The sequence below is a fragment of the Curtobacterium sp. 24E2 genome (assembly GCF_016925595.1).
Taxonomy (GTDB): domain Bacteria; phylum Actinomycetota; class Actinomycetes; order Actinomycetales; family Microbacteriaceae; genus Curtobacterium.
On the sequence record NZ_CP068987.1, the window covers coordinates 3,076,794 to 3,134,464 of the forward strand.

Annotated in this window: 49 protein-coding genes and 6 pseudogenes (2 of these 55 cut by a window edge); 21 read left to right on the forward strand and 34 right to left on the reverse strand. The window is 71.7% G+C overall.

The features are described from left to right. Both JN350_RS15020 and JN350_RS15025 read right to left on the reverse strand, forming a co-directional pair. Nucleotides 1-414: the beginning of a hypothetical protein gene (locus tag JN350_RS15020; RefSeq protein WP_205462689.1), read on the reverse strand. Its footprint begins 2,100 nt before the window's first position; 414 of the gene's 2,514 nt are visible here — the first part of the coding sequence; its start codon is at nucleotides 412-414; its stop codon lies off the left edge, out of view. After that, a complete protein-coding gene (locus tag JN350_RS15025; protein WP_205462690.1) occupies nucleotides 414-980 on the reverse strand; it encodes a hypothetical protein in 567 nt (188 codons plus the stop codon). The genes JN350_RS15020 and JN350_RS15025 overlap by 1 nt, the downstream gene beginning before the upstream one ends. A gap of 206 nt (nucleotides 981-1,186) precedes the next feature. Here JN350_RS15025 and JN350_RS15030 point away from each other — a divergent pair, with 206 nt between their 5' ends. From JN350_RS15030 to JN350_RS19725, 6 genes and pseudogenes are all read left to right on the forward strand, one after another. Beyond that, complete coding sequence (locus tag JN350_RS15030; RefSeq protein WP_205462691.1) at nucleotides 1,187-2,086, forward strand: ABC transporter permease; 900 nt, start codon at nucleotides 1,187-1,189, stop codon at nucleotides 2,084-2,086. A 3-nt stretch (nucleotides 2,087-2,089) separates the two neighbouring features. Then, on the forward strand, nucleotides 2,090-3,319 hold the full coding sequence (locus tag JN350_RS15035) for an ABC transporter ATP-binding protein (RefSeq protein WP_123338962.1): 1,230 nt from the start codon (nucleotides 2,090-2,092) through the stop codon (nucleotides 3,317-3,319). Continuing rightward, nucleotides 3,238-4,353 (forward strand): glycosyltransferase, encoded by a 1,116-nt coding sequence (locus JN350_RS15040; protein WP_205462692.1) that lies wholly within the window; start codon nucleotides 3,238-3,240, stop codon nucleotides 4,351-4,353. Before JN350_RS15035 ends, JN350_RS15040 begins: the two co-directional genes overlap by 82 nt. A 172-nt stretch (nucleotides 4,354-4,525) precedes the next feature. Beyond that, nucleotides 4,526-5,611 carry a glycosyltransferase family 4 protein gene (locus JN350_RS15045; protein WP_240347351.1) on the forward strand — a complete coding sequence of 362 codons (1,086 nt, stop codon included), beginning with the start codon at nucleotides 4,526-4,528 and terminating at the stop codon, nucleotides 5,609-5,611. Continuing rightward, nucleotides 5,608-5,832, forward strand: a complete 225-nt coding sequence (locus tag JN350_RS19720) for a glycosyltransferase (RefSeq protein ID WP_240347352.1) — start codon at nucleotides 5,608-5,610, stop codon at nucleotides 5,830-5,832. The genes JN350_RS15045 and JN350_RS19720 overlap by 4 nt, the downstream gene beginning before the upstream one ends. A 41-nt stretch (nucleotides 5,833-5,873) precedes the next feature. Continuing rightward, nucleotides 5,874-6,254: pseudogene (locus tag JN350_RS19725) on the forward strand (glycosyltransferase family protein); the annotation flags it as partial. 11 nt (nucleotides 6,255-6,265) lie between these two features. On the opposite strand, the gene JN350_RS19730 reads toward JN350_RS19725, so the two are convergent. The 3 genes from JN350_RS19730 to JN350_RS15060 form a co-directional block, all read right to left on the reverse strand. Beyond that, nucleotides 6,266-8,296: a glycosyltransferase family protein gene (locus JN350_RS19730; RefSeq protein WP_240347353.1), complete on the reverse strand. Its 2,031-nt coding sequence runs from the start codon at nucleotides 8,294-8,296 to the stop codon at nucleotides 6,266-6,268. Nucleotides 8,297-8,424: 128 nt separating this feature from the next. After that, on the reverse strand, nucleotides 8,425-9,288 hold the full coding sequence (rfbA, locus tag JN350_RS15055) for a glucose-1-phosphate thymidylyltransferase RfbA (protein WP_123338958.1): 864 nt from the start codon (nucleotides 9,286-9,288) through the stop codon (nucleotides 8,425-8,427). 22 nt (nucleotides 9,289-9,310) lie between these two features. Next, nucleotides 9,311-9,919, reverse strand: a complete 609-nt coding sequence (locus JN350_RS15060) for a dTDP-4-dehydrorhamnose 3,5-epimerase family protein (RefSeq protein ID WP_205462693.1) — start codon at nucleotides 9,917-9,919, stop codon at nucleotides 9,311-9,313. A gap of 129 nt (nucleotides 9,920-10,048) precedes the next feature. Here JN350_RS15060 and JN350_RS15065 point away from each other — a divergent pair, with 129 nt between their 5' ends. The 6 genes from JN350_RS15065 to JN350_RS15090 are packed head-to-tail and all read left to right on the forward strand — an operon-like array spanning nucleotide 10,049 to nucleotide 17,964. Then, complete coding sequence (locus JN350_RS15065; RefSeq protein ID WP_123672241.1) at nucleotides 10,049-10,990, forward strand: glycosyltransferase family 2 protein; 942 nt, start codon at nucleotides 10,049-10,051, stop codon at nucleotides 10,988-10,990. Beyond that, nucleotides 10,980-13,904 (forward strand): glycosyltransferase family protein, encoded by a 2,925-nt coding sequence (locus tag JN350_RS15070; protein ID WP_205462694.1) that lies wholly within the window; start codon nucleotides 10,980-10,982, stop codon nucleotides 13,902-13,904. The genes JN350_RS15065 and JN350_RS15070 overlap by 11 nt, the downstream gene beginning before the upstream one ends. 49 nt (nucleotides 13,905-13,953) lie before the next feature. Beyond that, on the forward strand, nucleotides 13,954-14,940 hold the full coding sequence (gene rfbB, locus JN350_RS15075; protein WP_123338954.1) for a dTDP-glucose 4,6-dehydratase: 987 nt from the start codon (nucleotides 13,954-13,956) through the stop codon (nucleotides 14,938-14,940). A 44-nt stretch (nucleotides 14,941-14,984) separates the two neighbouring features. Then, a complete protein-coding gene (gene rfbD / locus JN350_RS15080; protein ID WP_205462695.1) occupies nucleotides 14,985-15,836 on the forward strand; it encodes a dTDP-4-dehydrorhamnose reductase in 852 nt (283 codons plus the stop codon). Then, the gene (locus JN350_RS15085) at nucleotides 15,833-16,783 is read left to right on the forward strand and encodes an NAD-dependent epimerase/dehydratase family protein (protein WP_205462696.1); all 951 of its coding nucleotides are present in this window, start codon (nucleotides 15,833-15,835) and stop codon (nucleotides 16,781-16,783) included. The genes rfbD and JN350_RS15085 overlap by 4 nt, the downstream gene beginning before the upstream one ends. 23 nt (nucleotides 16,784-16,806) lie before the next feature. Then, nucleotides 16,807-17,964 carry an acyltransferase family protein gene (locus JN350_RS15090; protein ID WP_205462697.1) on the forward strand — a complete coding sequence of 386 codons (1,158 nt, stop codon included), beginning with the start codon at nucleotides 16,807-16,809 and terminating at the stop codon, nucleotides 17,962-17,964. 4 nt (nucleotides 17,965-17,968) lie between these two features. Here JN350_RS15090 and JN350_RS15095 read toward each other — a convergent pair whose 3' ends face one another. Then, nucleotides 17,969-18,724 carry a glycosyltransferase family 4 protein gene (locus tag JN350_RS15095; RefSeq protein ID WP_205462698.1) on the reverse strand — a complete coding sequence of 252 codons (756 nt, stop codon included), beginning with the start codon at nucleotides 18,722-18,724 and terminating at the stop codon, nucleotides 17,969-17,971. Next, on the reverse strand, nucleotides 18,721-19,146 hold the full coding sequence (locus tag JN350_RS15100; protein WP_205462699.1) for a hypothetical protein: 426 nt from the start codon (nucleotides 19,144-19,146) through the stop codon (nucleotides 18,721-18,723). The genes JN350_RS15095 and JN350_RS15100 overlap by 4 nt, the downstream gene beginning before the upstream one ends. A gap of 29 nt (nucleotides 19,147-19,175) precedes the next feature. Between JN350_RS15100 and JN350_RS15105 the strand changes: the two genes are divergently transcribed. Both JN350_RS15105 and JN350_RS15110 read left to right on the forward strand, forming a co-directional pair. Next, the gene (locus JN350_RS15105) at nucleotides 19,176-20,114 is read left to right on the forward strand and encodes a lysylphosphatidylglycerol synthase transmembrane domain-containing protein (RefSeq protein ID WP_205462700.1); all 939 of its coding nucleotides are present in this window, start codon (nucleotides 19,176-19,178) and stop codon (nucleotides 20,112-20,114) included. A gap of 173 nt (nucleotides 20,115-20,287) precedes the next feature. Then, the gene (locus tag JN350_RS15110) at nucleotides 20,288-21,430 is read left to right on the forward strand and encodes a glycosyltransferase family 4 protein (protein ID WP_205462701.1); all 1,143 of its coding nucleotides are present in this window, start codon (nucleotides 20,288-20,290) and stop codon (nucleotides 21,428-21,430) included. 24 nt (nucleotides 21,431-21,454) lie between these two features. Here JN350_RS15110 and JN350_RS15115 read toward each other — a convergent pair whose 3' ends face one another. The 5 genes from JN350_RS15115 to JN350_RS15135 form a co-directional block, all read right to left on the reverse strand. After that, nucleotides 21,455-22,216 carry a glycoside hydrolase family 16 protein gene (locus JN350_RS15115; RefSeq protein ID WP_205462702.1) on the reverse strand — a complete coding sequence of 254 codons (762 nt, stop codon included), beginning with the start codon at nucleotides 22,214-22,216 and terminating at the stop codon, nucleotides 21,455-21,457. 236 nt (nucleotides 22,217-22,452) lie between these two features. Then, on the reverse strand, nucleotides 22,453-22,920 hold the full coding sequence (gene purE, locus JN350_RS15120; RefSeq protein WP_240347746.1) for a 5-(carboxyamino)imidazole ribonucleotide mutase: 468 nt from the start codon (nucleotides 22,918-22,920) through the stop codon (nucleotides 22,453-22,455). 1,242 nt (nucleotides 22,921-24,162) lie between these two features. Next, complete coding sequence (locus JN350_RS15125; RefSeq protein ID WP_205462703.1) at nucleotides 24,163-24,903, reverse strand: hypothetical protein; 741 nt, start codon at nucleotides 24,901-24,903, stop codon at nucleotides 24,163-24,165. After that, nucleotides 24,864-26,135 (reverse strand): glycoside hydrolase family 6 protein, encoded by a 1,272-nt coding sequence (locus JN350_RS15130; RefSeq protein ID WP_205462704.1) that lies wholly within the window; start codon nucleotides 26,133-26,135, stop codon nucleotides 24,864-24,866. Before JN350_RS15130 ends, JN350_RS15125 begins: the two co-directional genes overlap by 40 nt. Nucleotides 26,136-26,411: 276 nt before the next feature. Continuing rightward, complete coding sequence (locus tag JN350_RS15135; RefSeq protein WP_205462705.1) at nucleotides 26,412-27,548, reverse strand: 5-(carboxyamino)imidazole ribonucleotide synthase; 1,137 nt, start codon at nucleotides 27,546-27,548, stop codon at nucleotides 26,412-26,414. A gap of 116 nt (nucleotides 27,549-27,664) precedes the next feature. Here JN350_RS15135 and JN350_RS15140 point away from each other — a divergent pair, with 116 nt between their 5' ends. The 3 genes and pseudogenes from JN350_RS15140 to JN350_RS19735 all read left to right on the forward strand — a co-directional run bounded on the left by JN350_RS15140 (nucleotide 27,665) and on the right by JN350_RS19735 (nucleotide 29,736). Continuing rightward, on the forward strand, nucleotides 27,665-28,180 hold the full coding sequence (locus JN350_RS15140) for a GtrA family protein (protein ID WP_205462706.1): 516 nt from the start codon (nucleotides 27,665-27,667) through the stop codon (nucleotides 28,178-28,180). Between the two features lie 10 nt (nucleotides 28,181-28,190). Beyond that, a pseudogene (locus JN350_RS21115) lies at nucleotides 28,191-29,021 on the forward strand (DUF2142 domain-containing protein); the annotation flags it as partial. Between the two features lie 199 nt (nucleotides 29,022-29,220). Beyond that, nucleotides 29,221-29,736 carry a hypothetical protein gene (locus JN350_RS19735; protein WP_240347354.1) on the forward strand — a complete coding sequence of 172 codons (516 nt, stop codon included), beginning with the start codon at nucleotides 29,221-29,223 and terminating at the stop codon, nucleotides 29,734-29,736. Here the strand turns inward: JN350_RS19735 and JN350_RS19740 are convergent. From JN350_RS19740 to JN350_RS15160, 4 genes are all read right to left on the reverse strand, one after another. Next, the gene (locus tag JN350_RS19740; protein ID WP_240347355.1) at nucleotides 29,711-31,600 is read right to left on the reverse strand and encodes a hypothetical protein; all 1,890 of its coding nucleotides are present in this window, start codon (nucleotides 31,598-31,600) and stop codon (nucleotides 29,711-29,713) included. The two genes, JN350_RS19735 and JN350_RS19740, sit on opposite strands and share 26 nt — an antisense overlap. 74 nt (nucleotides 31,601-31,674) lie before the next feature. Continuing rightward, nucleotides 31,675-32,982 (reverse strand): UDP-glucose dehydrogenase family protein, encoded by a 1,308-nt coding sequence (locus tag JN350_RS15150; RefSeq protein ID WP_205462708.1) that lies wholly within the window; start codon nucleotides 32,980-32,982, stop codon nucleotides 31,675-31,677. 65 nt (nucleotides 32,983-33,047) lie between these two features. After that, complete coding sequence (locus JN350_RS15155) at nucleotides 33,048-33,596, reverse strand: PH domain-containing protein (protein WP_205462709.1); 549 nt, start codon at nucleotides 33,594-33,596, stop codon at nucleotides 33,048-33,050. Nucleotides 33,597-33,600: 4 nt separating this feature from the next. Further along, complete coding sequence (locus JN350_RS15160) at nucleotides 33,601-34,401, reverse strand: biotin--[acetyl-CoA-carboxylase] ligase (RefSeq protein ID WP_205462710.1); 801 nt, start codon at nucleotides 34,399-34,401, stop codon at nucleotides 33,601-33,603. Between the two features lie 73 nt (nucleotides 34,402-34,474). On the opposite strand from JN350_RS15160, the pseudogene JN350_RS15165 reads away from it, so the two are divergent. After that, nucleotides 34,475-36,063, forward strand: a pseudogene (locus tag JN350_RS15165) (acyl-CoA carboxylase subunit beta); the annotation flags it as partial. Between the two features lie 4 nt (nucleotides 36,064-36,067). After that, nucleotides 36,068-36,322 carry an acyl-CoA carboxylase subunit epsilon gene (locus JN350_RS15170; protein WP_205464481.1) on the forward strand — a complete coding sequence of 85 codons (255 nt, stop codon included), beginning with the start codon at nucleotides 36,068-36,070 and terminating at the stop codon, nucleotides 36,320-36,322. Between the two features lie 613 nt (nucleotides 36,323-36,935). On the opposite strand, the gene JN350_RS15175 is transcribed toward JN350_RS15170, so the two are convergent. From JN350_RS15175 to JN350_RS15190, 4 genes are all read right to left on the reverse strand, one after another. Then, nucleotides 36,936-37,985, reverse strand: a complete 1,050-nt coding sequence (locus JN350_RS15175) for a hypothetical protein (protein ID WP_205462711.1) — start codon at nucleotides 37,983-37,985, stop codon at nucleotides 36,936-36,938. After that, a complete protein-coding gene (locus tag JN350_RS15180; RefSeq protein ID WP_205462712.1) occupies nucleotides 37,982-39,157 on the reverse strand; it encodes a sensor histidine kinase in 1,176 nt (391 codons plus the stop codon). Before JN350_RS15180 ends, JN350_RS15175 begins: the two co-directional genes overlap by 4 nt. A 262-nt stretch (nucleotides 39,158-39,419) precedes the next feature. Beyond that, nucleotides 39,420-40,136 (reverse strand): response regulator transcription factor, encoded by a 717-nt coding sequence (locus JN350_RS15185; RefSeq protein ID WP_111086608.1) that lies wholly within the window; start codon nucleotides 40,134-40,136, stop codon nucleotides 39,420-39,422. 131 nt (nucleotides 40,137-40,267) lie between these two features. Next, a complete protein-coding gene (locus JN350_RS15190) occupies nucleotides 40,268-41,527 on the reverse strand; it encodes a class I SAM-dependent RNA methyltransferase (RefSeq protein ID WP_205462713.1) in 1,260 nt (419 codons plus the stop codon). Between the two features lie 6 nt (nucleotides 41,528-41,533). Here JN350_RS15190 and JN350_RS15195 point away from each other — a divergent pair, with 6 nt between their 5' ends. Further along, nucleotides 41,534-42,319, forward strand: a complete 786-nt coding sequence (locus tag JN350_RS15195) for a Maf family protein (RefSeq protein WP_205462714.1) — start codon at nucleotides 41,534-41,536, stop codon at nucleotides 42,317-42,319. 79 nt (nucleotides 42,320-42,398) lie between these two features. Next, nucleotides 42,399-44,181: pseudogene (locus JN350_RS15200) on the forward strand (acetyl/propionyl/methylcrotonyl-CoA carboxylase subunit alpha). 220 nt (nucleotides 44,182-44,401) lie between these two features. Here JN350_RS15200 and JN350_RS15205 read toward each other — a convergent pair. The 14 genes and pseudogenes from JN350_RS15205 to JN350_RS15270 form a co-directional block, all read right to left on the reverse strand. Continuing rightward, complete coding sequence (locus tag JN350_RS15205; protein WP_205462715.1) at nucleotides 44,402-44,539, reverse strand: hypothetical protein; 138 nt, start codon at nucleotides 44,537-44,539, stop codon at nucleotides 44,402-44,404. After that, on the reverse strand, nucleotides 44,536-45,237 hold the full coding sequence (locus JN350_RS15210; protein ID WP_205462716.1) for a hypothetical protein: 702 nt from the start codon (nucleotides 45,235-45,237) through the stop codon (nucleotides 44,536-44,538). Before JN350_RS15210 ends, JN350_RS15205 begins: the two co-directional genes overlap by 4 nt. Nucleotides 45,238-45,439: 202 nt before the next feature. Then, nucleotides 45,440-47,115, reverse strand: a pseudogene (locus JN350_RS15215) (phospho-sugar mutase). Next, the gene (locus tag JN350_RS15220) at nucleotides 47,112-47,954 is read right to left on the reverse strand and encodes a purine-nucleoside phosphorylase (RefSeq protein ID WP_111086614.1); all 843 of its coding nucleotides are present in this window, start codon (nucleotides 47,952-47,954) and stop codon (nucleotides 47,112-47,114) included. The pseudogene JN350_RS15215 and the gene JN350_RS15220 overlap by 4 nt, the downstream one beginning before the upstream one ends. Before the next feature lie 77 nt (nucleotides 47,955-48,031). Further along, a complete protein-coding gene (locus JN350_RS15225) occupies nucleotides 48,032-48,310 on the reverse strand; it encodes a PTS sugar transporter subunit IIB (RefSeq protein ID WP_123292189.1) in 279 nt (92 codons plus the stop codon). After that, nucleotides 48,307-48,753 (reverse strand): PTS sugar transporter subunit IIA, encoded by a 447-nt coding sequence (locus JN350_RS15230; protein ID WP_205462717.1) that lies wholly within the window; start codon nucleotides 48,751-48,753, stop codon nucleotides 48,307-48,309. The genes JN350_RS15225 and JN350_RS15230 overlap by 4 nt, the downstream gene beginning before the upstream one ends. A 3-nt stretch (nucleotides 48,754-48,756) precedes the next feature. Continuing rightward, nucleotides 48,757-49,869, reverse strand: a complete 1,113-nt coding sequence (locus JN350_RS15235; RefSeq protein ID WP_205462718.1) for an adenosine deaminase — start codon at nucleotides 49,867-49,869, stop codon at nucleotides 48,757-48,759. A gap of 132 nt (nucleotides 49,870-50,001) precedes the next feature. Continuing rightward, nucleotides 50,002-51,301, reverse strand: a pseudogene (locus tag JN350_RS15240) (thymidine phosphorylase). Nucleotides 51,302-51,306: 5 nt separating this feature from the next. After that, nucleotides 51,307-51,705, reverse strand: a complete 399-nt coding sequence (locus JN350_RS15245) for a cytidine deaminase (protein ID WP_123339066.1) — start codon at nucleotides 51,703-51,705, stop codon at nucleotides 51,307-51,309. Nucleotides 51,706-51,871: 166 nt separating this feature from the next. Beyond that, on the reverse strand, nucleotides 51,872-53,161 hold the full coding sequence (locus JN350_RS15250; RefSeq protein ID WP_205462719.1) for an ABC transporter permease: 1,290 nt from the start codon (nucleotides 53,159-53,161) through the stop codon (nucleotides 51,872-51,874). Further along, nucleotides 53,158-54,510, reverse strand: coding sequence for an ABC transporter permease (locus tag JN350_RS15255; protein WP_205462720.1), 1,353 nt, complete (start codon nucleotides 54,508-54,510; stop codon nucleotides 53,158-53,160). The genes JN350_RS15250 and JN350_RS15255 overlap by 4 nt, the downstream gene beginning before the upstream one ends. Further along, nucleotides 54,507-56,027, reverse strand: coding sequence for an ABC transporter ATP-binding protein (locus JN350_RS15260; RefSeq protein WP_205462721.1), 1,521 nt, complete (start codon nucleotides 56,025-56,027; stop codon nucleotides 54,507-54,509). The genes JN350_RS15255 and JN350_RS15260 overlap by 4 nt, the downstream gene beginning before the upstream one ends. 139 nt (nucleotides 56,028-56,166) lie before the next feature. Further along, complete coding sequence (locus JN350_RS15265; protein WP_205462722.1) at nucleotides 56,167-57,231, reverse strand: BMP family lipoprotein; 1,065 nt, start codon at nucleotides 57,229-57,231, stop codon at nucleotides 56,167-56,169. Between the two features lie 234 nt (nucleotides 57,232-57,465). After that, nucleotides 57,466-57,671 carry the 3' end of a hypothetical protein gene (locus JN350_RS15270; protein ID WP_205462723.1) on the reverse strand. The gene runs 307 nt beyond the window's last position, so only the last 206 of its 513 coding nucleotides appear in the window; the start codon falls outside the window, past its right edge — the gene reads right to left on this strand; its stop codon occupies nucleotides 57,466-57,468.

The window sequence follows — 57,671 nt, forward strand, 5'->3', positions numbered from 1 at the left end:
GCTGATCCCGCACGCGGCGCCGACCTGCGCGATGATCGTGGCGGCCGACTTGCTGCCGCCGGCGATCGCCGAGCAGCGGTTCGGGACGACCCCGATGGCGCTCATGTTCTGGGTGAAGTTCTTCAGGCAGGCGGGGCCGCCGGACGCTTGCTTGCAGTTCGGGGCGACGCTGTTCAGGAACGACTGGACGGCGGAGCCGCTCATCGCGCTGCCGTTGTAGAAGTTGGCGTCGCTGATGATGTTGCCGGGGTCGAAGTTCGCGGCGACGGCGGCGGACGCCGACTCCGTCGTGGTCCGCTCCGACACGATCGTGCCGATGGTCAGGCCGCTCACCGCGATGGCGAGCGCGGCGACCATGCCGAGCACCGAGCGCAGGGGGCGTCGTGGACCGTCGTCGGTCAGGATGGAACGCATCACGGCACCTCCGCCGTCATCGGTTCGGACGTGGTCGACTTCGACCCGACCGAGTACTCCAGGGTGATGGACCAGGTCCCGGTGGACACCTGGCTCGCGGGGAACGACACCTGCGCGCAGTTCACCGAGGACGCACTCGCCTCGGTTCTGCTCGTCAGTGTGCGGGTGGTGCCGCCCTTGGTGGCGACGAACGTGCACGTGCCGGACGTGTCCGTCGTGCCGGAGACCAGGCCACCCGCCTGCAGCGTCTTGCTGGCGGTGTCCCAACCGGAGAACGTCACGAGCGCGGTGGCCGGGAAGTCCGACGGGTCCGTGTCGGGCTCGTTCGTCTGCCCGCTGCCGGGGAACGCCGTCGGTACATCGTCATCGGACGGTTCCGCGGCCGGCTGGCCGGACGTGGTCGACGAGGGGGCCGACGACGGCGCCGAAGCGCTCGGCGAGGGGCTGACGGTCCGCGTCGGACTCGCCGTGGGGCCGGGATCGTCGCCGGCGGAACACCCCGCCGTGAAGAGACTGAGCGCACCGACCACCGCGAGCGCAGCGATCGACCGTGGAACTTGCTGCATGCTTTCGGGCCGTCCTGTGGTTGTTGACAAGGGTCCGGGTTGCGTCAACGGTAACCCCAAAGTGAAGGTTGAGGGTTGTTGTCGCGCACATTGGCCCCCGCACGGGGGCGGACGACGGGTGTCGTCCGGCAGCGGGTGCGCGCCCCGACCTCAGCGGTCCAGTGAGTATGCTGTTCCGGTCCTGCCCCCACCGAACGAAGAGACGTATGGTCGATCAAGCCCGCATGGCGGCGCTCGCCAAGGAGCCCCTCGTCGTGATCGGCGCTCCGACGAGCGCTTTCCGAGGTACCTGGCGAGAACTCCGCGACGTCTTCGGACAGCGCGAGATGCTCGGGATGCTCATCCGCCGCGACCTGAAGGCGCGGTACAAGGACTCGGCACTCGGGTTCGTGTGGACGCTCGTGCGCCCGCTGACCCAGCTGATGATCTACTACTTCGTGATGGGCAAGATCCTCGGCTCGTCACGAGCGATCGACAACTTCGCCATCTACGTCTTCACCGGCCTGACCGCCTACACGCTCTTCAGTGAGATCGTCGCCGGGTCGACCGGGTCGATCGTCGGCAACAGCGGGTTGATCAAGAAGGTCTACGTGCCACGCGAGGTCTTCCCCCTCGCCAGCGTCGGCGCGGCCCTGGTCAACTTCCTCATCCAGTTCGCGATCCTCATCGTCGCGACCATCGTGCTCGGGGTCTTCCCCTGGCACGAGGGGTTGATCTACCTCATCCCGTCGCTGCTGGTGATCCTGGTGTACGGCGCAGCGATCGGCCTCGTGCTGTCGGCGCTCAACGTGTACCTGCGCGACGTGCAGTTCGTCATCGACGTCGGGCTCATGGTCCTCCTCTGGGCGTCGCCGATCGTCTACTCGTACTCGATGGTCGTCGCCGAGCTGAAGGTGCAGTGGCTACTGGCGGTCTACACCAACAACCCGCTCACCCTGTCGGTGCTCGGACTCCAGAACGCGATCTGGATCCACCCGACCCCCGTCGACTACCCACCGCACCTGATGATGCGGCTCGGCATCGCCCTCGTGATCGGGCTGTTCTGCCTCATCGGCGCGCAGCGGGTCTTCTCCCGCCTGCAGGGCAACTTCGCGCAGGAGCTCTAGACCATGGCCATCAGCACCCCCGTCGCCCCGTCGACGTCCGGCGCCACCGCCGAGCGCCCCGACGTCATCGTCATCGACCACGTCCGCAAGCGGTTCGTCGTCCGCAAGGACAACACCATCCGCGAGCGGATCGTCACGCTCGGTCGCGCCGGCCGCAAGCACCGTCAGGACTTCTGGGCACTCGACGACGTCACCGTGTCGATCCAGGCCGGCACCACCGTCGGGCTGATCGGCCAGAACGGATCGGGCAAGTCGACGCTGCTCAAGGCGATCGGCGGGATCATCCAGCCGACCTCCGGAACGGTCTCGCGCCGCGGACGCCTGGCGGCCCTGCTCGAGCTCGGTGCCGGCTTCCACCCCGACCTCTCCGGCCGCGAGAACGTCTTCCTGAACGCGAGCCTGCTCGGCCTGACGCGCAAGGAGACCGAGGAGCGCTTCGACGACATCCTGGCGTTCTCCGGGATCGGCGACTTCATCGACACACAGGTGAAGTTCTACTCATCGGGCATGTACGTGCGACTCGCCTTCGCGGTCGCCGTGCACACCGACCCCGACGTCCTGCTGGTCGACGAGGTGCTCGCCGTCGGTGACGAGGCCTTCCAGCGCAAGTGCCTCGACCGCATCCGTTCGTTCCAGGAGCAGGGCAAGACGATCATCATCGTCACGCACTCCCTCAGCCAGGTGCAGGACATGTGCGACCGCGTCGTGCTCCTGAACAAGGGCAAGGTCCTGCACGACGGGGACCCGATCGGTGCCGTCAGCCTGTTCCGCGACGTGCTCGAGGAACGTCGTGCCGGTGAACTCAGCGCCGACGTCGCGGTCGGTCGCGGCACCGTCCTGCAGGCCTCGGTGCACGCCGACGGCAAGGGGCCGCGCGACGGGGTCACCCCCGGCGACGACCTGCTCGTCGACATGGAGTTCGAGCACCTCGACGGCGTCGAGGACTGGGAAGCAGCGGTCCAGGTCAACAACACGTCCGGCCAGGTGGTCTACGGCACCACGACCGGCATCATGGGCATCCACCTCGAGCCGCTGCACGGCCGCAAGAAGCTCCGCCTCCGCATCGCGGACACGAACTTCGGCACCGGCAAGTACTTCATCAACGTCTCGATGATGGACTCGGCCGGCCGGCACCTGCACGACCTGCCCGAGTGCGACTCGTTCGAGGTCCCCTCGTTCGGCGACGCGGTCGGCAGCGTCTACGCGAAGCCCTCCATCGAGGAGCTCGACTGACGCCCGTCGACGACGCGTCCCGCACCGCGGTCGTCGTCGTCAACTGGAACCGTGCGGACCTCACCACCGCGGCCGTCCGCGCCGTCCTCACCGAGGGCGCGGCCGACCAGGTGCTCGTCGTCGACAACGGGTCGTCCGACGACTCCGTCGCGGCGCTCCGTCGCGACCTGCCGGGTGCCACCGTCATCGCGCGGGAGCACAACGGCGGGTTCGCGGCCGGCGCGAACACCGGCATCCGGCACGCGGACGCCGACGTCGTCGTCCTGCTCAACAACGACGCCGTCCCGGCGCCGGGCTTCGTCCGGGCGCTCCGTGACCACCTGACGCAGGCAGGGCCCGAGGTCGCGGCCGTGACGGGCCGCATCGTGCTCGCCGGACGCTGGACGGGCCTCCCGGTCGGTGCGACGCCCGGACCCGACCAGCGCGTGCTGCAGAGCCACGACGGCCGCCTCTGGACGCCGTCAGCGGACGGCGAGGTCCGCCTGAACTCCACCGGCGTGCGCATCGACCGCGACGGCAACGGGATGGACCGCGACTGGTTCGCGCCCGTCGACCGGGTCGCCGACGTCGACGTCTTCGGGTTCTCCGGCGGTGCGTCCGCCCTGCGCCGCACCGCCCTCGACGACGTCGGCCTGCTCGACGAGTCGCTCTTCATGTACTACGAGGACACCGAGCTCGCGTGGCGGCTGCGCCGACGCGGCTGGCGGGTCGAGCACGCCGCCGACGCGGTCGTGGAACACGACCACTCGGCGTCGTCCGGCGTGCAGAGCGACCTGTTCCTGTTCCGCAACGCGCGGAACCGGATGGTCGTCGCGCTCTGGCACGCGCCGTGGGCCACCGTCCTGCGGGCGAGCGCCCGCACCCTCTTCCGCGGCCTGCGCGGACTGCTCGCCGCTCCCACCCGACGGGAGGCCCGGCTCGTCCTGGCAGCGTTCGCGGACGTCGTCGGGGCGCTCCCGTCGCACCTCGCGCGGCGGCTCCGCGAGTCGCGGCGCGCGTCCGTCCCGCGCCGCAGCGTGGACCCGGGCGCATGAGCGCGGAGGGCTATCCTGGTCTCTCCCCAGCCCACTCCCACTCCCCCGCCGACGGTCCCGACCACGGCGGCCCCGTCCGGAAGGACCCACGCGTGCCGCAGCTCACCGTCCTCGTCGACGGGACCGCGGTACCGCGTGAACTCGGTGGTGTGGGCCGCTACGTCGAGGGGTCGTGTCGCACCTGACCGACCCGGCGCTCGACGTCCACCTGGTGGTCCGACCGGTGCACGCTTCGCACTTCGCCGCCGTCGCGCCGCACGCGACCGTGCACACCGCGCCGGGTTGGACCGACTCGGTGCCGCTCCGGTTCCTGTGGGAGCAGACCGGGCTGCCGGCGCTCGGCCGCCGCCTCGGCGCGAACGTGCTGCACTCCCCGCACTACACGTTCCCGTTCGCGTGGCGCGGCGGATCGGTCGTCACGCTGCACGACGCCACGTTCTTCTCGAACCCCGAGTGGCACTCCCGCCTGAAGCGCACGTTCTTCACCTGGTGGAGCCGTCGTTCGCTGCGCTCGCGCCCGGTCGTCATCGTGCCGAGCGCGGCCACCGCGACCGAGGCCGCACGCGTCGTGAGCGGCATCCGCGCCGACGTCCGGGTCGCACCGCTCGGGGTCGACCGCGCCGTGTTCCACGAGCCGTCCACGGCCGAGGTCGAGGACGCCCGGATCGCCGCGACGCTGCCGGAGGGCGCGCCCTGGATCGCGTTCCTCGGCACGATCGAACCGCGGAAGAACGTCACCGCACTGCTCGACGCCTACGTCGCGGTGCGCTCCGCGCGGACGACGGCGGGCGCCGACACGCCGTGGCTGGTGCTCTCCGGGGCCCGCGGGTGGGACGAGTCCGCGATCACCCGGCTCGACGCCCTGCAGCCCGACGACCGCGTGATCGAGGCCGGGTACCTGCCCCTCGAGGACCTGGCGGGCTACCTCGGCGGCGCGGAGTTCGTCGTCTACCCGTCCCTCGGCGAGGGCTTCGGCCTGCCGGTGGTCGAGGCGATGGCCTCCGGTGCGTGCGTCCTGACCACCCGGCGGTTGTCGATGCCCGAGGTCGGCGGTGACGCAGCCGTGTACACCGAGCCGTCCGCCCCCGCGCTGGCGTCAGCGATGACGCGGCTGCTCGACGACCCGTCGCTCGTCGCGTCGCACCGGGCGGCCGCGCTGGCCCGGGCCTCCTCGTTCACGTGGGAGGCCACGGCCGCCGTGCACGTCGAGGCCTACTCGGCCGTGGCCCGGGACGCTCGGGCCGGGGGTACCCGGTGATCCGCGTCGCCGTGCTGACGGTCACCTACAACACCGGCGAGACCATCCGGCCGTTCCTGGCGAGCGTCGCGGCGGCGTCCTCGGAGCCGGTCGCCGTCGTGATCGCCGACAACGGGTCGGCCGACATCGACGCACTGCGGGCGATCGGTGAGTCCTACGGCGCCGTCGTGGTGTCATCGGGGGCAACCGTGGCTACGGCGGGGGCATCGACGCCGCACTGAGCGCCCTCGACGACGTCCTGCCCGACGTCCGCCCCGAGTTCCTGCTCGTCACGAACCCCGACGTCGTGCTCGCACCCGGCTCGATCGACGAACTCGTGCGCGCCGCCGACCGGCTGCCGTCCGGCGGGTCGTTCGGGCCGCGGATCCTCGACGACCAGGGCGAGACCTACCCGTCCGCACGCCAACTGCCGTCGCTCCGGACCGGGCTCGGGCACGCGGCGTTCTCCCGGTTCTGGCCCGCCAACCCGTGGAGCCAGCGGTACTGGTCGACCACGCAGGTCGTCGAGCGCGAGGCCGGCTGGCTGTCCGGCGCGTGCTTCCTCATCCGCACCGACCTGTTCCGGCAGTTGGACGGGTTCGACGAGTCGTACTTCATGTACTTCGAGGACGTCGACCTGGGCCAGCGCGTCGGTCGCTCCGGTCGGGTGAACGTCTACGTGCCGACCGCCGTGGTCACGCACACCGGTGCGCACTCGACGTCGTCGAACCGGCGTCGCATGGAGATCGAGCACCACCGCAGCGCGTACCGGTTCCTGTCGCGGAAGTACGGGGCGTGGTGGCTGCTGCCGCTGCGCCTGGTGCTGCGCGCCGGCCTGTCGCTCCGTGCCCGCTGGGTCACCCGCAAGTAGCCAGCACCCCGGTCGGTCGGTCGGTCTCCGGGGTCAGCGACGCAGGCGGGCTCGCTCGGTGCGGGCCGCCTCGAGCAGTACCCCGGCGCGCGCGTCGAAGGAGTGCTCCGCGGCGATGCGCCCGGCCACGACGGCCCGCGCAGCAGCCGACGGCCACGGTCGCGCCGGATCGAGCAGGACGGCGAGCTCGTCGCGGGAACCCGCCACCGCCAGGGTCGGTACGTCGAGGACCTCGGCGAGCCCGGCGACCGCGTCCGTGACGACGACTCCCCGGACGCCAGCACGTCGAACACCCGGTTCGACACGAAGCCGCCAGCGGCCATGTCCGGCCAGTGGTCGTTGAGCACCAGGCGTGCCGAGGAGTAGGCCGTTGCGACCTCGGCCCGGCTCAGCGACGGTTCGCCCAGGGCCCCCGCCGGCACGAGCGGTCCCCACCCGGGCCCGTGCACCCGCAGGTCCGCACCGAGCGCCACCGCATCCGACACCACCGGACGAGCGGCTCCGCGGGTCGACCCGACGAACACCACCCGGTCGGCATCGGCGCTGCTCGTCGACCGCGCACCCGTGTGGAACACCGCGGGGTCGGTCGCCTGCAACAGCGTCCGGACCGGTACGCCCGAACGCACCCCGGCCGCAGCCGCCCACACCGGACCGGCGGCGAAGGCGACGTCGAAGGAACGCAGCTCGGTGTCCGTGACGTCGTCGGGGTGGCTGATCACCCAGAGCAGGTTGACGGACGCCGGGTTCGGCGGCACCCGGTCGAGCCCGCGGATCACCAGGGTCACGTCGTCGGCGGCGTCGTCGTCCCGCACGTGGGCGTCCCGCCGGTCGATCCGGACGCGCTGCCCGAGCCGCTCGAGGGCGCCGGCCAGCTCGGCCGCGAAGTGCACGTCGCCCCAGCCGTCACCATCGGACCCCGCGGGAGCGGCGATCTTGAGCGACCACGACAGCTCGTCCCCGTCGCTCTGCGAGCGGGGCGTCGGTGCCACGGGTCGCGCGCCCCACGGGGGCAGCGGCGGCCCGGCCGTGACGGCGAACCCGCGCGGGTCGGGCCGGCGGTCCCGCCAGCCGGCGAAGGCGTCGACGACGGCCCCGTCGACCGTGCGGCCGGCCTCGGCGGAGCGTTCGACGGCCCAGGTGACGACGGCGTCGTGCCCGGTCCGGTCCGCGACCGCGCGGCTCCAGGCCGTCAGCGTCATCCGTTCGTCCGGGAGGCACGGAGCCGGCACCAGCGCGGGTCCCGGCACGGCGAGCACGGGCTGGTCCGCGGCGAAGACCGGCACGGTGCGGATGCCGTCCGCGAGGCGGGCACGGTCGACGGCCGCGGCGACCGAGGCGTCCACGGGCGCCGCTGCGTCCGGTGCACCAGGGGCCCCCGACCCCGCACCGGTCGTGCCGTCGTCGGTCCACGGCAGCGCCCCGGGCCGGAGCAGCCGAGCACCGTGTCGGCGCCCGCCGTCCGCCGTCCACACGCGAGCCTGCGCCACACGGTCGGTGCCCGCGGCCGCGAGCACCTGGAGGTCCTGGTCGGTCGCGCCGACGGTGGAGTCCACGACGAGCAGCACCCGGCCCACCCCGGACGAGACCCCCGCGTTGATCGCGGACCCGATGCCGTCCACCGGCTCGCGCAGCACCCACGGCACACCGCGGACCGGTTCCCCGACGGGTGAAGCGTCCGCCACGTAGCCGACAGCCCGGACGTCAACGTCCGGGCCGAACGCCACACGGGCCGCCGTCACCGCGGCCGGCAGCCGGTCGTACCGGTCGGACCGGCTCACCAGCAGCACGGTGACCGCGCGGTCGAGCTGCGACAGCGGGCCGCCGAAACCGGCCACGCGGACGACGGCAGCCGGCGCCGCGGGCGCTGGACCGGGATCGTGGTGGACGGACGCCGTCGTCCCGCGACGACGGCGACCGAACCAACCAGGACCAGGGGCCATGCGGGGAACCAGCCGAGCGGTGACTAGACGCCGAGCAGGCGCTGGAGGTAGACGCCGTAGCCGCCCTTGACGAGCGGCGCGGCGAGCGCGGACAGTTGCTCGTCGTCGATCCAGCCGTTGCGCCAGGCGATCTCCTCGATGCACCCGATCTTGAAGCCCTGCCGGTCCTCGATGACCTTCACGTACTCGGACGCCTGCATCATCGACTCGAACGTGCCGGTGTCGAGCCAGGCCGTGCCGCGGTCGAGGACCTGGACACCGAGCTCGCCGGCCTCGAGGTAGCGCTCGTTGACCGTGGAGATCTCGAGCTCGCCGCGCGCACTCGGTTCGATCGTCTTGGCGATCTCGATGACCTTGTTGTCGTAGAAGTACAGGCCGGGGACGGCGTAGTTCGACTTCGGCTCGGCCGGCTTCTCCTCGATGGAGACCGCCGTGAAGGCGTCGTCGAACTCGACGACGCCGTACGCCTTCGGGTCGGCCACGTGGTACGCGAAGATCGTCGCACCCGCGACCTCGGTGTTCTTCTTCAGGCTCGTGCCGAGGCCGGTCCCGTGGAAGATGTTGTCGCCGAGCACGAGGGCGACGCTGTCGTCGCCGATGAAGTCCTCGCCGATGACGAACGCCTGCGCGAGCCCGTCCGGGGACGGCTGCACGGCGTACTGGATCTCCATGCCGAGGGCGGAGCCGTCGCCGAGCAGGGCCTTGAACTGCTCGTTGTACTCCGGCGTCGTGATGACGAGCACTTCGCGGATGCCGGCCATCATGAGCGTCGACAGCGGGTAGTAGACCATCGGCTTGTCGTAGATCGGCATGAGCTGCTTGCTGATGCCCTTGGTGATCGGCCAGAGACGGGTGCCGGAACCCCCGGCGAGGATGATGCCCTTCATCGCAGTGCGCTTCCTTCGTTCGTTACTTCGTCGTGCGGAGCGACTCGGTGTAGGCCACGCACTCCTCGTAGATGGGCAGCAGACCCGCGGCGGCGGCTTCGTCGAGCGTCGGTGCGCTGGTGTCCTTGTCGGACAGCACGAGCTCGCCGAGGCCCTCGGGCAGCTCGAGGCCGACGGTCGGGTCGAGGATCGTGATCCCCTTCTCGCGCTCGGGGTTGTAGTGGGCGCTCACGAGGTAGTTCACGGTGGAGCGGTCCTCGAGCGCGACGATCGCGTGTCCGAGGCCCTCGGACAGGTAGACGGCCTTGCGGTCGACGTCGTCGATGCGGACGGAGTCCCACTGCCCGAAGGTCGGCGACCCCACCCGGATGTCGATGATGTAGTCGATGAACGCCCCGCGGACGGCGGTGACGTACTTCGCCTGGCTCGGCGCGACGAGGGCGTAGTGGATGCCCCTGGCGACGCCGGCCGCCGAGATCGACATGTTGACCTGTCGGAGGTCCAGCGGGTGACCGACCGTCTCTTCGAGGACGTCGGCGCGGTACGCCTCGAGGAATGATCCTCGTGCGTCGCCGTGCTGGACGGGCGTGAACTCCCACGCGCCGGGGATCTTCAGTTCGCGGATCTGCACTGCTGCACCCTACCAAGCCGTCCGGTCGACCACCGTCGGCAGGCCGGGCCTGCACCGAACCGTGGGTTCGCATAGGCTGTCCTGGCCTCGCGCACCTGCCGGACCCCAGAAACGAGACACTGCGAACCCGTGAAGCTCTTCATCCAGATCCCCTGCCTCAACGAGGAGAACACCCTCGCCAGCGTCATCGACTCCATCCCGCGGGAGATCGACGGCATCGACGAGATCGAGATCCTGGTGATCAACGACGGCAGCACCGACCGCACCGTCGAGGTCGCCAAGGAGCACGGCGTCAAGCACTTCGTGCACCACACCACGAACATGGGGCTCGCCCGCTCGTTCCGTGACGGCGTCGACTACGCGCTGCTGCACGGGGCCGACATCGTCGTGAACACCGACGGCGACAACCAGTACCCGCAATCGCAGATCGCCGAGCTGGTCCAGCCGATCCTGCGCAAGCAGGCGGAGATCGTCATCGGCGACCGGCAGACGCGCACGATCGAGCACTTCTCGGGCTTCAAGAAGCTCATGCAGCGCTTCGGCTCGTGGGTCGCCAGCCGTGCAGCGGGGCTCGACCTGCCCGACGCCGCCAGCGGGTTCCGCGCGTACTCGAAGTACTCCCTCATCCGGCTGAACATCGTGACGCGCTTCAGCTACTGCATGGAGACCATCGTGCAGGCCGGCTACAAGCGGCTGGCGATCGCGTCCGTGCCGATCACGACGAACCCGAAGACCCGCGAGTCCCGGCTGTTCAAGAACATCTGGCAGCACATGTTCCAGTCCGGCTCGGCGATCGCCCGCGTGTACCTGATGTACCGGCCGATGGCGCTGTTCCTGTGGGTGGCCGCGATCCTCGGCGTACTCGGCGCCTGGCCGCTCGTCCGGTACCTCGTCCTCCTCGCGATGCACACCGGTGGCAACCACCTGCAGTCCATCATCCTGGGCGTCGTGCTCCTCATCACCGCGGTCCTGAGCATCGTGATCGGCGTCGTCGCCGACCTGACCAGGCTGAACCGGACGCTGGCCGAGGAGCAGCTCGACCTGCAGAAACTGCAGCGGTATGGCGACTGAGCGCGGCGCATCCGTGCTCGACCGACGGACCCGCCTCGCGCTCTGGCTGCGCCGCCCCGGCAGCTGGGTGGAGATCGCCGCCTGGGCGGGGCTCGCCGCCTTCGTCGTCTGGACCCTCGGTCCTGCCCTGATCGGGCACGGCACCTTCCTGAACACCGGACTCCTGGCCCGGTACACCCCGTGGGGCGAGTCGCTCCGGTCGATGACCACGTCGACGAACATCCTCAACAGCGACACGATCGACACGGTCGCGCCGCAGACCTCGCTCCTCACCCGCCTGGCCCACGAGGGCGTCTTCGCCGCGTGGAACCCCTACGTCGCGGGCGGGGCCGAACTCGGCGGGATCCCCGACTCCGGTGCCTGGTCGCCGCTCTCGCTGCCCTGGTGGTTCCTGCCGCTGTCGTACGCGCCCGGCATGGTGAAGCTGCTCGAGGTCGTCGTCGTCACCGTCGGCATGTCGCTCCTGCTGCGCCGTTGGGGCGTTCCCCGCGCTGGCTGGGCGATCGCCGCCCTGGTCTACTCGTCGTCCGGCTTCATGGTCGCGTGGGCGAACTGGCCGCAGACCCGTGTGGCGGCCTGCATCCCGCTGCTGTTCTGGGCGATCGACCGTGCCGCGGTGGAGCTCCGCGCGCGCGACGTCATCGCGGTGGGGGTCCCGCTCGCGTCGATGCTGCTCGGCGGCTTCCCCGCGATCGTCGGGTACACGCTCTTCATCGGCGGCCTCTACTTCCTGGTCCGGACGATCGTGGCCCACCGCCGCGTGATGCCCGTCGTCCGCAGCGGGGTCCTCGCGGTCGGCGGCATCGTGTTCGGGTTGCTGTTGTCCGCCTGGCAACTCGTCCCGTTCGCCATCAACGCGACGAGCCTGGTCGACTTCAGCGGACGCGGGCAGAGCGGCCCGAACGGTCTCGGAACCCCACCGCTCGTCAGCGCCTGGGTGCCGGACATCTCGTTCGTGCAGAGCACCGGGCCGGCGTGGGGCATCCGCAACCCGGTCGAGGAGTACTCGTACCTGGGCATCGCCGCCGTGGTGCTCATCGCAGCGGCGGTCCTCATCCGACCGGCGCTCCCCAGCCCGGCGCTCCGGACCGAGGACGCCGCCCCGGACGTCCGGGCACGGCACGACCTCGTCCGACGCCGCACGCACGGTGTCGTCGCGATGGTCGCGGCGATGCTCGCGCTCGCCGTCGTCATCGTCTACCTGGGCGGCCCCGTCCTGTCGGCCGTCCGCGAGCTCCCGGTGTTCGACACCAACCCGATCGGCCGCGCACGCGTCGTCGTGCTGTTCCTCGCGGCCGCGCTGGCCGGGGTCGGCTTCGGCCGCGTGGCGCAGCCCGAGAACCTGCGTGACGAGTTCGCGCGCTTCCGGGCAGCAGGACCGCTCCGACGCACCGGTCGCGTCCTGGCGATCGCCGTGGTGCTCTTCGTGGCGGTCGGGGTCGGCGCGCAGACGCTGCTCGCGATCCCGGCCATCTCCGAGGAGTACGTGCACCGCACCAAGGTCGAGATCCTCTGGGTGGGGATCCTCGGCGCCGCCACCGTGGTGCTCGTCCTGCTCGTGTGGGTGCTGCGGTCGCGGATCCTGACGACGATCGCGTCGGTCGGCGTCGTCGCCCTCGTCGCGGTGCCCGCCGTCATCGCCACGCAGCCCTGGTGGCCGATCGCGCCGACGTCGACGTTCTACCCGACCACCCCGGCGATCGACTACCTGCGGAAGCACGTCGCCGACCAGGGCCGCTACGCGACCACCGGCAGCGCGATGCTCCCCGGGTCGTCGTCGTACTACGAGATCCGCGAGACCACCGGCCACGCCTTCCAGACCGCCCAGTGGAAGGAACTGATGCGGGCGGTCGACCCGGACACCTACCCGACGGCGACGTACCTGTCGTTCGAGCCGAACCGCATCCCGTCACTCGCCACGTCGGGCATCCTCGACCGGGTCAGCACGAAGTACCTGGTGGCCGACCCGTCCGCGCCACTCGCCGGCACGGCCGAGCCGGGCGCTTCCCAGACGAAGTGGTCCGACCTGACCGCGGCGAACCCGTCGGTCGACTCGGCGAGCCACACCGGACCCGTCAACGGCGTCACGTTCACCGGGCCGCCGGCGCCCACGACCTCCGCCGGGGGCATGACGCTCGAGGTCGCGATCGTCGCAGACGACTCCGGCGAGACCCTCGCGTCGACGTCGAGCTGGGTCCCCGGACTCGGTGGGCCACGGAACGTCGCGCTCGAGGGTTCGGAGATCCCGGCCTCGACCTCGTGGCACGTCCGGATCACCGTCACCGGACAGGACAAGCTCGTCCCGATCGGCACGGACGACGCCGGCGACGCCGTGATGAGCATCACGCGCCCGGACGACGGCGACGGCGTGACGGTCGTGCACACCGGCGACGCGACGATCTACGAGCGCAGCGACGCCGTGGACCGGGTGCGGTGGGCCTCCGACCAGGTCGTCGAACGGACCGCCACCGCCCGCATCCGGACCCTCGCCGACAAGTCGTTGCCGGCGTCCACGGTCGTCCTCAGCAAGCCGTCGAGCCACACCGCCGACCCGGACGGCACCGCACGGATCACCGTCCAGGGCGATGACGTCAACCGGACCGTCGCGAAGGTCGACGCCACCGCCGCCGGCTGGGTGGTCGTCTCCGACTCCCTGCAGCGAGCGGGGTGGACGGCCACCGTCGACGGTGCGCCGACGGACCTGGTGGCAGCCGACGACGCCGGCGGTGCGGTCTGGGTGCCGGCGGGCGAGCACACCGTCGCACTGCAGTACGCGGTGCCGGGAGCTCGGACCGGGTACCTGCTCAGCGGCGCCACGGTCCTGCTCACGATCCTCACCTGCACCGTCGTGACCGTCCTCGTCCGACGCCGCCGCAGGCGACCGGGCGACGACGCCGTGAGCGCGACCCACTAGCATCGTCAATCGATCCACCGTCACCGACTCCGAAAAGGAACCAGATCACGTGAAGATCCTCGTCACCGGCGGAGCCGGCTTCATCGGCTCGAACTTCGTCCGACGCACCCTGCAGGACGCCTACCCCGGACTCGAGGGTGCCGAGGTCGTCGTCTACGACGCCCTGACCTACTCGGGAAACCTGGCCAACCTCGCCCCGGTGTCGGACTCCCCGCGCTACACCTTCGTCGAGGGCGACATCCGCGACGCCGCGAAGCTCGACGAGGTCATCCCGGGCATCGACGCGATCGTGCACTTCGCCGCCGAGTCCCACGTCGACCGCTCGGTCCGCGACTCCGGCATCTTCGTCGAGACCAACGTCGTCGGCACCCAGCGCCTGCTCGACGCGGCACTCCGCCACGGCACCGAGCGCTTCGTGCACGTGTCCACCGACGAGGTCTACGGCTCGATCAGCGAGGGTTCGTGGGACGAGGAGCGCCCGCTCGAGCCGAACTCGCCCTACTCGGCGTCGAAGGCCGGCAGCGACCTGCTCGCGCGCAGCTACCACCGGACCCACGGGCTGAACCTCTCGATCACCCGCTGCTCGAACAACTACGGGCCGTACCACTTCCCCGAGAAGGTCATCCCGCTGTTCGTGACGAACCTCATCGACGACCGGCACGTGCCGCTGTACGGCGAGGGCAACAACATCCGCGACTGGCTGCACGTCGACGACCACACCCGTGGCATCGCGCTCGTGCTCACCAAGGGCCGCGCCGGCGAGATCTACAACATCGGCGGCGGTACCGAGCTGACGAACAAGGAGCTCACGCAGCTCCTGCTCGACGCGACCGGCAAGGACTGGTCGTACGTCGACCGCGTCGCCGACCGCCTCGGCCACGACCTCCGGTACTCGGTCGACATCTCGAAGATCCAGGCAGAGCTCGGGTACGAGCCGCAGGTGCCGTTCGAGCAGGGCCTCGCCGACGTCGTGCAGTGGTACCGCGACAACCGCACGTGGTGGGAGCCCCTCAAGGAGCGTGCCGCGCTCTCCTGAGCAGCGGTCCCCCACCCGACCACCACCGACACGGAAGCGACACCATGACCCGGTACCTCATCACCGGCGCCGCCGGCATGCTCGGCCACGACCTGCAGCAGGCCCTGGCCGGCCGCGAGGTCACGGCGCGCTCCCGTGCCGAGCTGGACATCACGGACCCGGCGGCCGTGGACGCCGCGGTCGCCGGGCACGACGTCGTCATCAACTCGGCCGCGTACACCAAGGTGGACGACGCCGAGTCACACGAGGACACCGCCCACGCGGTGAACGCGACCGGTCCGGCACTGCTCGCCGAGGCCGCCGTGCGGCACGGGGCGAAGTTCGTGACCGTCTCCACCGACTACGTCTTCGACGGCAACGGCACCGCGCCGTACCCGGAGGACGCCCCGACCGACCCGGTCAACGCGTACGGACGGTCCAAGGCGGCCGGCGAGGCCCTGGTGCGCGAGATCGCACCGGACTCGTCGTACGTGGTCCGCACCGCGTGGATCTACGGCGCACACGGTCCGAACTTCGCGGCGACGATGCTCCGGCTCGCGGCGTCCCACGAGACGGTGAGCGTCGTCACCGACCAGGTCGGGCAGCCCACGTGGACCGGTGACCTGGCGGCACGCATCGTCGCGCTGGTCGACGGCGACGCCCCGGCCGGGATCTACCACGGCACGAACAGCGGGCAGGGGTCGTGGTACGACTTCACCCGGGCGATCTTCTCGGAGAACGGCCTCGACCCGGAGCGGGTCCTGCCGACCGACAGCGCCGCCTTCGTCCGTCCGGCACCCCGCCCCGCCTACAGCGTCCTCGGCCACGACGGCTGGTCCCGCGCCGGCCTGGCGCCGATGCGCGACTGGCGCGAGGCGCTGCACGCTGCGACCGCCGCCGGGGTCTTCAGCGCATGACGGTGCCGTCCACCCTGGTGGTCGGCGCCGGCGGGTTCCTCGGCGGAGCGGTCCGCCGGTCCCTCGTGGCGTCCGGAACCGACCCGCTCGTCGCGCGCGTGCCCTGGGACGACCAGGACGCTGCGGTCTCCGCGCTGGTCGACGCCCTCCGCGTGGTCCGCTCCGGTCCGGAACCGTGGCGGCTGCTGTGGTGCGCGGGGACCGGCGTCGTCGCGACCGGTGCCGACGTCTTCGACGCCGAGCAGCGACTCATCGCACGGGTGCTCGACGCCACCCGTGACGACCGGTCCGGCGCCGGCACGGTGTTCTTCGCCTCCTCCGCCGGCGCGGTGTACGCGGGCAGCGCGACACCGCCCTTCGACGAGCAGACCGAACCCGTGCCGCTCGCCCCGTACGGGCACGCGAAGCTGGCGGTCGAGGGACAGTTCCGCGAGTGGGCGCACGACACCGGCTCGCGGCTCGTGGTCGGTCGGATCTCGAACCTGTACGGGCCGGGGGCGAACCTGCGCAAGCCGCAGGGGCTCGTCTCGCAGCTGACCCTCGCGCACCTCGAAGGTCGCCCGTCGTCGATCTACGTGCCGATGTCGACCACACGCGACTACCTGTACATCGACGACGCCGTGGACATGGTGCTCCGGACCCTCGACCTCGTCGAGCAGGACGCCGCAGTTACGCCCGTCGTGACGAAGATCCTCGCGTCGGGGCAACCGGCCACCATCGCGGACGTGATCGACGCCGTGGAGCACACACTCGGCACCCGCCTCGAGATCCGCGAGGGCGCAGATCCGTCCGCCACCTTCCAGGGGCTCGACCTGCGGATGCGGTCCGACGTGCTCCCACAGGTCGGCGAACGCGCCTTCGTCCCCTTCGGACAGGGCGTCGCGGCGACCGTCGACGCCATCCGCGCGGACCACGCACCGGCCGGGGCCGACCACGCGGAACAGTAGGCACGGCGCAGTAGGATCACGTCATGCGTGATCGACCCGCCGGCCGCATCGGGTCGTTGGACGGGCTCCGCGGAGTCGCCGCTGCCGTCGTCCTGATCCACCACGGCCTGCTCGTCGTCCCGTCGCTGTCGGACGGCAACAACGGTCTGCCGGTGCCGGCCAGCCGCGCGTGGCTCGTGGACTCCCCACTGCACCTGTTCTGGGCCGGCGGCGAGGCCGTCTTCGTCTTCTTCGTGCTGAGCGGCTTCGTCCTGACGCTCCCGTCGCTCCGACGCGCGCAGGACTGGTTCGCGTACTACCCGAGCCGGCTCCTGCGGCTCTACGTGCCGGTGGTCGCCTCGGTCGCACTCGCACTGGTCCTGTTCCTGCTCGTGCCGCGGACCGCCGACCCGGGTTCGTCGGGCTGGCTGCTCCGCCACGTCGAGCCGCTCACCGCCGGCGGGCTGCTGGGCGACGTGACGCTGTGGTCGCCCACGCGGCTGAACAGCCCCCTGTGGTCCCTGACGTGGGAGGTCGCGTTCTCGCTCCTGCTGCCGGTGTTCGTGCTCCTGGCGAAGGCGACCAGCCGGGTATGGTGGCTCACCGCCGTCGCCGCGCTGCTGCTGTCGGCGTACGGGCGACAGGTCCACGAGGACTGGCTGATGTACCTGCCGATGTTCCTGCTCGGCTCGGCCCTCGCCGCCGGTTGGGAACGGATCCCCGAGATCCGACGGGGTCCGGGATGGGCCCTCGCCGCGCTGGCGGTGCTCGGGATCACCTTCGAGTGGTGGGTCCCCCGCTCGATGGTCGGGCTGCACGTGCCGATCGTGGTCCTCGCCTCGGCAGGCCTCATCGTGCTCCTGTGCGGCAAGTGGCTGCCGGCGGAACGGGTCATGCTCGGGCCCGTGCCGCGAGCCCTCGGCCGGCTGTCGTTCAGCCTGTACCTGGTGCACGAGCCGATCACGGTGTCGGTCGCGCTCCTGCTGCCGACGTCGGTGCCGTGGCTGACCCCGATCATCGCGATCCCCGTGGCGGTCGTCGTCGCCGGGCTCTTCGCGCGGCTCGTCGAGCTGCCGGCGCACCGCCTGGCGAAGCGCGTGGCGAAGACCATCACCGTGCGCCGGGGGCGCGTGGGGCCGGCCGCTCCGCGCGACGACGGCGCGGACGCCGGTCTGCGGGACGACGACCGCCGGGCGGCTTAGCGGCTCAGGCGCGCGCGGCGGCGAGCAGGTCGCGGTAGCGGTCGCCGACGGCCTCGACGGTGTGCGCGGCGGCGGTCTGCGCGGCAGCGCGGCCGAGCCGCTCGGCGAGCTGCGGGTCGGCGAGCAGGCGGTCGACCGCCGAGGCCAGCGCGTCGGCGTCGCCGGGAGCGACGAGCAGACCGTTCACACCGTCCTCGATGACGTCGACGATGCCGGGCACCGCCGACGCCACGATCGCGCAGCCGGCGGACATGGCCTCGAGCAGGGCGACGGGCAGGCCGTCGCGGTCGCCGTTCGCGGCCGGTACGGACGGGTAGAGCGCGATGGAGGCCGTCGCGTACTCCGCCGCGAGCGCTTCCTTGCCGCGCGCGCCGAGGAACGTCACGACCGAGCCCGCACGTGCCTCGAGCTGCGCACGCAACGGGCCGTCGCCGACCACGGCGACCTCGGCCGGCTGCTCGGTCATCCGGTCGAGGGCGTCGAGCAGGACGGTGGCGCCCTTCTTCTCGACGAGTCGGCCGACGAAGAGGACCCGACCGGGGACACGCGTCTCGCGCTCGACGGCGCGCGTGATCGGGTCGAGGTCGACGCCCATCGGGACGACGTGCACCTGCTCGTCGCGGGCGCCGAGCTTGCCGAGTTCCCGCGCCATGTCGGTGCTCATGCAGGTGACGGAGGCGGCGCTGCGGATCACGGACCGTTTGACGGCCTGCAGGAGCGGGTGACGCAGGGCGTAGAGGTCGCCACCCAGCGTGGTCACCACACGTGGCAGGTCGCCGAGCACGAGCTGACCGACGGCGCCCTGGGGATGATCCAGTGCAGCAGCGCGACGTCCGGCTGCGAGCGGCGTCGTTCGCGTCGGAGGGCGGCTGCCATGGACACGAAGAAGAACGGCACCTGCAACCAGCGGGACTTCTTCGCCTTGAGGTTGTCGACGATGGCGCCGTCGGCGAGGTCGCGCCAGCGGGCCGGGAAGTACCCGTACCGCCGGACCTCGACGTCACCGATCCGCTGGTGTGCGCTGGCACCCTTCGTCATCGGGGCGACCACCACGACGCGGTACTCGTCCGACAGCGCGATCGCCAGGTCGAGGACGAAGCCGGGCGTGCCGTCGCCGGCCTCGGCCGGGAAGGTCGACGCAGCGACGAGGAGGGTCGGACGGAGATCCGGATCGGGTCGCATCCAGCGCGCTCCCTTAGAGTTGTCGGTCGATGGACGCACAACAGCCTACGGGGTCGGCCGCGGGGTCCCAGGACCCGCTCGACACCTCCTCCGACGCCGCGAGCGGCGCGGTCCCGACCAGGGGTCGGCGCGCCCGCGTGCTCACCGCGGTGAAGTGGGTGGCGGCCGTCGTGGCCTTGGCGTTCCTCGTCTGGAGCATCGCGCGCCAGTGGGACGCCATCGCCCGCGACTTCGGCCGGCTCGACGCGCTCACCGTCCTCGTCGGCATCGTCTTCACGATCGTCGCCCTGTTCGCGAACATGCTGTCGTGGCGCGCGATGATGGCGGCCAGCGGGTACCACGTCCGGCTCGCCGCAGCGTCGTCCATCTTCTTCGTCGGCCAACTCGGCAAGTACATCCCCGGCGGCGTGTGGTCGATCGCCGCCCAGGCCGAGCTCGGGCGGGCGCACGGGCTCCAGCGCACCGGCAGCGCCGTCGCCGCGCTCGCCTCGATGCTCGTCAGCATGGTCACCGCCGCGATCGTCGGGATCATCGCGGTGCTCCTCGCGTCGTCGACCGGGTTCGCGACCTTCTGGTGGCTCATCCCCGTGATCGTGGTCGGGCTCGTGTGCCTGACGCCGCCCGTGCTCGGTCGGCTCATCGCGCTGGCGTTCCGTGTGCTCCGCCGTCCCGCCCAGGACACCACGCTCACCTGGTCCGGCACGGCGATGTCGCTGATCTGGTCGCTCGTGATGTGGGTGGCGTACGGCGTGCAGGCGACCGTGGTGCTGCGGGTGTTCGGGGCCGACTCGCCGACGCTGTTCCCCGTGGCCGTCGGCGCCTACGCCGTGGCGTGGCTCGTCGGGTTCGTCGTCGTCATCGCCCCGGCCGGCATCGGGCCGCGTGAGGGCATCTTGGTGCTCCTGCTCGGCAGCGTCGCCGGCGGCTCTGCCCCCTCGCCCTCGCCGTCATCAGCCGCGTGTTCATGACGATCGGCGACGTCGTCCTGGCCGGTGCCGGTGCGGTGCTCGCGGCCCGGCACCGTCGGGTGACGGCCGCCGCCGCGCGTCGCGGCGGCGCTCCGGTCCCTCCCCGAACCGACTGATATGGTCGGCTACCGACCGCGCCGTGCGCACGGCAGCACCACGAGGAGGCGCACCGCATGACCACTCTGCACGTCGTCGTGGACCAGGTCGTCGCACCGGTCCCGGGCGGGATCGGTCGCTACGCCGAAGAGCTCACACGTCACCTGATCGACAACGCCCCGGCCGGCTGCGACGTCGCCGGCATCGTGTCGGCGGTCGGCCGCGACGAGCTCGCCCACATCCGCACGCTCCTGCCCGGACTGGTGGAACTCGACCGCCTCGCACTGCCGCGCCGTGAGCTCTCGCTCGCCTGGCAAGGCGGAGTCGTCGGCGGCGTCGCGAAGGGCATGGTGCACGCACCGAGCGTCCTCGCGCCCCTGGTGAAGCACAACCGCTTCCAGGACCCGGGCCGCCAGACGGTCGTCACCGTGCACGACACGGTGCCGTGGACCAACCCGGAGACCCTGACGCCGCGCGGCGTCCACTTCCACAAGGCGATGGTGAAGCGGGCGTGGAAGCACGCCGACGCCGTCGTGGTGCCCACCCACGCGGTCGCGAGCGCCCTCAACGAGATCCACCGGTTCGACGAGCGTCTCCGGGTCATCGGCGGCGCGCCGAGCGGCAGACTCCGCCTGCCGGTCGACGCCGACGTCCGCGCCGAGCGGCTCGGCCTGCCTGACCGGTACGTCCTGGCGGTCGGAACCCTCGAGCCCCGCAAGGCGCTCGCGTCGCTGATCGAGGCGCTCGCCCACCCGGACGCCCCCGCCGACATCCCCCTCGTGATCTCCGGACCGGACGGCTGGGGCGACGTCGACGTGTACGGCACCGCCGAGCGCGCCGGACTGTCGCGCGACCGGGTGAAGGTGCTCGGCCGCATCGACGACGCCGACCTCGCCGTCGCGTACGACCGTGCCACCGTCTTCGTGTTCCCGAGCCTGGCCGAGGGGTTCGGGCTGCCCGTCATCGAGGCGATGAGCTTCGGGACGCCGGTGGTGCACTCCGACGACCCGGCCGTGGCCGAGGTCGCCTCGGACGCCGGGGTGACCGTCGCCCGCGGGCCGCGGGAATCGTACCCCGAGCGCCTCGCGCAGGCCGTCTACCAGGTCGTCAACGACCCGCTGCTGGCCGGTCAGCTCGCCGTCGCCGGACCCGACCGAGCCCGGATGTACGACTGGGCCGACTCGGCCGCCGAGACCTGGCAGCTGCACGCGGACCTCTGAGGCGGTCCGACCGCCCGGACCGCGTCAGCCCGTGTACGAGTACGTGGTGACCCAGTCGATGTACAGGTGCCCGACGCCGCCCCAGTTGCCCACCTGGAACATGTACCGGTGCGCGGTCGTCGGGACGTCCTTCGTGACCGTCTTGATGACCTTGCCGTCGAGGGAGTACGACACCGACTTGCCGGGGATCCACTCGATCGAGTAGGTGTGCCACGACCGCCAGGTCGTCCCGGTGCTCAGGCTCGTCGCCGTCGCTTCGCGACCGGGGGTCATCGAGTGGTGGTGAAGCATCGGCGCGGTCTCGAAGTTCGACTCGGGGTAGTCGATCTCGCCGTCGGACCACGTGTCCGAGGACGGCCAGAGCATGAACGCGGCGCCGTTCCCGTTGCCTCCGGCAGCCATCGCACGGACGGTGAACTTCCCGCCCTTGTGGCCCCACGCTCCGGTCGGCGACCCGAAGGTGCCGGCGGCGCCGCGCTTGCCGTCGAGCCGCACGTCCATCGTGCCGTTGATCGCGCTGATCTGGGTCCCCGAGTAGTACATGCCGCCCGTGCCGTCCGGGTACGGCTGCCACGACTTGGCGTAGGACTTCGCGAACTTCCCCTTGGCTGCGGCGGTGGTCCGGAAGTCCTCGCGGAAGGTCTGTGTGAACTTGCCGATGTTGCCGACCGGTGCCGAGGTGGTGGCTGCCGTCGCGGTGGTCCCCTGACCGAGCGGCCCCGCGACGAGCGCGGCGCTGAGGAGCACGACGGTGAGTGCGGCTCGCTTCGTGGCGCGTTTCTGCATGCGTTGTCACTCCCTGACGTGACGGTCAGCACCCGTTCCCGTGGGTGCCGGAGGGCCGGATCTCGGCCTCACGCGGTACAAGGTAGTTGTCGAATGCAGCCAGCGCGCGGGGTTGACAGGGCCGCTTTATCCCCAGTACGCGGGGGTTGCAGACCGTTCCGTCTGCCACCGTGAGGACCCGTTCAGCACGTCGTCCGTCCCCCGTCCGGGGGCGCGATCCGGGTCGACGACAGCCATCAGAGCGAGTCGCGGAGCCGCGTGGCCTTCTCCTCGACCAGGCGCTCGAGCCCGATCGCGTACTCCGCCAGACGTGCGGCCACGGCGGGCTCGGAGGACCCGATGATGCGCGCGGCGAGCAGTCCGGCGTTCGCCGCGCCGTTGATGGCCATCGTCGCGACGGGGATGCCGGCGGGCATCTGCACGATCGACAGCAGGGAGTCGAGGCCGTCGAGTCGGGCGAGCTGCACGGGCACACCGATCACGGGGAGCGTCGTCATCGACGCGACCATGCCCGGCAGGTGCGCCGCACCGCCGGCCCCGGCGATCACGACGCGGATGCCACGGTCGGCGGCACCGCGGGCGAACCGGGTCATCTTGTCGGGCGTGCGGTGCGCCGACACGACGTCCGCCTCGAACGGGATGCCGAGCTCGGCGAGGATGTCCGCCGCCGCGCGCATCGTCGGCCAGTCGGAGTCCGACCCCATGATGATCGAGACGAGCGGCTGAGCGGGTGCGGCGGTGTCGGTCACGCGGACGAGCCTAGCCGAGCAGCACCCGGCGCCAGGCGTCGTCCTCGCGGCCGATCGTCCGCTCCCCGTGACCCACCGGACGGCCCGTTCGTCGGCCGTCCCGCGCTCGACGGCGGCACGCACGGCGTCCCGCCAGGCTGCGGGGTCGTCGGGGACGGCGACGGCTCCGTGCGCCCGGGCCAGGGCGTACGACGGCCGGTCCGAGACGACCGCGGGGAGCCCGAGCGCGGTGTACTCCAGGAACTTCAGGTCGCTCTTGGCACGGTTGAACTCCTCGTCGCGCAACGGGGCGACACCGGCACGCCACCGTTCGCGGTGGGCGACGAGCCAGCGGGAGAACGCGGGGTAGTGGCCGTCCGGCACCTCGACCCGGCGGAACCAGTCGGCACCGCCCTCGGCGGTCACCCCGATGACCTCGAGCCGGATCGGTGTGCCGTCCGCGGTCGTCAGGTCGGTGAACACGTCGCGCAGGAGTTCGAGGTCGGCGGCGTGGGTGAGGGTGCCCATGTAGAGCACCCGGTGCTCACCGTCGGGGCGATCGTCGTCGTGCTCTGCGGCGCCCGGCGTCCAGAGCCCGGGGTCCAGGGCGTTCGGCACGACCGTGACGTCGCGGGCGACCGGGCGCACGACGCCGGCGAGTTCCGGTGTGCTCACGACCACGGTGTCGGCGCCGCGGACCAGCGCGTCGATCGAGGCGAGTCGGTCCGGGTCGTACTCGGCCCGTGCGAGCCGTCGGCGCCCGGAATCGGTGAAGAAGTCGTCGTCGACCTCGCCGACGACGCGGACCCCGCGGGCTGCGGCGGCGTCGAGGAACGGCTGCACGGCGTCGCGCGGCAGGATGTCGCGCTGCACCAGCACGGCGGCGTACGCGGTGGCGTCGGTCCCGTCGACGAACGCCACCGGGTCGACCTGGCGGACCGCTGTCGTGCCGCTCGCCGCCAGGTGCTCGGTGCGCCGGACGACGCGCACGTGGGCGGACGCCGGGTGCGCACCGTCCGCACCGGCGACGACGTACCCGAGCACCGGCAGCGGCGCACGAGCGGGCACCGACGACGGCTCGGGGCGGGGCGGCGTGCCGACGACGGCGCGACGGAGTCGGCGAGCGGCCCGGCGGACGAGATCACGTGGCATGCCGCCATCCTCCCGCACCGAGCCACGGGCGCGCCCACACGCGCCACGCCCCAGGCGCGCCGTGCCTCAGCGCACCCGCACCGTCGCGCACCCGAGCGACGTGTCGCCGCCCCGGCCGATCCCGACCGCGGTCAGGCACACCGATCGGCTGCCGGCTGCCACCCGCACCACGCCGTCGAACCCGTGCTGCGCACCGCCGCCGTGCACCCGGTCCACGTCGCTCCGCTTCCGGTCGGCGACCACGGTCCCGACGACCGAGCCGCCGACCGTCACGCGCACGGTGACCGGACGCTCGAGGGCGTCGCGGTCGAAGGTCCAGCCGCGGACGCGCACCCGGCCGGCCGCGTCGGAGGAGACCGCGTCCCGCCGACCGACCGGGGCGGCGACGGGCACGGTGACCGTCCGGCACGGGCTCGACACGCGATCGGCACCCGGCCCGACGTTCCGCGCGACCGCGCAGACGGTGTGCTTGCCCGCACCGGCCGTCACGGTCCCCGCGAACCCGTGCGACGGACCCGCTCCCCAGGTGCGGTCGACGTCGGCCCGCGCACGGCCGGCCGACAGGGTCGACACGGCCTTCCCGTCAACCGTGAACGCGACGGCGGTGGTGCTCGTCACGTCGTCCCCGTCGAAGGCCCACCCGCTGACCGCGATGCCGCCGACCGCGACCTGCGCCGACTCGAGCGCGACGGACGGGTCGTGCCGGTACGCCCGGACGGACGCGCAGCCGAGCGTCGTGTCGGAGCCGGCGCCGGTGTTCACCGCCGTCACGCAGACGCGGCGCATGCCCTCGGCGGCCGGGACCACGGCCGAGAACCCGTGGGCCCGGCCCACCCCGGCGACTGCGTCGACGTCGGGTCGGTCGCCGTCCGCGCTGGTGGCGCCAGCCGCCGCGCCGTCGACGGTCGCGCGCACCTGGACGGGCTGCGTGGGGTCGTCCTCGTCGTAGGCCCACCCCAACACCCGCACGCCACCCCGGTGCCGGCGACGACCTCGAGCGATCCCCGGGGCGCCAGGTCGGCCGCGGGTGCGCCGAGTCGGGCGTTCGCGACCAGGGCCTGGGCGTAAGCGGACCACCACGTGCCCGCGGCCGGGGCACCGTCGCAGGTGCCGTCGCTCGCGCCGGGGGTCTTCACCCACAGCAGGGCGTCGAGGGCGGTGCCGTCGGCGACGACCCGGGGCGAGGTGCCGAGCCCGGCGCCGGGACCGTTGCACCAGTTCCCCCGCCAGCCCTGGCTGTTCCGCGAGGTGTCGATCACGTAGTGCGAGCCCCCGGTCGCCGCGGACACCTTCTGCGCGTAGGCCTGCTCCTGGGCGGTCGGGTAGTAGTTCGCGACGTTGGTGAAGAACCCGCGGGCCTGCTGCACGCCCGCGCTGTTCAGCCGGGCCGCCATGGTCGCCGGCGGCACCCAGTTCGAGTTGCCGGCGTCGAGGTACGCCGGCACGCCTGCGGCGGTGAGCCCGGCGACGGTGCGGGAGAGGATCCGGTAGCGCTGTTCGTCGAGCGTGGTGCTGCACTTCGCGTTGCTGAGCATCGCGAGCGAGTCCGGCTCGACGACGACGGCGGCGCGGTGTCCAGCGAGCGCGGCGGTCACCTGGTCGACCCAGGCGTCGTAGGAGGCTTCCGAGAACCCACCGGCGGAGTACCCGCCGCAGTCCCGGTCCGGGATCGCGTACAACACGAACACCGGGGTGGTACCGGAATCGTCGGCGCCGGTGACCGCAGCGCTGATCGTCCTGGTCAGCTGGGCGCCCTGGGTCCACTCGCCGAGCCAGGTCGCGACGGGGTACCGCGCGATCGTCGCGGCCGCGGCGGCACCGGCGGGGTCCGATGCGGCGAGCGCGGTGGCCGCCTTGGCTGCTTCGCTCGTCGGCGACCGGTACGGACCGGCACCGTACAGCGACGCAGCCGATGCGGACCGGATCGTCGTGGCGGACGTGGCAGCGGACGCGCCGGTCACCGGCAGCAGGGTGCCGACGAGGGCGGTGAGTGCGACGGTGGCGCCGCAGAGGACAGCACGGCGCGGACGGCGGCGCATGGACACACTCCTCGGACGATCGACCCCTGACCGGTCCATGGGAACACGGGCCGTGCGCGGGTCACCACCCGCCAGTGCGGGTGCCACCCGAGCGGGTGTCGGCAGTCCTGGGGACGCGCCGGCCGCCCTGGACGCGACCCGCCGACGGACGGGAGGCCCGTGGCGGCGTCGCCACGGGCCTCCCGCCACCGGCAGGGCCGGACCGCCGCTGGCGCGCCGTTCCGGGACCGGCGGCGTGGGCCCAGTCCGTCATCCGCCCGGTCGACGGACCCGGTGTCAGTCGTCGAAGTGCGCCGCCGCTGCGCGCGCCCGGTAGACGACGTCGTCGACGTCGTCGCCGATCACCGTGACGTGGCCGATCTTCCGACCCGGGCGCGGTGCCTTGCCGTAGAAGTGGTACTTCGCCTCGGGGAACGCCTCGAGCGCAGCCGGGTAGCGGGCGGCGAGGTCGCCGTCGGCCGGTCCGCCGAGCACGTTGATCATCACGGCGGCCCGGGCGAACGACCCGGTGGCACCGAGCGGCAGGTCGAGGACGGCACGCAGGTGCTGCTCGAACTGGCTCGTCGTCGCACCGTCGATCGTCCAGTGCCCGGTGTTGTGCGGGCGCATCGCGAGCTCGTTGATCAGGATGCGCTCGTCGTCGGTCTGGAACAGCTCGACGGCCAGGACACCGGTGACCCCGAGCTCCTCGGCGATCCGGACCGCGATCGACTCGGTCACGTCGGCGATGCGTCCGGCACTGTCGGGTGCCGGGGCGATGACCTCGGCGCAGACCCCGTCGCGCTGCACGGTCTCGACGAGGGGCCAGGCGACGACCTGACCGGAGGGCCGTCGGGCGACGGACTGCGCGAGTTCGCGGGTGAACGGCACGAGTTCCTCGGCGAGCAGCGCCTGGCCGCCACCGGCCTCGGCGACGGCGATGAACCAGTCGTCGACGTCGGAGGGGTCCGACACGACCCGGACGCCCTTGCCGTCGTAGCCGCCGCGCGGCGTCTTGACGACCGCACGGCCGCCGTGCTCGTCGAGGAACGCGCGGAGCTCGTCCGGGTCGTGCACCGCCGCCCAGTCCGGCACGGGCAGGCCGAGCTCGCTGAGCTTCGTGCGCATGGTGATCTTGTCCTGGGCGACGGCGAGCGGGCCCGGGCCTGGGCGCACGGCGACGCCGGCGTCGACCAGGGCGCGCAGGACGTCCTGCGGCACGTGCTCGTGGTCGAAGGTGACGACGTCGACGTCGCGGGCGAACGCCAGGACGGTCTCGACGTCGTGGTAGTCGCCCTCGGCCGTGGCGGCGATCGATGCCGACATGCCCGGTCCCTCGGCGAGGACCCGGATGTCGATCCCCAGCTCGACGGCGGCCGGCACCATCATCCGTGCCAGCTGTCCTCCGCCGATGACCCCGACGCGCAACGCCATGCTGTGTGATCCTTCCGGCGTTCACACCGAGCGGTGAGAACGCGTTGCCTACAATCGCTGTTCGGGTCGCGCTGTCGTGCACGGCCCGTGACAACTCTACGGATCCTGGAGGGCACGTGCGGCGCCTCATTGCCCAGCTGGCACGCTTCGGTGTGGTCGGCGCCGTCGGCTTCGTCGTGGACACCACGATCTTCAACGTCCTGCGGGCGACCGTGCTCAACCCGGACGAGGTGCACTCCGGGCCGTTCTGGGCGAAGGTCGTCTCGACCGTGGTCGCCATCTTCGTGAACTGGATGGGCAACCGCTACTGGACGTTCCGCGAGCAGCGCCGTGCCGTCGCCACCCGCGAGGGCATCGAGTTCGTCGTCGTCTCGCTGGGCGGCATGGTCATCTCGCTCGGGTGCCTCGGGATCTCGCACTACGTCCTCGGCTTCACGTCGGCGCTGGCGGACAACGTCTCCGGCAACGTGATCGGACTCGTGCTCGGGACCGCGTTCCGGTTCTGGCTCTACAAGGTGTGGGTGTACCACCCCGAGCGCGGCGGTTGGGCCCGGGACGCCGCCACCGTCGTGACGCCGGTCGACGACACGTCGATCGCCCCGGCGCCCCGGTCCGAGGTCTCCGGCCAGTAGTCTCGACGCGATGCAACACGCACCGCACCCCGTCGTCACCCGGTCGGAGGCCGTGCGGATCGCGGTCCTCACGGCGACCTTCGGCCTCTGGCTCGTCCTCTGGGCACTCGTCGTGCCGGCGTTCCAGGCCCCGGACGAACCCGCGCACTTCGACGCCGCGCTGCACGTGGCGACCGGCTCCGGCTGGCCGGCCCCCGGGACCCTGCACGTGTCGAACGCCGTGCGGGCGGCGCAGCAGGAGCAGGCTTCCGGCGAAGCGTCCTCGTGGTCGACCGTCGACGCGCTGCTCGCGGCACACCCCGGTGACTCCGAGACGGTCGACCAGATGACCCAGCACCCGCCGACCGCCTACGTCGCCGATGCACTGGTGCTCCGGGTCTTGCACCACGGCTCGCTCCGGTGGGACCACGCGCTCGTCGGACTCCGTCTGTTCGACGCCGCCCTGGTCACGCCCGTCGCCCTGCTGACGTGGGCTGCCGTCCGCAGGGTGACCCGCTCGCCGCGGGCCGCCGTCTTCGGCGCCCTCGCACTCTTCGCGGTGCCGCAGCTCGCGTCGATCGGCGCTTCGGTCACCAACGACGCACCGGTGCTGCTCTTCGGCGGACTCGTCGTGTGGCTCGCGTCCCGCGTGCTGACCGGTGACCTCCGCCGTCGCACGCTGCTCCGCCTCGGTGTCACGCTCGGTGTCCTCGTGGCGACGAAGGGCACCGGGCTGCCCGCGATCCCGTTCGTGGCGCTCGTGGTGCTGGTGGGCGGGGCAGGGGCAGGAGGCCTGTCCCTGGCCGCCCGTCTGCTCCGGACCGCGGGCACGCTCGCCGTGGCGGCGGCGCTCGGCGCGTGGTGGTGGGTCCGCAACCTCGTGGTGTTCCACACCCTGCAGCCCGACGGCTACGCGGCGATCCGGCCGGACCGTCCCTTCCCCCGGGTGAGCACCCGTCGGTCCCGCACTTCGCGGACGTCAGCTTCGGCACGCTCGCACGCACCTTCTGGGGCTCCCCGGGCAACGGGCCCAGGTCAGCATCGGCGACACGCTCACCGCCGTGCTGACCGTCGTCGCCCTCGTCGTGGTGCTCGGTTGGGCGTTCCGCCGCGGTGGGACGGCGATCCCGGCGCGGTGCCTGGCCGTCTTCCCCGCACTCCTGCTGCTCCTGCAGACGGTCAGCAGCGCGCAGGCGTACCTGCGGACGACCGAGGTCGCGGGGACGCAGGGCCGCTACGTGTTCCCGGCGATCGTGTGCCTCGTGGTCCTCAGCGCGATCGCGTGGCGACGGCTCCCCCTGACCGGTGCGGCGCGGACGGCGACCGTGCGGGTCCTCGCCGTCGGTCTGCCGACGGTCGGGCTGTGGGGACTCGTCGTCGTGTCCGGCTGGTTCTGGAACGCCGCACGGGGGCCGGTGTCCGCCGCGAGCGTCGACCGCTACGAGGCGGCCGGGCCGGTGCCGTTCGCGGTGGTCGTCGTCCTGGCGGTCCTGGTCGCCGTCGGACTGACCGTCGGCGTGCAGCAGGCGTGGCGGGTCCGGCCGGTGCCGGTCAGTTCCCCGTCCCCGTCCCGGTGACCTGGATCACGTCGACCGAGCAGGACTGCACCGGAGCGCCCTTCTCGTCGGAACACACCTGGTACACCGGGAACGTGCCGACGACGGGCCCGATGGCCGAGTAGTCGCGGACCTGCGGGTTGCGCGGGTTCGTGTAGTTGAGGAAGTACTGGATGCCGGCTTCGCGGAGCAGGGCGACGAACGCCGGGTCCTGGTAGTCGTACGCCTGCCCGTCCTCGCCGTACATCTGCGCCCCGAGGCGGAACGCGATGAGCACCGTGTTGCGGGTGTTCGTGCCGAGGATCTTGCTGCCGGCCGGGATCACGTCGGCCGCACGCAACGACTCGACGAGCGGTTCGTCCGGGTGGACGACCCCGCCGAGCACCTGCCCGGCCGGGAACCCCGTCGGGCGGACCGCCAACGTCGAGAACGGCGCCCTGACGTTGTTGACGTTCTGACTGTACGAGGCGACCACGAGCAGCACGCACGCGAGCACCGCGACGACCTGTCGGACGCGGCGGCCGCGACGTGCCGCCCGCCAGAACGTCGGCAGCAGCGCACCGGCGACGAGCACCGACCCCGTGAAGAGCGGCAGGTAGTACCGGGCGTTGCCGCCCAGCGTGTCCACCGTGGCGATGCCCGCGTACCCGAGCAGGTACACGCCGGAGAAGATCCCGACGATGCTCGCGAACACGAACCGCCGGTAGTGCACGACACCCGCGATCGCCGCCCCGACGAACACGACGCCGATGCCCAGCGCGAAGGGCGCGAACGACCCGATGCGCGCGAAGTAGAACGGCAGCGCCTCGAGCCGTTCCTGGACGTAGTAGGTCAGCTTGCCGACGAGCGTCGTCGTGCTGCTCTCGACCGGTTCCGCGACGGGGGTGCCGGCGGGCAGGCGGATCGGCAGCTCCCGCTCGGCGGAGAACACGCGCGACTCGTAGAGCGACGGCGTGCGGTCCTCGTTCGGCGAGACCGCCAGGTCGTTGGGCGGCGACGGGATGCGGACGTCGTCGTAGTCGGAGCCGGACGCGTCCGAGAACTTCTTCGAGACGTTGACGGTCAGCGACGATCCGAGCTCGACGCCGCCGAACTTGGCCGACAGCGCGATGACCCAGGGAGCGGAGAGCACCACCACGGCGACGAGCGCGACGGTCGGGAGCAGGAGGGAGCGGAGTTCGCGCGCGTCACGCCGGTCCTGGAACCAGCGGACCAGTGCCCAGACCGGGACGACCACCAGGAACACCGGGACCAGGAACGCCTTCGTGAAGTACCCGAGCGCGCAGACGAGGCCGATGACCACGGCGGCCAGGAGGATCCGAGGGACGGACCCGTGCCAGGCGCGGTCGGCGGCGAGCAGCGACCACACGAAGACGAGCCCCCACGCCAGCACGAGGGTGTCCGGGGTCTGCAGTGCCACGTTGGCGATCATGAGCGGAGCGGTGGCCACGATCGACCACGCGGCCGTCCAGCCGTTGCCGGTCGTGCGGAGCAGCAGCCAGGCTCCGATGCCCATCACCGCGATGCTCGCGCCCAGGTTCACGATCGCGAACGCGGTGCTCGGCCCGGCGCCCAGCAGCATCACCGGTGCCATCAGCCACGACGCCATCGGGGACCAGTACCCGTTGACGGCGTCCGCCCAGTGACCGCCGGCGTACTGCTCGGCGATCGACATGTATGAGATGCCGTCGATGTTGGTCACCTCGAGCCGCGTCCGGTACGCGACGATGCCCACCAGTACCGACGCGACGACCAGGAGCGCCCCGTTGCCCACGAGCGATGCGCGCGACGGCCGGCGGCCCTCGTGGAATGCGCCGACCTGCCGCCGGCGCCCGCGCGGCCGTGCGAGCGGTGCCGCGGCGTGCGCGACGGCGCGTGGCCCCACGGCGGACTCCGTGTCCGCGCCGGTCACCTCCGGTGTCCCGGCCGTGGTCACGTCCCCCGTCGTCGCGATGTCGCTCAGCGCCCCATGCCGCGGTACGTGAAGCCCGCTGCGGTCCAGGCGTCGCGGTCGAGGCAATTGCGGCCGTCGATGACGACCGGGCTCGACACCAGGGACGCCACCGTGGTCGCGTCGAGCTCGCGGAACTCGGTCCACTCGGTCAGCACGAGGACCAGGTCCGCGCCGGACAGCGCGTCCGCCGCCGTCTCGACGAAGTCGAGCTCCGGGTGCACGCGACGCGCGGTGACGACGGCCTCGGGGTCGTAGGCCGACACCGTGGCACCGAGCTCGTGCAGGCGCGCGGCGATGTCGAGGGCGGGCGAGTCACGGACGTCGTCCGAGTTCGGCTTGAAGGCCAGGCCGAGCACCGCGACGCGCTTGCCGGTCACGACCCCGCCGAGCAGCTCCTGCGCCAGCTCGACGACGTGGGCGCGACGGCGCAGGTTCGTGGCGTCGACGTCGGCCAGGAACGCCAGGGACTCCCCGACGCCGAGCTCGTTCGCCCGCGCCTGGAACGCGCGGATGTCCTTGGGCAGGCACCCGCCGCCGAAGCCGAGGCCGGCGTTCAGGAACTTGCGGCCGATGCGGGCGTCGTGGCCGATGGCGTCCGCGAGCGCGGTGACGTCGGCGCCGGCGACCTCGGCGATCTCGGCCATCGAGTTGATGAACGAGATCTTCGTGGCGAGGAACGCGTTCGCACTGATCTTGACGAGCTCGGCGGTCGGCAGGTTGACGACGAGTCGCGGGGTGCCGGACGCGAGCGCCTCGGCGTAGACCTCGTCGAGGGTGTCGACGGCGGCCTGTCCGGCGGCACCGTCCGGCACACCGTAGACGAAGCGGTCCGGGCTGATGGTGTCCTGCACGGCGAAGCCCTCGCGCAGGAACTCGGGGTTCCAGACGAGCGTCGCCCCGGGCACGGCCTCGGACACCTCGGCGGCGAGGCGCGCGGCGGTGCCGACCGGGACGGTCGACTTGCCGACGACGAACTCGCCGGCGGACAGGTACGGCGTGAGCGCGGCGACCGCGGCGTCCACGTAGGTCAGGTCCGCGGCACCGGTCGGGCTCTGGGGCGTGCCGACGGCGAGGAAGTGCACGCGGGCACCGGCGACCTCGGCCATGTCCGTGGTGAAGCGGATCCGACCCGAGGCGAGCGCTTCGGTCAGGATCTCCGGGAGACCGGGTTCGAAGAACGGGGCCTCCCCGGCGGCGAGCCGCTCGATCTTCGTCGGGTCGACGTCGACGGCGACGACCTCGTGTCCGAGCTTGGCCATGGAGGCGGCGTGCACGGCACCGAGGTACCCGCAGCCGATGACAGAGATACGCACGTCGAAGACGGTACCGGTTTCTGATCGAAGTCACACACTGGCCGCCCACCGGGTCGCGCCCGCGGTCAGGCGCGGACGTCGCCCCACGGTGGTCGGTCCGGCCCGCCGACGATCTCGTCCCAGTCCGGTTCGCGGTGGCGCCGCCGGGCCTCGTACGCCTCGACCAAGTCGTGCAGGACGGCCACCACGAGGTCGGCGTGCGGCACGTCCGCGAGCACCACGGCGGGGTCGTCGCCCGGGAACACCAGGACGTCGCCGGAGCGGAACACGCCCTGGAGTCCGCGCCGGCGCACCGTCACGTCGTACCCGCGGGAGTGCAGGAGCTCCTGCCGGGTGCGTGTGCCGAGCCCGTGCACGACGACGAGCCGCCGGGTCGTGACGACGTACCGCTCGGACATCCACCGGAACAACGGCACGGCGCCGCCCAACACCACGAGCACCACGACGAGTCCGGCGACGACGGCGTTCAGCCACGCCAGCTGCGCCTGGAACACGCCGAACCCGAACCCGCCGGCGACCACGACCAGCACGACGAACACCGCCGGGCGCACGAGCCGACGAGCGTGCGGTCGCAGGCGAGCGACGACGCGTTCGGGCGGCGGCTCGGCGGTCATGCCGTCATGCATACCGCAGGTGGGTGACGTCCCCCACGGCGACGCCCCTGGAGGCGCCCGCTCGATCCCGGATCGTGATGCGGCCCTCGTCGTCGATGCCGGTGGCGTCGGCCTCTTCCACGGTGCCGTCGGGCAGCTCGAGGCGGATGCGGCGACCGATCGTGCCGCACGCGGCACGGACGTGCGACCGGACCGACTCGGCGGCGGGACCACCCGTGACCAACGCGGCCACGGCCTCCAGGACGGCTGCCCGGAAGGCGGACAGGACCGCATCTGCCAACGCGCGGGCGTCGTCGACCGCGCCGGCCACGAGCAGCGACGTCGACGTCGGGGTCGGCAGGCGGTCGGCGGGGATCGTGAGGTTCACGCCGGCGCCGATCACGATGCTGCCGTCGGAGGCGACCTGGCAGAGGATGCCGCACACCTTGTCGCCTGCGACCTGGACGTCGTTCGGCCACTTGACGACGACGTCGGCGTCGGCGGGCAGCACCCGAGCGATCGCGTCGCGCATGGCGGCCCCGGCGACGAGGGGCAGCCAACCACGGTCGTGGTCGGCGAGGTCGGCGCGCACGAGCAGGCTCGCGGCCAGCGCCTCGCCCGCCGGTGCACGCCACGTGCGGTCGAGGCGCCCCCGGCCCGCGGTCTGGTGGAGCGTCGCGACCACGCTGCCGTGCTGCTGCTCGGGTGCTGCGGCGAGCAGGTCGGCGTTGGTGGAGCCCGTCTCGTCCGGGACGGTGAGGGTCGCGCCCGTCGACCGGACCGCTTCGCTGGTGGCGGGGAACGACGACGACGGGGATGTGGACATGCACGCAAATGTACGGGCAGGAACCGTGGGGTCCTCCAACCGGCCCCGACCTCGCCGCCGGTAGGGTGAGCGGGTGACTTCAGGAGACACCCCCGATCTCTCGACGACGGCAGGCCGGCTGGCCGACCTCCGCGAGCGGTACCACGAGGCCGTGACCGCCGCGGGCGAGTCCGCGATCGCCAAGCAGCACGCCAAGGGCAAGGGCACCGCGCGCGAACGCATCGAGCAGCTGCTCGATGAGAACTCCTTCGTGGAGTTCGACGAGTTCGTCCGGCACCGCACCACCTCGTTCGGCATGGACGCCAAGCGCCCCTACGGCGACGCGGTCGTCACCGGCGTCGGCACGATCCACGGCCGCAACGTCGCCGTGTACGCGCAGGACTTCACCGTCTTCGGTGGCTCGCTCGGCGAGGTCGCCGGCGAGAAGATCATCAAGGTGATGCAGCACGCGCTGAAGACGGGCGTGCCGATCATCGGCATCCTCGACTCCGGCGGGGCCCGGATCCAGGAGGGCGTGGTCGCGCTCGGCAAGTACGGCGAGATCTTCCGCCTCAACACCCAGGCGTCCGGCGTCATCCCGCAGCTGTCGATCATCATGGGCCCGGCCGCCGGCGGCGCGGTGTACTCCCCGCGCTCACCGACTTCGTGATCATGGTCGACAAGACCAGCCACATGTTCGTCACCGGCCCCGACGTCATCAAGACCGTCACCGGCGAGGACGTCGGCTTCGAGGAGCTCGGCGGCGCGCAGACCCACAACGCGGTCTCCGGCGTGGCCCACTACCTGGCCGAGGACGAGTCCGACGCGCTCGACTACGCGCGCTCGCTCATCGGGTTCCTGCCGGACAACAACCTGTCCGACGCCCCCGCCTACGACGTCGCCCCCGAGCTCGAGACCACCGACGCCGACCACGAGCTCGACGTCGTGATCCCGGACTCGACGAACCAGCCGTACGACGTCACCACGATCATCGAGCACGTCGTCGACGACGGCGAGTTCCTCGAGGTCCAGCCGCTGTTCGCGCCGAACATCCTGATCGGCTTCGGCCGGGTCGAGGGCCGCACCGTCGGCATCATCGCGAACCAGCCGCAGGCCATGGCCGGCACGCTGAACATCGACGCCGGCGAGAAGGCAGCCCGCTTCGTGCGGTTCTGCGACGCGTTCGGCATCCCGATCCTGACCCTGGTCGACGTGCCCGGCTACCTGCCCGGTACCGACCAGGAGTGGACCGGGGTCATCCGGCGCGGCGCGAAGCTGCTGTACGCCTACGCCGAGGCCACCGTCCCGCTCGTCACCGTCATCACGCGCAAGGCCTACGGCGGCGCGTACATCGTGATGGGCTCGAAGCAGCTCGGCGCCGACATCAACCTGGCCTGGCCGACCGCCGAGATCGCCGTCATGGGCGGTCAGGGCGCCGTCAACATCCTGTACCGCGCCGAGATCAAGCGCGCCGAGGAGTCCGGCGAGGACGTCGCAGCGGTCCGCACGAAGCTCGCGAACGAGTACACCTACAACGTCGCGTCGCCGTACCTGGCGGCCGAGCGCGGTGAGCTCGACGGCATCATCCAGCCGCACGCCACCCGCGTCTCGGTCATCAAGGCCCTGCGTGCCCTGCGTGGCAAGCGTGCGACGCTGCCGCCCAAGAAGCACGGGAACATCCCCTCTGATGGGCCGGCACGCAGCTCCGGTGCCCTCGGACGAGCCCGCCTCGGTGGCCGACGTCCGGGTGGTCTCCGGCGAGCCCACCCCCGAGGAGCTCGCAGCGGTCGTGGCCGTGCTGCAGCGCCAGGCCGACGAGGCCGCGGCGGCCGGGCGCGCCGAGGTCGTCGACGAGCCGCGGACCGGGTGGCAGGCGTCGGCCCGCGGTCTGCGTCGTCCGCTCGACCACGGCCCCGGCGCCTGGAGCCGATCGCTCCGCTGACCTCCGCTGACCTCCGTTGGCCTCCCTGTACCCCTGGTGTCCCCGACCCGATGGGCGTTGCAGGCTGCACTTCCCGGTCGGTATCCCCTCGCACGGGGGACACGAATCGCCCAAGAGGGCCGGAAATGCCGAATTTGTCCCCCATAATGACGACTGACACCGGGGTTGTGGGTTGGCATAGTTACTGGTGTTCGGTGTCCTTCAACGAAGAACATCGCAGGTCGGTGGCCGACTAGGGTACGACGCCACCGCCCGCTGCGAGGCAGGGCGACATTCGGGTTGTCGCTCAGCCTCGGGTCGTGAACGGGCCGGTCGGATACGACCGGCCCGTTCCCGTTTCCGGGGGCGTTCGCGCGCACCCCATCCGCGACACTCCACGCGTCGAACGACTCGTGCGTTGTCGGAATGATCGCGTCAGCCGTCGGCGCCAGCCCGGCGCGACCACGTGTCAGCCGGGAGGCCCGTGGCGGCGCCGCCCCGCGCCTCCCGGCCGCTGCGTCCCGCGTCCACTGCCGCGCGCGCCACTTTCGCGACACTCCACGCGTCGATCACCTCGTGGTTCGTCGGACGACACGCATGCACCGGGCGCGAGCTCGAGCAGGCGCTGCGCGCCTCAGGCGGGCTCGTGCCGCGGGATCTCGAGCCAGAGGGCCACGGAGTCGTCCTCGTCGCCGTCGTCGTCCTCCATGCTCGCTCCGAGGGCTGCGGACTCGCTCGCGGCCGTGTCGAGCTTGAGCCCGACGACCGTGACCGCGGAGTCGGACCCCTCGCTGACGGTGCGGACGATGACGTTGTCGGCCTCGCGGGCCTGGCGGAGCGCCTCGGCGATGCGGGCGTGGATGCGGCGGACGTCGTCGACCTCGAGCTCGTCGAGACCGCCGTCGTCGTGCAGCTGCACCGTCGCTCCGCGGCGGCGCAGGCGCATGACCTCGTCGCGGACGTCCTCGGACAGCAGGGAGCGGCCGCGGATCTCGTCGCGGATGGCCTGCTCGAGGTGCAGGCACTCGGCCCGGTCCGCGTCGTCGAGGTCACCGCACGAGTCGATGATCCGCTGCAGCATCGGCAGCGCCATCCGCGTGGTCTGGCTCAGGCGGAACTGCCGCTCGAAGACGTGGGCGTCCTGCGCCGCCTGCCAGTCGGCGGTCTCCTGCTCCGCACGGACGAGCTCGCGGGTGTTCCGGATGGCACGGTTCATGGCGATGGCGAACACCGTGGCGATCGCGACCCAGGCCACGCTGCCGAGCACCCCGAGTGTGCCGAGCGCGTCGAGACCGGCCCAGGCGACCGTGTACACCGCGAGGAACAGGACCCCGGCCCAGGCGAACGGGCCGCGTCCCCGCACGACGAGCACGACCATCAGCGTACCGACGGCCGCGATCCACCACGTGGCGGAACCCGGACCGTTCGCCAGGTCGACGACCGGCGCCGCGACGAGCGGCATCACGATCGCGGTGGCGAGCGAGAAGCACGCCGTCCAGACCGGCAGGACCTTGCCGGGCACGAACAGCGCGAGGCCGGTGGCCGCGGCGTAGAGGACCATGCAGGCGATGACGGGGCCGACGTCGTGCACGCGCTGCAGCGACGCGACGGCGAGGACCAGGTGGTACAGGGAGAACAGCGACGCCAGGCCGAGCGCGATGCTCGCGGGCAGGGAGACCCTCATGCTCCGGCTCCCGTCGCCGGGAGCGTGGACGGCGTGGTCGGCGACCAGCGCAGCTCGATGCGCGTGCCCTCGCCCGGGGCGCTGTGCACCTCGGCACGGCCGTCGACGGCGGCGACGCGCTCGATGATCGACCGCCGCACACCGAGTCGCTCTGCGGGGATCGTCGCGACGTCGAAGCCGCGACCGTCGTCACCGACCTCGACGTGCACGCCGTCGTCGTGCTGCTCGACGCGGACCCACCGGGCGACGTCGGGCCCACCGGCGTGCTGGACGCTGTTGACGGCGGCCTGCAGTGCTGCTGACGCGAGGGCATCCGCGACCGACGCCGGCAACCGGACCGAACCGGCCGGGGCCGCTACGAGCCGGACGGGCGCCGCGAGGGCACCGATCCCCTCGCCGATGCGGGTGCGGAGGTCGGCGAGCGTGACCGGGGTGTCGTCGTCCGGGCCGTCGGCCGCTGCGGCCTCGAGGTGGTCGATGGCGTTCCGTGCCATGCGGGCGGCGAGGGTCTTCGCCTCGAGTGTGTCGGCCCGCGCGGCGGAGAGCAGCGTCGTCAGCACACTGTCGTGCACGATCGCGTCGACCTGCACGCGCTCCACCTCGACCGCGTGCTCGCGGATGGCGAGCGAGTACCGGCGGACCGCGGTCGACTGCGCCGTGTCGACCGACGACGCTGCCCGGCGGAGGACCACGGCGATGACGAGCACCGCACCGCTGAGCAGCGCCGTGTACACGCCGTCGAGCAGCGCACGGACGAGCCCGGCGTCGCCGCCGACCGGGGTGAGCCGGAGGACGACGTAAATCGCCGGTACGAGTGCGGTGTAGATCGTGGCCCGCCAGGTGGCGAAGCCCATGGCGGCCGCCGTCGAGCCGACGGTGCAGAACCACCACGGCCACGGCTGCTGCGTGGACGGGATCGAGTCCTGCACCGTGAGCGGCCACGTCGTCAACGCGACCAGGAAGAGCAGGGCGCACAGGATCTGCGCGAACTGCGCCACCCGCGGCACGAACGCCGAGACCCCGACCAGGACGAACGACGCCCCCAGCGCGATCGCGACGACCGGGCCCCAGAACGGATCGAGGTACGGCAGCTGGGCGAGGACCGCCGGGGTGTCGACGATGCCGAGGCCGACCGCGGTCATCGCCAGCAGGATCGCGAAGGCACGCTCCACCGACGCCTGCGTGATCGACGCTCGGACGCTGCGCGACGGGTCGGCACCGAACGGCGCGCCGTCACCGAAGCCGACCGGTTCGTCACCGGGAGCACGACCAGAGCCTGCTGAGACGCGCCCGGCCTGGCCCGTCGCCGGACGATCGCCGACCGACGCCGCACCACCGCCGACCGACCCGCGGCCGAAGCGCCGACCGGTTCCCCGACCGGCCCCCGGGCCGCTCCCCGGCGCGACGCCGGCTCAGCCGCGCTCGCCATCGTGTTCAGCGACCGTCGCCGTCGGGGTCGATGCCCGAGTCGAGCCCGGGGAGGATGCCGTCCTCGACCGCCCGTCGCAGCAGGTCGACCTTCGTCGGGGCCGGGCGACCGACCTCGACGTACTTCACGCGGATGCGGTCGAGGTACTCACGAGCCGTGGAGTACCCGATGCCGAGTTGCTGCGCCGCCAGCTTGAGCGGCAGACCCGAGGCGTACAGGTGCAGGATCTCGCGCTCGCGTCGGCCGAGCTGGGCCTTCGCGAAGTCCCGGTCGGCGTCGATGGCGCTCGCCCACTCGAGGTTGTTCAGCACGTCACCACGGGCGACGGTGGCGACCGCTGCCATCACCGTCTTCGTGGCGGACGACTTCGGGATGACACCGGCAGCCCCTGCTGCGAGTGCCTCACGGACGTTGGCGACGCGGTCCGCGATGGAGTGCACGAGCACGGCGGAGCCGGTGCCCTGCACACCCTTGACGTTCTCGGTGACGGTCGAGCCGTCACCGAGGGACAGGTCGAGGACGACGACGTCGACCTCACGCCCGTCGAGGTTCTGGACGTACTCGGGCACGCTCGCGGCGGTGAGCACCACCTCGAAGCCCTCGTTCTGGCACGCCGCCTGGATCCCGAGTCGCACGGACTCATGGTCGTCCACGATCGCGACCCGGACCGGCCTGGTGGCCGTGCCCGACGTCTCGGCTGCGGTTGTCGTTCCTGCTCCCACTGTGGCCTCTCGTTCCGATGCGCGTCCCCGGCCCCTGAAACCGGATCGCCATCAGCGCCCAGGATACCCAGGCTGGACTCAGGTCCGGGGAAACCGGACGCGCCACGCGGACGAAACCGCCCGGTTGCCCGTCAGCGCGCGGGTGTCAGGCGCGCCACGGCCTCCATGTGGTGCGTGTGCGGGAACAGGTCGAACGCCCGCAGCGCCTCGAGCTTGTACCCCAGGTCGGCGAACGTCGCGACGTCGCGGGCGAGCGCGACGGGGTCGCAGGCGACGTAGACGACCTGCGACGGGTGCAGGGCCGCGATCTGCTCGACCACCTGACGACCGGCGCCGGCGCGCGGCGGGTCGAGGACGATCGTGCCGGCGCTGAACCGGTCCTTCTCGGCGCGCGAGGCGTTCGCCACGGTGTTCGCGAGCCAGCGGTCGACCCGTCCGGTCTCGGCGCGCGCACCGAGCCACTCGGAGAGGTTCTCCTGCGCGTGCTCGGTCGCGCGCGCGGCGCTCTCGACGCTCGTGAGGCGCGCCTTCGGGCCGACGAGGTCGCCGAGCGCGGCGGCGAGCAGGCCGACACCGCCGTACAGGTCCAGGTGGGTGCCCTCGGGGTCGAGTCGGTCGCGGTCGACCAGGTCCTGCACGGCCTCGGTGAGCACCGACGCCGCGGCACGGTGCACCTGCCAGAACCCGTTGTCGTCCACCTCGAAGGTGCGCTCCCCCACGACCTCTGTCACCACGGTGGGCTTCTGCTCGTCGATGACCAGGCGCGCGCCCTCGGAGCCACTGGGTGCCAGCACGTCGATGACCGACGACCCGGGCATCACGCCACGGCCCAGCGGCGCACTCTGCTGCACGGCGTCGTTCGCGAGCGGCAGGCTGGTGACGGGGATGACCGAGTGCGAGCGTGCGGCGAACGGACCGGCGGTACCGTGCTCGTCGACGTGCAGCCGGACCCGGGTGCGCCAGCCGAGGCCGTTCGCGGCGTCGTCGCCGGGTGCGGCCTCGACGACCACGTCCGTGCCGAGCACCGACGTCAGGTCCGTGTGCGCGAACCGCGAGAACGAGTCGACGAGCACGTCGTGCTTCAGCGTGCGCTGGTGCGCGAGGGCGATGTGGCCGAACTCGGCACCGCCCGGGCGCGTCTCGGGGTCGCGGTCGAGTGCGGCCTCGGCCCAGACGTGGTCGACGCGGTGCTCGCTCGGGGTGACGACGCTGACGGTGTCGGCGCGCCAGAACGACTTCTTCCGGTCCTCGGTCACCCGGGCGACGACGCGCTCCCCGGGGATCGCGTCGGAGACGAAGACCACCCGGCCTTCGTGCCGTGCCACCGAGATGCCGCCGTGGGCGATCCCGGTGACGTCGAGTTCGAGCAGCGTTCCGACGGATTCACCCATGGTTCGATGGTCCCATGCGTCTGTACCTCGCGAGTACATCCCCGCCCGCCGAGCGCTCCTCGCCCAGTCCGGGATCGAGCCAGTGCTCGTGTCACCGGGGTCGACGAGGACGCCGCGGCGTCCGCGGCCGCCACCGCGCTCGGCCGCGACCTGACCGGCCCGGAGCTCGTGTCGCTGCTCGCCGTCGCGAAGGCGTCGGCCGTCGCGGACGCCGACGTCGCCGGGTCGCCGGTCGACGGCTTCGTGTTCGGTGGCGACTCCGCCTTCGAGGTCGACGGGCGCCTGTACGGCAAGCCGCACGACCCGTCGGTGGCCCGGGAACGCTGGCGGCAGATGCTCGCCGCAGGCGGCGGGACGCTGTGGAGTGGGCACTGCGTCATCGACCGGCGCCGCGACCTGGACCCGGCCACGGGACGGACGGGAGGCCCGGATGCGGCCCGCCCCGTGCCTCCCGTCCGCAGCCTGGTGACGTCTCCTGCCGGCGTGCCGGAGCTGGGTGACGTCGCTCCAGGCGGGTCGGCCCTGGCCGCCGGTGGCGACCGCGTGGTCGCCGTGGACAGCGCCGTGCTGACGTTCGCCGACGACCTGTCCGCCGAGGAGATCGACGCGTACGTGGCGACTGGCGAGCCGCTCGAGGTCGCGGGGGCGTTCACCATCGACGGGCGGGCGGCGGCGTACATCTCGCGCATCGACGGGGCACCGTCGGCGGTGGTCGGACTCTCGTTGCCGGTGCTGCGGTCGATGCTGCTCCGCGGCTTCGGCGTCCCCTGGCACGAGTTCTGGTCACTGTAGACATCCGCACTCGTTCGGCACGGTTCTTTGTGGGTGCCAGTCAAAACGCGCTCCCCGTGCACGAATACGCTGATGTCTCATGCCCCGTATCAGCAAGGTCCTCATCGCGAACCGCGGCGAGATCGCCGTCCGCATCATCCGAGCGGCCCGCGACGCAGGCAAGGCATCGGTCGCCGTCTACGCCGACCAGGACCGTGACGCCCTGCACGCCCGCCTCGCCGACGAGGCGTACGCGCTGAACGGCACCACGAGCGCCGACACCTACCTCGTCATCGACAAGATCATCTCGGTCGCCCGACGCTCCGGCGCGGACGCCGTGCACCCGGGCTACGGGTTCCTGGCTGAGAACGCCGACTTCGCCCGTGCCGTCATCGACGCCGGACTGACCTGGATCGGTCCGTCGCCCGACTCGATCGAGCGCCTCGGTGACAAGGTCTCCGCGCGCCACGTCGCCGAGAAGGTCGGCGCGCCGCTCGCACCCGGCACCATCGAGCCCGTCAAGGACGCCTCCGAGGTCATCGCGTTCGCCGACGAGGTCGGCCTGCCGGTCGCCATCAAGGCGGCCTTCGGCGGCGGTGGCCGTGGTCTGAAGGTGGCGCGGACGCGCGACGAGGTCGCCTCGCAGTTCGAGTCGGCGACGCGTGAAGCCATCGCGGCGTTCGGCCGGGGCGAGTGCTTCGTCGAGAAGTACCTCGACAAGCCGCGCCACGTCGAGACCCAGTGCCTCGCCGACCAGCACGGCAACGTCGTCGTCGTGTCGACGCGTGACTGCTCGCTGCAGCGCCGGCACCAGAAGCTCGTCGAGGAAGCGCCCGCGCCGTACCTGACGGACGCGCAGCAGGAGCGACTGTACGAGTCGTCGAAGGCGATCCTGCGCGAGGTCGGCTACGTCGGTGCCGGCACCTGCGAGTTCCTGATCGGCGCCGACGGCACGGTGTCGTTCCTCGAGGTCAACACCCGCCTGCAGGTCGAGCACTGCGTGTCCGAAGAGGTCACCGGCATCGACCTGGTGCGCGAGCAGTTCCGCATCGCCGAGGGCGGCGTGCTCGACTACTCGGACCCCGTGGCGCGCGGTCACTCGTTCGAGTTCCGCATCAACGGCGAGGACCCGGGGCGCAACTTCTTCCCCGCGCCCGGCCCCGTGCACGCGTTCAACGCGCCGTCCGGCCCCGGTGTCCGCGTCGACTCGGGCGTCGTGAGCGGCGACGTCGTGTCCGGTTCGTTCGACTCGATGCTCGCGAAGCTCATCGTCACCGGCGCCACCCGTGCCGAGGCACTGGAGCGCTCGCGTCGTGCACTGGCCGAGTTCGAGGTCACCGGTCTGCCGACCGTGCTCCCTTCCACCGTGCGGTCGTGTCGGACCCGGCGTTCGCGACGACGGACGACGAGCCGTTCAGCATCTACACGCAGTGGATCGAGACCGATTTCGTCAACGACATCCCTGCCTGGAGCGGTTCTCCCGAAGAACTGCCGGCACCGGCGTCGCGCGACTCGGTCGTCGTCGAGGTGCAGGGCAAGCGCATCGAGGTCACCATGCCGTCGATCGTCGGTGGCGGTGCCGCTGCCGGTGTCGCCGGTCGTCGTCCGGCCGGTCCCTCCGCTCCCCGAAGCGCCGCTCGTCGGCGGTCAAGGGCGGCATCGCGAAGTCCGGCGGGTCCGTCGCCTCGCCGATGCAGGCGACCGTCGTGAAGCTCGCGGTCGCCGAGGGTGACACCGTGGTGAAGGGCGATCTGCTCGTCGTGCTCGAGGCCATGAAGATGGAGCAGCCCGTGCAGGCCCACAAGGACGGCGTCGTCACCGGCCTGAACGCCCCGGTCGGCCAGACGGTCTCGTCCGGTCACGTGCTGCTCGAGCTGGCGTAGGCCGCGCGGCGGGGTTTCTCCTTCCCCGGTCCGTCGCGGGCCGTCAGCTCGGGTTGCGCCCCGCTGTGGTCATCGCGCCCCGACTCTTCGGGGCGCGATGACCTTCAGAGGGCGCGGCTCGCAGCATGACGCCAGGCAGTACCCCAGTTCGGGCCGAGCGGCACCCCGGCATCGTGCAGGATCCGCGGGAGCTGCCCCGCGGGCATCGCGTCCGACCACATCACCCGTGCGAATCCGTTGACCCCCGACGACGGCGGAGACGGTCCTCCCGACGCTTCTCGTCGACCAGGGCGTCTGCCGCGGTGTGCCCTCGCCGCGGGTCGTCGTACTTCACCCGGCCGTCGAACTCGACGATCACCCCGGCTTCCGCGAACCACAGGTCCACCCGGTCGCGGAGCAGGCCGTCGTGCCGGAACTCCTGCTGCAGGACCGGGTCCGGAGCGCCGAGCACGTGCGCACCCCACCGTGTGATGCTCTCCCCGGCGACTCGGCGAGCGGATCCGCGCACTCGACCAGTTCCCGCGCGCGTCGATGCCCGCGAGCACGGCGACTCCCGAGCGCTTCGAGGATCGTCGCCCGCTCGACGCCGCGCCGCAGCACCGCGTCGAGCACGACGATGGCACGCCACGGGTGTTCGCGAAGGGCGACGTCGACCGCGGTCTCGGTCAACGTCGTGACGGGCACACCGTCGACCTCGACGGAGGACGGTCGCCGGCCGGCGCTGCCGATGCGCTGGACGCTCCGCTTGACCTGGCCCCGGTCCCGGGACGGGTCGGTCACCGTGACACGCTCGCCGAACGCCCCGATCCACGGCAGTCCGAGCATGGCCACCGCTGACCGGTGCGACACCACGACGGAGCCCCTCCCGCCGGCGAGCACACTCCGCACGAGCATGCGATGTCGTTCGCGTTCCGTCATCGAGGCCCACTCGCCCGACCCGATGTACGTGCCACGGTGCACTCGGACGAGGGCTCCGGCACCCGCTGCGCGACGGATCGCCGATGCACGACCGGGATCCTGCGCGAGGCCGATGGTCGAGATGGGTTCGTGTTCCATGGTCCGATGATCGCGACGCACGGTCCATCACGAGCGGGGTCTGCGCGATCTGTGGACAGGCCACGGGGCTTCGCACCCCGTTGCGGGCATCGCGCCCCGAAGAGTCGGGGCGCGATGCACGCAGCGGGGCGCAACACGAACGAGCCGGGCGCGAACGAGCCGGGCGCGAACGAGCCGAGCGCGAACGGGCCGAGCGGCGCCGCTACGAGACCAAGGGGCGCACGGCGGCGGCCAGGGTATCGACGAGGCGCTGGGCCTCGGCGGGGGTCTCGGCGACGGTGTCGATGTAGACCTTGACCTTGGGCTCGGTGCCGCTCGGTCGGACGATCACCCGCGCGTCACCGGTCAGGTCGTAGCGCAGGATGTCCGACGGCGGGAAGCCCTCCACCCCTCGACGTAGTCCGTCACGGTGCGGACGTCCAGCCCGCCGAGCGACGACGGCGGAGCGGACCGGAGCGACGCCAGGATCTCCCCGATGCGGGACAGGTCGTCGACGCGGGTCGCGACCTGCCCGGACGCGAACGCCCCGAACTCGGCGGCGAAGGCGTCGAGCTGCCCGGCGATCGACGATCCGGCAGCGGCGAGGTCCGACGCCAACGACAGCAGCGACAGCGCCGCCGAGATGCCGTCCTTGTCGCGGACGACCGACGGGTCCACCAGGTAGCCGAGTGCCTCTTCGTACCCGAAGAGCAGCCCGGGGACCCGCGAGACCCACTTGAAGCCGGTCAGGGTGTCGCGGTACTCCAGACCGTGGCGGGCGGCGACACGGGCCAGCGCTGGCGACGAGACGATCGACGCCGCGAGGGTGCCCGTGGCGCCGGTCTCCGACGCTCGGACGGCAGCCTGCCACCCGAGCAGCCACCCGACCTCGTTGCCGGACAGGCGACGGTAGGTCGGGTCCCCGGAGTCGGAGACCGCCGGGATCGCGAGCGCCAGCCGGTCGGCGTCGGGGTCGTTCGCGATGACGAGGTCTGCGCCGACCGCGAGCCCGCGGGCGATCGCCAGGTCCATCGCGCCGGGTTCCTCGGGGTTCGGGAACGACACGGTCGGGAACGCTCCGTCCGGCTCGATCTGCTCCGGCACGACCGCGGGCGACGCGAACCCGGCGGCGGCGAACACCGCGCGTGCGGTCTCCCACCCGACACCGTGCATCGCCGTGTACACGACCGTGGGCTGCTCCTGCGGCGACAGGGTCGGCGTCGCCACGGTGGCGGCGGTCGCGGCCACGTAGGCGTCGAGCAGCGCGGACGACGCGACGGTGTAGTCGGTGCCCCGAGGAAGGTCCGTGATCGACCCCGCCGCGACGGCGTCGATGGCGTCCGCGATGCGGCCGTCGACCGGCGGCACGATCTGCGACCCGTCGTCGTCCTGGCCGAGGTACACCTTGTACCCGTTGTCGCGGGGCGGGTTGTGGCTCGCGGTGACCATCACCCCGGCGCCGACGTCGAGGTGCCGCACGGCGAACGCGAGCACCGGCGTGGGCAGGGCGACCGGCAGCAGCGTGACCTCGAGCCCGAGGCCGCGCATGACCTCGGCGGAGTCGCGCGCGAAGACGTCGGAGTTCACCCGGCCGTCGTACCCGATGACGACGCTGCGCGACCGGCCCGTGTCGATCAGGAAGCGTGCGAGACCGGCAGCGGCCTGCGACACGACGACCCGGTTCATCCGGAGCGGCCCGTAGCCGAGCTCGGCGCGGAGGCCGGCGGTGCCGAACTGCAGCCGGCCACCGAACCGTGCGGCGAGTGCCTGGGCGGCCGGACCGGAGCCGTCGGACGCGGCGTCGATCGCGGCGGTCAGCTCGTCGCGGGTCTGTGCGTCCGGGTCCTGCGCGAGCCAGGACCGAGCCGTGCCGAGCACGTGGTCCAGATCGATCTTCACGACGCCGGCTGCCCGAGGGCGGTCACCACGCGGGCGAGCAGGTCCGCGATCACGGGCTCGGCCTGCTTGCCGGCCTCGAGCACCTCGGTGTGCGACAGCGGCGTCTTCTGGATGCCGGCGGCGAGGTTCGTGATGAGGGAGAACCCGAGGACCTCCATGCCGGCCTGTCGCGCGGCGATGGCCTCGAGCGCGGTGGACATGCCGACGATGTGTCCGCCGATGGCCTTGGCCATCTGGACCTCGGCCGGGGTCTCGTAGTGCGGGCCGCGGAACTGCGTGTAGACGCCCTCGTCCAGGGACGGGTCGACCGAGCGCGCCACGTCACGCAGCCGGGCCGAGTACAGGTCGGTGAGGTCGATGAACGTCGCGCCCTCGAGCGGGCTGTCGGCGGTCAGGTTGATGTGGTCGCTGATGAGCACGGGCGTACCGGGCGTCCAGTGCTCCTTGATGCCACCGGCACCGTTCGTCAGCACCATCACCGTGGCCCCCGTGGCCGCGGCGGTGCGGACGCTGTGCACGACCCGACGGACACCGTGGCCCTCGTAGTAGTGCGTGCGTGCGCCGATGACGAGCGCGTGGCGGCCGTCGGCGAGGCGGATCGACCGGATGGTGCCGGAGTGTCCGGGCACCGCCGAGGCGCTGAACCCGGGGACCTGGTCCGCCGGGATCTCAGAGACGGTCTCACCGATGATGTCGGCGGCCTTGCCCCAGCCCGAGCCGAGGGTCAGGGCGATGTCGTGCCGCTCGATGCCGGACTTCGCGGCGATGACGGCGGCGGCGTCGCGCGCGACCTCGAACGGGTCGGCAGCGGGGTCGTTCAGCGGGTTCTCGGTGCTCATGCCCCAACTCTAAAGGGCAGACACCCGCCGCAGCGGCCGCCGCCGCACCAGCCCCAGCGGCCGCCGCCGCACCCGCCTCAGTGCTCGCCGAGCGCCCGGTCCACCGCCGCCGTGATCTCGCCCTGGTCGAAGTGGTTCCGGATCACGATGACCTCGGCATAGGTGTCGCCGATCGCCTCGACGAACTCCTGGCTGGTGAGGATCACGTTGGCGTCGTCGGACACGTCGCGCACCGAGGCGACGTCGGCCGCGACGACCGACGCCTGCAGGCCGAGGGCGGACAAGGCCTTCTCGGCGTTCACCTTGAGGATCCCGCTCGAACCGATGCCCGCACCGCAGATGGTCACGATCTTCACGCGGACACCCCCATGATCGTGCGGACCTCGTCCGCCGTCGTCGCGTCGGCGATCCGCCCCGTGACGGCCTGGTCGTTGAACAGGTTCGCGATCTCGCCGATGGACTCGAGGTGCGTGCCGACCCCGGCGACCGCGAGTCCCAGGACCACACGGACCGGGTCGTTGTGCGGGTGGCCGAACGCGACCGGTGCTTCGAGGGTCACGACGGCGAGCCCGTCGCCGAGGACCGCGCCACCCGGTCGGGCGTGGGCGAACGCCAGGCCCGGCGAGATCACGATGTACGGCCCGTGTTCCTCGACCATGCCGATCATGGCGTCCGTGTACTCATCGGTCGTGGCTCCGGACGCGACGAGCGCGCCGCCGGCCAGGCGCATCGCGTCACGCCAGGTGGGCGCGGTGGCCCCGAGGAGCACGGCGGCGTCCGGCAGCGGCGGCAGTCCCATGCGTCAGGCCTCCGAGTACCCGGAGGTGATGGTCGCGATGATCTCCTCGCGGTCCTCGAGCGGCAGGAACGAGCCGAGCGCCGCGTTGATCTGGAACGCCGCCAGGTCGTCGAGGTCGTAGCCGAACGTGCCGGCGAGCAGTGCGAGCTCCTTCGACAGCGACGTCCCGCTCATCAGGCGGTTGTCGGTGTTCACCGTGACCCGGAAGCCGAGCTGGTAGAGCACGTCGAACGGGTGGTCGGCGAGGTCGTCGCCCCAGGCCGCGATCGCACCGGTCTGCAGGTTGGAGGACGGCGAGACCTCGAGCGGGATCTCGCGGTCGCGGACCCACGACGCGACCTCGCCGAGGGAGGCGAGCGTCGAGCCGTCACCGGCGTCGGAGAGGGTGACGTCCTCGAAGATCCGGACGCCGTGCCCGAGGCGCAGCGCGCGGCCGTCGACGAGCGCGGACCGGATCGAGGCGAGTCCGTCGGCTTCGCCCGCGTGGACGGTGACGGGGAACAGCTCGGACGCCAGGTAGTCGAACGCGGCACGGTGGTTCGAGGCGGGGAACCCGGCTTCGGCACCGGCGATGTCGAAGCCGACGACCCCGTTGTCACGGTGCCGGACGGCGAGCTCGGCGATCTCGAGCGAGCGGTCGGCGTGGCGCATCGCGGTGACGAGCTGGCCGACGCGGATGCGCCCGCCGGCGGCGTCGACCGCTTCCTCGATGCCGGCCTGGACGGCCTCGACCGTCTCGTCGAGCGTCAGCCCGCCCTGCAGGTGCTGTTCCGGCGCCCACCGGACCTCGCCGTACACGACGCCGTCGGCGACCAGGTCCTCGACGAACTCCTTCGCGACGCGGTGCAGCTGCGGAGCCGTCTGCATGACCGAGATGGTGACGTCGAACGTCTTCAGGTACTCGACGAGCGAGCCCGAGTTCGACTGGTCGGCGAACCACTGCCCGAGCTCGGACGGGTCGGTAGTCGGCAGCGTGACGCCCGCGGCACCGGCAAGCTCGACGATCGTCGCGGGGCGCAGGCCGCCGTCGAGGTGGTCGTGCAGCGAGACCTTCGGCAGGTCGTTGATGACCGCTCCGGCGTCGGGCAGGCGGTAGGTCGGGGCGTCGGCGCTCATGCGACCAGGCTATCGGTGGTCACCACCGACGCGCAGGCACCTGTGCACAACAGACGCCGGAACGCACTGGAGGCTCTCCACAGCCGGGCAGGCGGCTGCAGCCCGGCCGATGGCCGGCCCGACGGCCCACGTTCAGCCCGCGATGCGCTCCCGCACGATCGGCCCGCGGGCCGCCACGGCAGCGTCGGACGAGCCGATCGACCACGCACCCTCGAGCGACTCGAGCGCGCGCGGGATCCGCGAGGCGTCGTCGGTGTGCAGCGTCCAGAGCGGCTGCCCCTCGGTCACGGTGTCACCGGGCTTGACGTGCAGTTCGATGCCCGCCCCGGCCTGCACCGGGTCCTGCGCGCGGGCACGACCGGCGCCGAGGCGCCAGGCCGAGACGCCGAACGGCAGGGCGTCCTGCTGCGCCAGCACACCGGACGACGGCGCCGTGACGACGTGCTGCTCGCGGGCGACCGGCAGCGCGGCGGAGGGATCCCCACCCTGCGCGGAGATCATCCGGCGCCAGGTGTCCATCGCGCGACCGTCGGCCAGCGCCGCGGCGGGATCGGCGTCCGGCATCCCGGCGAGCGTCAGCATCTCCGAGGCCAGTGCCACGGTCAGCTCCACGACGTCGGCCGGCCCGCCGCCCTCCAGCACCTCGACCGATTCCCGCACCTCGAGCGCGTTGCCGATCGTCAGGCCGAGCGGGACCTCCATGTCGGTGAGCAGCGCCGAGGTCTTCACCCCGGCGTCGTTCCCGAGGTCGACCATCGTCTGCGCGAGCCTCGCGCGACGCCTCGTAGGTCGGCATGAACGCACCGGAACCGAACTTCACGTCGAGCACGAGCGCACCGGTGCCCTCGGCGATCTTCTTCGACATGATGCTCGACGCGATGAGCGGGATGCACTCGACGGTGCCGGTGATGTCGCGCAGGGCGTACAGCTTCTTGTCGGCCGGTGCGAGGCCGGAGCCGGCGGCGCAGATGACCGCACCGACATCGGACAGGATCTCCGTCATCCGGTCGTTCGACAGCGCCGCCTGCCACCCGGGGATCGACTCGAGCTTGTCGAGCGTCCCGCCGGTGTGACCGAGGCCACGGCCGGACAGCTGCGGCACCGCGACGCCGAACGACGCCACCAGCGGTGCGAGCGGCAGCGTGATCTTGTCGCCGACACCTCCGGTGGAGTGCTTGTCGACGGTCGTCTTGCCGAGCGACCCGAACGACATCCGCTCCCCCGACGCGATCATCGCGAGCGTGAGGTCCTTGACCTCGCGCCGCTCCATCCCGTTCAGGAAGATCGCCATCGCCATCGCGGCCATCTGCGGGTCCTCGACGTAGCCGCGCGTGTACGCGTCGACGAGCCAGTCGACCTCGGCGGTGCTCAGGGCGCTGCCGGAGCGCTTCGTGCGGATGAGGTCGACGGTGTCGAACGGCTCGACGGCCATGTGGATCAGTGCTCCTGCTGGTAGGTGGCGAGGGTGCGCGGCCCGAACGCGTCGGGCAGGACCTCGTCGATGGTGCGGATGCCCGAGACCGTCTCGAGGAGCATGCCCTCGGTCGAGTGCTCGAACAGCAGCTGCCGGCAGCGGCCGCACGGCATGAGGGTCGCCCCGTCGCCGTCGACGCAGGTGAACGCGACGAGCTTGCCGCCGCCGGTCATGTGCAGCTGCGACACGAGCGAGCACTCCGCGCAGAGCGTCACCCCGTAGCTCGCGTTCTCGACGTTGCAGCCGGAGACGATCCGGCCGTCGTCGGTGAGCGCCGCGGCGCCCACCGGGAACGACGAGTACGGCGCGTAGGCGCGCCGCATCGCGGCCGTGGCGGCGTCGCGGAGGGCGCCCCAGTCCACGTCGTCGACCGGGAGGCCCGTGGCTGCGTCCGCCCCGTCGGCGGCGGTGGCGCCGCCTCCCGCGCGCAGGGCCGTAGCCGGGTCCGTCCAGGCGATCGCGTCGGTGGACGCGGCCGTGCCGTCGTCCGCAGCGTGCGTGTCGGTCATGTGCCGTGCCTCCTGGCCGTCAGCTCTTGATGTACGGCTTGCCGGACGCGGCGGGACCGCGCGACTGCCCGACCAGGCCGGCCACCGCGAAGATCGTCACCACGTACGGCAGCATCAGCAGGAACTCGCTCGGCACGGGCGAGTCGATCGCCCCGAGCGTGTTCTGCAGGTTCGACGCGAAGCCGAACAGCAGCGCCGCCAGCGTGGCCTTGATCGGGTCCCAGCGACCGAAGATGACAGCGGCCAGGGCGATGTAGCCGGCGCCCGCGGTCATGTCCTTCGTGAACGGTCCGACCGCGTCGAGCGTGAAGTACGCGCCGCCCAGGCCGGCGATCGCGCCGGCGAGCGACACGTTCCAGAACCGGGTGCTCGTGACGTTGATGCCCACCGTGTCGGCCGCCTGCGGGTGCTCGCCGACCGCGCGGAGGCGCAGGCCCCAGCGGGTCTTGAACAGGCCGAAGGTGACGACCGCGACGGCCACGTACGCCAGGTAGACGATGACGCTCTGCTCGAAGAACACCGGACCGATGACCGGGATCTGGTGGAGCAGCGGGATCTCGAACTTCGGGAACCGGACGCCGACGTTCAGCGTGGTCTCGTTGGGGGACAGCACCTGCGAGTACAGGAAGCCGGTCAGCCCCGAGATCAGGGCGTTGATGACGACACCGACGATGACCTGGTCGACGAGGTACTTGATGCTGAACGCGGCCAGGATGAACGAGACGAGCACACCCGCGATGAGGGCGCCGACGAGGCCGACCCACGCGGAGCCGGTGAGCGACGCGATGAGCGCCGAGGTGAACGCACCCGCGAGGAACTGGCCCTCGATGGCGATGTTCACCACGCCGACGCGCTCGGAGATGACGCCGCCGAGGGCACCGAACACGAGGGGGACGCTCAGCCCGAGTGCTCCGACCAGCAGGCCGGGCAGCGGGATCGTGGCGCCGGCCGCTGCCCACGTCAGGAACCCGATGACGAAGACGATCGCGAAGACCGACGTGACCCAGAGCGGGACGCGGCGGTACGCGCGGACCTCGACGACGGCGTAGACCGTGGCGATCGCCAGGAGCACGACCACGACGTAGCCGGTCGGTGCCGCCGACAGCGGGACGTTCGGCAGCGCGACGAGGTCGCCGGCGTTCGCGAGCCGGAAGGTGGTCGTGCCGGCACGGCTGAGCAGGACGAAGAACACGACCGCGAGCAGCGTGAACACGGCGTACCCGATCGGGAGCTTCCAGCTGCGGGTCGTCTCGACCGGACGGTCGGACAGGGGCGACGCGGGCGCCGCGGTGGGGCTGAGGGTGCTCACGCGGCGACCGCCTTCTTGCTGTTCTTGCTCGTCTTCGTGCGCTGGCGGGCTCCCGGCTGCGGGATCCGGAAGATCGCGCGGACGAGCGGCGGCGCCGCGATGAACAGGACGATGAGGGCCTGGATGACACCGACGATGTCGATCGGGATGCCGTTGGCGGCCTGCATGGCGTAGCCACCGTTCTTCAGCACGCCGAACAGGATCGCGGCCCAGAACACGCCCCACGGCTTCGAGCGGCCGAGCAGCGCGACGGTGATCGCGTCGAAGCCGATGCCGGCGTCGATGCCCGAGGTGAAGCCCGTCGTGACCGCACCCTGCACCTGGTAGGCGCCGGCGATGCCGACGAGGGCACCGGAGATGACCATCACCCAGATCGTCAGCGACGGCACGCTCATGCCGGCGACGCGGGCGGCACGGGGGTTCTCACCGATGGTGCGGAACCGGAAGCCGAGCGACGACTTGTTGACGAGCCACCAGACGACGACGACCGCGATGATCGCGACGATGAACCCGAGGTCCACGCCGTACCGCTCGCCGAAGAGCTGCGGCAGGAGCGCGCTGTCCTTCGTGGCCGGGGAGATCGGGTTGCTGCTGCCCGGAGCCTGGAGCAGACCCGGGGTCCGGAGCAGGTAGCTGACCAGGTAGAGCGCGACGTAGTTGAGCATGATCGTGACGACCACCTCGTTCGCACCCGTGCGCGCCTTGAGGACACCGACGATCCCGCCCCAGACCGCACCGCCGACGATGCCGGCGACGATCGTGAGCGGGATGTGGATCGCGGCAGGGCCGTCGAACGAGAACCCGACCCAGCCGGCGGCCGCGGCCCCCATCAGGATCTGGCCCTGGCCACCGATGTTGAACAGCCCGGCGCGGAAGGACAGCGCGATCCCGAGACCGGCGACGACGAGCGGCACCGCGTAGTCGATCGACCGGGTGAGCGGGGCGATCGCCTGCTGGAAGCTCGCGGCGCCGAAGTTGACCACCGACCCCTGGAACAGCGAGGCGTAGGCGCCGCCGACCGCGGTGCCGATGGCCTGGAGCATGTCGGCGGGACGAGCGAAGAAGTAGCCTGCCGTGGCGCGGACGTTCTCGTCGGTCAGGGCGATGAGGATGCCGCACGCGACGAGGGCGAGCACGACCGCGAGGACCGTCACGAGCACGGAGCCGTTCAGGATGCTCTGCAGCGCGGCGTGCCAGCGGTCGGTGCCGGGGGCTCCGTTCCGTCGCTCGGTGTCCTCGGCGGAGTCCGTCATCAGGTGCGGGGTCTCCGGCGCCTCCTGCAGACGGTCGTCGGTGAGCGGGGCGTCGGCCCCTGGCTGCTGCGTGTGGTCTGGCGTGGGGGTGCTCACGCTGCCAACTCCGTTCCTTCTGGGATCTCGCCGGCCATCATGAGGCCGAGGACGTCTCGCGGGGTGCTCGCCGGCACGATCCCGACGATGCCGCCGCGGTACATGACGGCGATGCGGTCGGCCAGTGCCACGACCTCGTCGAGCTCGGTGGAGACGACGATGACGGGCACTCCGGTGTCGCGGGTGGCGACGATGCGCTTGTGCACGAACTCGATCGAGCCGACGTCGATGCCGCGTGTGGGCTGCGCGGCGACGAACAGCCGGAGCTCGCGGCTGAGCTCGCGGGCGAGGACGATCTTCTGCTGGTTGCCGCCGGACAGCCGACCGGCAGCGGTCGTGCGACCCGGCGTGCGGATGTCGAACTCGGCGATCTTCTCGTCGGCGAAGGCGTCGCGCTCGGCGGACCGGATGGTGCCGGCGCGGACGAAGGCGTCGTGGTCGGACCGGTCGAGCATGAGGTTCTCCGCGATGGTGAACTCGCCGACCAGGCCGTCCTCCTTGCGGTCCTCGGGAACGAAGCCGACGCCGGCGTCGAGCACCTGCTTGACGCTGCGGCCGGTCAGCTCCTTGCCGTCGAGCGTGATGCGGCCGGCGTGCACGGGCTCGAGCCCGAGGATCGCCTCGGTGAGCTCGGTCTGGCCGTTGCCCTGCACGCCGGCGATCGCCAGGACCTCGCCGCGACGGACCGAGAACGACACGTCGTCGACGAGCACGATCCCGGACGGGTCGGTGACGGTGAGGCCCTCGACGACCAGGGCGTCCTCGCCACCGGTCGACGGCGCCTTCTCGACGACGAGCGACACGGCGCGACCGACCATCAGGGCCGCGAGCTCGTTGTTCGTCGCGGTGGGCGATGCCTCGCCGACGACCTTGCCGAGCCGGATCACCGTGATGCGGTCGGCGACCTCGCGGACCTCGCGGAGCTTGTGGGTGATGAAGACGATCGCGGTGCCGGCTTCACGGAGCTGGCGCATGATGCCCATCAGCTCGTCGGTCTCCTGCGGGGTGAGGACGGCCGTCGGCTCGTCGAACACCAGCACGGAGGCGTCGCGGGAGAGCGCCTTGATGATCTCGACGCGCTGCTGGACGCCGACGGGCAGGTCCTCGATCTTGGCGTCGGGGTCGACGTCGAACCCGAAGCGGTCGGAGATCTCCTTGACCCGCTTGCGGGCACCGGCCAGGTCGAGCCGGCCGCCGAAGGTGGTCTGCTCCTGCCCGAGCATGACGTTCTCGGCCACGGTGAAGACGGGCACGAGCATGAAGTGCTGGTGCACCATGCCGATGCCGGCGCGCATGGCGTCACCGGGGCCGTCGAAGTCCTGGACCACGTCGTCGAGCAGGATCTCGCCCTCGTCGGCGTCGTACAGGCCGTAGAGGACGTTCATCAGGGTGGACTTGCCGGCGCCGTTCTCACCCAGGAGGCAGTGGACCTCACCCGGCTCGACGGTGAGCGAGATGTGGTCGTTGGCGACCAGGGCGCCGAACCGCTTGGTGATGCCGCGGAGTTCGAGCTTCATGTTCGGGAGTCTATTTCTGTCTCGCGCGCGCCACGCGGGCGCACGATCTCGAGTGCGCCACACGGGCGCACGGTCTCGCGTGCACCGCTCGGGCGCACGAGAACGCGGGCGAGGAAGCCCCTCGCCCGCGTTCGTCGGGTCAGGACTGGGTCTTGACCTTGATCGAGCCGTCGATGATGCCGGCCTTGATGTCGTCCAGTTCGCCCTGCAGGCCCTTGTCGACCTTGGACTCGTAGTCGTGGAACGGCGCGATGCCGACGCCCTCGTTCTCGAGCGTGCCCACGTACGGGGTCTTCGAGAACTTCTTGTCGGCCGCCTGCTCGACGACGTCCTTCACGGCCGGCCGCATGCCCTTCTCGACCGAGGTGAACGCGATGTCCTTGTAGCGCGGGTCGGCCTCGTAGAGGTCGCTGTCCGCACCGATGAGGACGGAGCCGTTGTCGGCGTCCTTGATCGCCTCGGCCGCCGACTGGTAGATCGGGCCGCCGACGGGCAGGATCACGTCGGCGTCCTGGTCGAGGAGCGTCTGCGCGACCGACTTGGCCTGCGTGCCGGCCTCGAAGCCACCGGTGAAGGAGCCCTTGCCGGTGTCGACGTTCCAGCCGACGACCTTGACGTCCTTGTCCTTCTGCTCGTTGTAGTACTTCACGCCGTCCGCGAAGCCGTCCATGAAGATGGTGACGGTCGGGATCTGCATGCCACCGAAGGTGCCGACGACGCCGGTCTTCGAGTAGGACGCCGCTGCGTAGCCGGCGAGGAACGCGGCCTGCGAGGTGTCGAACGTGATCGGCTTGACGTTCTTCGCGTCGATCGAGCTGTCGTCGATGATCGCGAATTCGGTGTCGGGGTTCGCCGCGGCCTGCTTCTTCGTGGCGTCGGCGAGGTTGAAGCCGACGGTCACGACGAGGTTGCAGTTCTGGCCGATGAGCTGCTGGATGTTCGAGTCGTAGACGGTGGCGTCCTTCGACTCGGCTTCCTTGTAGGTGGCACCGAGGTCCTTGGCGGCGTCCTTCATGCCCTCGTAGCCGAGCTGGTTGAACGACTTGTCGTCGAAGCCACCGGCGTCGGAGACCATGCAGGGGCGGAAGTCGGTCTTCTTGGCGGTCGTCGTGTCGGACGGCGCCGAGGCGCAGCCTGCGAGGACGGCGGCGGTGCCGAGGAGCGCGAAGCCGCTGAGGACGACGCGTCGGGTACGAGATGTCACGGGTGGGTTCCTCCGGGGAGCGTGCCCGGACCACGTGCGTTCCGGGCGATCGTGGCGACAGTACACGACCGCCCGGCCGGTACAGGACCCGTTCTGAGCACCGGAAGGATCAGTTACGGGATCGCGACCGCGCCGAAACGCGCCCGTAACGCGGGGTCACGCTCGGACCCCCAGTTCGAGGGGTTTGTCGGTGGAGCGCTACAGGACGTCGCCGGACCGACCGAACGCTGGAGGTCAGAGCTCGTCGGCGTCACCCGGGAAGCACAGCGAGACGGCCTGGACGGTGTAGTTCCCCGAGTAGGCGTACACGCTGATCGAGGACACCTTGCCGGCGCCGTCGCCGAAGATCGCGGGCCCGTCACTTGAATCACGCCGGGTGACCTTCATCCCCTGCGCTTCCCAGTGCTCGGTCATCTGAGCGGCGTCGGCCTGGGGCCGCC

Bases quoted from the DNA above. Each gene is read 5' to 3' on its own strand.
- JN350_RS15025 (WP_205462690.1), bottom strand. From the start codon at position 980: ATGCAGCAAGTTCCACGGTCGATCGCTGCGCTCGCGGTGGTCGGTGCG.
- JN350_RS15030 (WP_205462691.1), top strand. From the start codon at position 1,187: ATGGTCGATCAAGCCCGCATGGCGGCGCTCGCCAAGGAGCCCCTCGTC.
- JN350_RS15035 (WP_123338962.1), top strand. From the start codon at position 2,090: ATGGCCATCAGCACCCCCGTCGCCCCGTCGACGTCCGGCGCCACCGCC.
- rfbA (WP_123338958.1), bottom strand. From the start codon at position 9,288: ATGAAGGGCATCATCCTCGCCGGGGGTTCCGGCACCCGTCTCTGGCCG.
- JN350_RS15070 (WP_205462694.1), top strand. From the start codon at position 10,980: ATGGCGACTGAGCGCGGCGCATCCGTGCTCGACCGACGGACCCGCCTC.
- rfbD (WP_205462695.1), top strand. From the start codon at position 14,985: ATGACCCGGTACCTCATCACCGGCGCCGCCGGCATGCTCGGCCACGAC.
- JN350_RS15085 (WP_205462696.1), top strand. From the start codon at position 15,833: ATGACGGTGCCGTCCACCCTGGTGGTCGGCGCCGGCGGGTTCCTCGGC.
- JN350_RS15090 (WP_205462697.1), top strand. From the start codon at position 16,807: ATGCGTGATCGACCCGCCGGCCGCATCGGGTCGTTGGACGGGCTCCGC.
- JN350_RS15100 (WP_205462699.1), bottom strand. From the start codon at position 19,146: ATGCGACCCGATCCGGATCTCCGTCCGACCCTCCTCGTCGCTGCGTCG.
- JN350_RS15105 (WP_205462700.1), top strand. From the start codon at position 19,176: ATGGACGCACAACAGCCTACGGGGTCGGCCGCGGGGTCCCAGGACCCG.
- JN350_RS15110 (WP_205462701.1), top strand. From the start codon at position 20,288: ATGACCACTCTGCACGTCGTCGTGGACCAGGTCGTCGCACCGGTCCCG.
- JN350_RS15115 (WP_205462702.1), bottom strand. From the start codon at position 22,216: ATGCAGAAACGCGCCACGAAGCGAGCCGCACTCACCGTCGTGCTCCTC.
- purE (WP_240347746.1), bottom strand. From the start codon at position 22,920: ATGGGGTCGGACTCCGACTGGCCGACGATGCGCGCGGCGGCGGACATC.
- JN350_RS15130 (WP_205462704.1), bottom strand. From the start codon at position 26,135: ATGCGCCGCCGTCCGCGCCGTGCTGTCCTCTGCGGCGCCACCGTCGCA.
- JN350_RS15135 (WP_205462705.1), bottom strand. From the start codon at position 27,548: ATGGCGTTGCGCGTCGGGGTCATCGGCGGAGGACAGCTGGCACGGATG.
- JN350_RS15155 (WP_205462709.1), bottom strand. From the start codon at position 33,596: ATGACCGCCGAGCCGCCGCCCGAACGCGTCGTCGCTCGCCTGCGACCG.
- JN350_RS15160 (WP_205462710.1), bottom strand. From the start codon at position 34,401: ATGTCCACATCCCCGTCGTCGTCGTTCCCCGCCACCAGCGAAGCGGTC.
- JN350_RS15170 (WP_205464481.1), top strand. From the start codon at position 36,068: ATGGGCCGGCACGCAGCTCCGGTGCCCTCGGACGAGCCCGCCTCGGTG.
- JN350_RS15175 (WP_205462711.1), bottom strand. From the start codon at position 37,985: ATGAGGGTCTCCCTGCCCGCGAGCATCGCGCTCGGCCTGGCGTCGCTG.
- JN350_RS15190 (WP_205462713.1), bottom strand. From the start codon at position 41,527: ATGGGTGAATCCGTCGGAACGCTGCTCGAACTCGACGTCACCGGGATC.
- JN350_RS15195 (WP_205462714.1), top strand. From the start codon at position 41,534: ATGGTCCCATGCGTCTGTACCTCGCGAGTACATCCCCGCCCGCCGAGC.
- JN350_RS15210 (WP_205462716.1), bottom strand. From the start codon at position 45,237: ATGGAACACGAACCCATCTCGACCATCGGCCTCGCGCAGGATCCCGGT.
- JN350_RS15220 (WP_111086614.1), bottom strand. From the start codon at position 47,954: ATGAGCACCGAGAACCCGCTGAACGACCCCGCTGCCGACCCGTTCGAG.
- JN350_RS15230 (WP_205462717.1), bottom strand. From the start codon at position 48,753: ATGGGACTGCCGCCGCTGCCGGACGCCGCCGTGCTCCTCGGGGCCACC.
- JN350_RS15235 (WP_205462718.1), bottom strand. From the start codon at position 49,869: ATGAGCGCCGACGCCCCGACCTACCGCCTGCCCGACGCCGGAGCGGTC.
- JN350_RS15260 (WP_205462721.1), bottom strand. From the start codon at position 56,027: ATGAAGCTCGAACTCCGCGGCATCACCAAGCGGTTCGGCGCCCTGGTC.